Source organism: Kitasatospora sp. NPDC087315 (genome assembly GCF_044744345.1).
In the GTDB taxonomy this organism is placed as follows: domain Bacteria; phylum Actinomycetota; class Actinomycetes; order Streptomycetales; family Streptomycetaceae; genus Kitasatospora.
The window spans coordinates 1-57,671 of record NZ_JBIUYD010000028.1 but is presented as its reverse complement, the minus strand read 5'-3'; the positions used below and the strand labels follow the sequence as shown (position 1 = coordinate 57,671).

At 72.5% G+C, this 57,671-nt stretch carries 29 protein-coding genes (1 of these 29 running past the window's edge); 13 read left to right on the top strand and 16 right to left on the bottom strand.

Features of this window, described 5'->3' with window-relative positions:
- The 7 genes from ACIO5D_RS31995 to ACIO5D_RS31965 all read right to left on the bottom strand — a co-directional run.
- Nucleotides 1–867 carry the 5' portion of a cytochrome P450 gene (locus tag ACIO5D_RS31995; protein ID WP_400799436.1) on the bottom strand. It extends 369 nt beyond the left edge of the window, so the window shows 867 of its 1,236 coding nt (coding positions 1–867); it begins with the start codon at nucleotides 865–867; its stop codon lies beyond the left edge, outside the window.
- Entirely contained in the window at nucleotides 864–2,768 is a 1,905-nt protein-coding gene (locus ACIO5D_RS31990) for an amino acid adenylation domain-containing protein (protein ID WP_400799433.1), read from the bottom strand. Before ACIO5D_RS31990 ends, ACIO5D_RS31995 begins: the two co-directional genes overlap by 4 nt.
- A complete protein-coding gene (locus ACIO5D_RS31985) occupies nucleotides 2,765–3,505 on the bottom strand; it encodes a hypothetical protein (RefSeq protein ID WP_400799430.1) in 741 nt (246 codons plus the stop codon). Before ACIO5D_RS31985 ends, ACIO5D_RS31990 begins: the two co-directional genes overlap by 4 nt.
- A gap of 34 nt (nucleotides 3,506–3,539) precedes the next feature.
- Nucleotides 3,540–3,956 carry a nuclear transport factor 2 family protein gene (locus tag ACIO5D_RS31980; RefSeq protein ID WP_400799427.1) on the bottom strand — a complete coding sequence of 139 codons (417 nt, stop codon included), beginning with the start codon at nucleotides 3,954–3,956 and terminating at the stop codon, nucleotides 3,540–3,542.
- Nucleotides 3,956–7,129 (bottom strand): amino acid adenylation domain-containing protein, encoded by a 3,174-nt coding sequence (locus ACIO5D_RS31975; protein WP_400799424.1) that lies wholly within the window; start codon nucleotides 7,127–7,129, stop codon nucleotides 3,956–3,958. The genes ACIO5D_RS31980 and ACIO5D_RS31975 overlap by 1 nt, the downstream gene beginning before the upstream one ends.
- Nucleotides 7,126–11,076, bottom strand: a complete 3,951-nt coding sequence (locus ACIO5D_RS31970; RefSeq protein ID WP_400799421.1) for an amino acid adenylation domain-containing protein — start codon at nucleotides 11,074–11,076, stop codon at nucleotides 7,126–7,128. The genes ACIO5D_RS31975 and ACIO5D_RS31970 overlap by 4 nt, the downstream gene beginning before the upstream one ends.
- A 200-nt stretch (nucleotides 11,077–11,276) precedes the next feature.
- Complete coding sequence (locus ACIO5D_RS31965) at nucleotides 11,277–12,983, bottom strand: condensation domain-containing protein (RefSeq protein ID WP_400799420.1); 1,707 nt, start codon at nucleotides 12,981–12,983, stop codon at nucleotides 11,277–11,279.
- Between the two features lie 402 nt (nucleotides 12,984–13,385).
- Between ACIO5D_RS31965 and ACIO5D_RS31960 the strand changes: the two genes are divergently transcribed.
- From ACIO5D_RS31960 to ACIO5D_RS31900, 13 genes are all read left to right on the top strand, one after another.
- Complete coding sequence (locus tag ACIO5D_RS31960; RefSeq protein ID WP_400799417.1) at nucleotides 13,386–14,924, top strand: AMP-binding protein; 1,539 nt, start codon at nucleotides 13,386–13,388, stop codon at nucleotides 14,922–14,924.
- Nucleotides 14,921–15,184, top strand: coding sequence for an acyl carrier protein (locus ACIO5D_RS31955; RefSeq protein ID WP_363609459.1), 264 nt, complete (start codon nucleotides 14,921–14,923; stop codon nucleotides 15,182–15,184). The genes ACIO5D_RS31960 and ACIO5D_RS31955 overlap by 4 nt, the downstream gene beginning before the upstream one ends.
- Before the next feature lie 2 nt (nucleotides 15,185–15,186).
- Complete coding sequence (locus ACIO5D_RS31950; protein WP_400799415.1) at nucleotides 15,187–16,230, top strand: anthranilate phosphoribosyltransferase; 1,044 nt, start codon at nucleotides 15,187–15,189, stop codon at nucleotides 16,228–16,230.
- Nucleotides 16,227–17,030 (top strand): tryptophan synthase subunit alpha, encoded by an 804-nt coding sequence (gene trpA / locus ACIO5D_RS31945; RefSeq protein WP_400799412.1) that lies wholly within the window; start codon nucleotides 16,227–16,229, stop codon nucleotides 17,028–17,030. Before ACIO5D_RS31950 ends, trpA begins: the two co-directional genes overlap by 4 nt.
- Before the next feature lie 12 nt (nucleotides 17,031–17,042).
- Entirely contained in the window at nucleotides 17,043–17,417 is a 375-nt protein-coding gene (locus ACIO5D_RS31940; protein ID WP_363609465.1) for an ectoine synthase, read from the top strand.
- Nucleotides 17,418–17,429: 12 nt separating this feature from the next.
- The gene (locus tag ACIO5D_RS31935; protein WP_400799409.1) at nucleotides 17,430–18,569 is read left to right on the top strand and encodes an acyl-CoA dehydrogenase family protein; all 1,140 of its coding nucleotides are present in this window, start codon (nucleotides 17,430–17,432) and stop codon (nucleotides 18,567–18,569) included.
- Between the two features lie 6 nt (nucleotides 18,570–18,575).
- Entirely contained in the window at nucleotides 18,576–19,259 is a 684-nt protein-coding gene (locus ACIO5D_RS31930) for an N-(5'-phosphoribosyl)anthranilate isomerase (RefSeq protein WP_363609469.1), read from the top strand.
- Nucleotides 19,256–20,020: an indole-3-glycerol-phosphate synthase gene (locus tag ACIO5D_RS31925; protein WP_400799407.1), complete on the top strand. Its 765-nt coding sequence runs from the start codon at nucleotides 19,256–19,258 to the stop codon at nucleotides 20,018–20,020. The genes ACIO5D_RS31930 and ACIO5D_RS31925 overlap by 4 nt, the downstream gene beginning before the upstream one ends.
- A gap of 4 nt (nucleotides 20,021–20,024) precedes the next feature.
- On the top strand, nucleotides 20,025–20,234 hold the full coding sequence (locus tag ACIO5D_RS31920; protein ID WP_400659250.1) for an MbtH family protein: 210 nt from the start codon (nucleotides 20,025–20,027) through the stop codon (nucleotides 20,232–20,234).
- A 44-nt stretch (nucleotides 20,235–20,278) separates the two neighbouring features.
- Nucleotides 20,279–21,409, top strand: a complete 1,131-nt coding sequence (locus ACIO5D_RS31915) for a Glu/Leu/Phe/Val dehydrogenase dimerization domain-containing protein (protein ID WP_400799405.1) — start codon at nucleotides 20,279–20,281, stop codon at nucleotides 21,407–21,409.
- Nucleotides 21,410–21,964: 555 nt separating this feature from the next.
- Complete coding sequence (locus tag ACIO5D_RS31910) at nucleotides 21,965–29,440, top strand: amino acid adenylation domain-containing protein (protein WP_400799403.1); 7,476 nt, start codon at nucleotides 21,965–21,967, stop codon at nucleotides 29,438–29,440.
- Between the two features lies 1 nt (nucleotide 29,441).
- Nucleotides 29,442–30,623, top strand: coding sequence for an FAD-dependent monooxygenase (locus ACIO5D_RS31905; protein WP_363609479.1), 1,182 nt, complete (start codon nucleotides 29,442–29,444; stop codon nucleotides 30,621–30,623).
- On the top strand, nucleotides 30,620–31,042 hold the full coding sequence (locus ACIO5D_RS31900; protein ID WP_363609481.1) for a nuclear transport factor 2 family protein: 423 nt from the start codon (nucleotides 30,620–30,622) through the stop codon (nucleotides 31,040–31,042). The genes ACIO5D_RS31905 and ACIO5D_RS31900 overlap by 4 nt, the downstream gene beginning before the upstream one ends.
- A gap of 117 nt (nucleotides 31,043–31,159) precedes the next feature.
- On the opposite strand, the gene ACIO5D_RS31895 is transcribed toward ACIO5D_RS31900, so the two are convergent.
- The 9 genes from ACIO5D_RS31895 to ACIO5D_RS31855 all read right to left on the bottom strand — a co-directional run bounded on the left by ACIO5D_RS31895 (nucleotide 31,160) and on the right by ACIO5D_RS31855 (nucleotide 57,581).
- Nucleotides 31,160–32,542 carry an NDP-hexose 2,3-dehydratase family protein gene (locus ACIO5D_RS31895; protein WP_400799401.1) on the bottom strand — a complete coding sequence of 461 codons (1,383 nt, stop codon included), beginning with the start codon at nucleotides 32,540–32,542 and terminating at the stop codon, nucleotides 31,160–31,162.
- Entirely contained in the window at nucleotides 32,536–33,522 is a 987-nt protein-coding gene (locus ACIO5D_RS31890) for an aldo/keto reductase (RefSeq protein ID WP_363609485.1), read from the bottom strand. The genes ACIO5D_RS31895 and ACIO5D_RS31890 overlap by 7 nt, the downstream gene beginning before the upstream one ends.
- A gap of 152 nt (nucleotides 33,523–33,674) precedes the next feature.
- The gene (locus ACIO5D_RS31885) at nucleotides 33,675–34,412 is read right to left on the bottom strand and encodes an ABC transporter permease (RefSeq protein ID WP_363609487.1); all 738 of its coding nucleotides are present in this window, start codon (nucleotides 34,410–34,412) and stop codon (nucleotides 33,675–33,677) included.
- A gap of 115 nt (nucleotides 34,413–34,527) precedes the next feature.
- Nucleotides 34,528–35,436, bottom strand: coding sequence for an ABC transporter ATP-binding protein (locus ACIO5D_RS31880; RefSeq protein ID WP_363609489.1), 909 nt, complete (start codon nucleotides 35,434–35,436; stop codon nucleotides 34,528–34,530).
- A 175-nt stretch (nucleotides 35,437–35,611) separates the two neighbouring features.
- Nucleotides 35,612–36,214: a dTDP-4-dehydrorhamnose 3,5-epimerase family protein gene (locus ACIO5D_RS31875; RefSeq protein ID WP_400762055.1), complete on the bottom strand. Its 603-nt coding sequence runs from the start codon at nucleotides 36,212–36,214 to the stop codon at nucleotides 35,612–35,614.
- Nucleotides 36,211–37,461 (bottom strand): activator-dependent family glycosyltransferase, encoded by a 1,251-nt coding sequence (locus ACIO5D_RS31870; protein ID WP_400799398.1) that lies wholly within the window; start codon nucleotides 37,459–37,461, stop codon nucleotides 36,211–36,213. Before ACIO5D_RS31870 ends, ACIO5D_RS31875 begins: the two co-directional genes overlap by 4 nt.
- Nucleotides 37,462–37,634: 173 nt before the next feature.
- Nucleotides 37,635–38,429, bottom strand: a complete 795-nt coding sequence (locus tag ACIO5D_RS31865) for an alpha/beta fold hydrolase (RefSeq protein WP_363609496.1) — start codon at nucleotides 38,427–38,429, stop codon at nucleotides 37,635–37,637.
- Between the two features lie 92 nt (nucleotides 38,430–38,521).
- Nucleotides 38,522–50,089 (bottom strand): type I polyketide synthase, encoded by an 11,568-nt coding sequence (locus ACIO5D_RS31860; RefSeq protein WP_400799395.1) that lies wholly within the window; start codon nucleotides 50,087–50,089, stop codon nucleotides 38,522–38,524.
- Between the two features lie 28 nt (nucleotides 50,090–50,117).
- Entirely contained in the window at nucleotides 50,118–57,581 is a 7,464-nt protein-coding gene (locus tag ACIO5D_RS31855; RefSeq protein ID WP_400799392.1) for an SDR family NAD(P)-dependent oxidoreductase, read from the bottom strand.
- Nucleotides 57,582–57,671 lie beyond the last annotated feature (90 nt).

Below are 57,671 nucleotides of genomic sequence, written 5' to 3'. Positions count from 1 at the left end.
TTCCTCCACGCCGCCGTTGAGCAGCTCCGGGTGGGCCGCCCAGTCGTCGAGGACCGCCGTCCCGGCCAGCTCCGCCATCGCCGCGTTCGGTGGCTGGGCCGTGGTGACGGCCGCGCCGAGCAGCAGGCTGTAGCAGTTGGACACGATCTCGCCCGGCGACAGCCGCCGTCCGTCCAGCTCCATGGTCAGCAGCACGCTGATCAGATCGTCACCCGGCGAGCGCCGGCGCCGGGTGACGACGTCCTGGAAGTAGGCGAACAGCTCACGGTGGGCGGTCACGAGGGTGGCCTGTGGTCCGGCGGCGAGCTGGAACTCGGGGTCGTCCGCGGCGATGCACGCGTGGGTGAGCCGGACCAGGCGCGGCCAGTCCTGCTCCGGCAGCGCCATCATCGTGCCGATCACCGCCATCGGCATGGCGGCCATCGCGGCGGCGAAGTCGAACGGCCCGCCGTCGGCCAACGGCCGGAGCAGCTCGACGACGACGGCGCGGACGGCCTCCCGGTCGTTCTCCACCGTCCTGATCGACAGCGCCTGTTGCAGCGGGCCGCGCAGACGCGAGTGCTGCGGCGGGTCGGTCACCGCCATCTGCCTGCCGCCGGCGGGGTCACCCTTGCCGAGGAGGTTGAGCAGGGTGCCCTGTTCGGAGGTGAACGCCTCGTGGTCGCGGAGTACCCGGTTGGCCTCGGCGTATCCGACGACCGACCAGTAGCCGAGGTCGCCGGCCGCCTGCCGGCTCACCGGAGCGTCGCGGCGCAGCCGTCGCCACAACTCGTGGGCCCCGCCCCTGTGGTAGAGGCCGGGGTCGATCAGATCGACCTGCTGTGGTGCGGAGACCGGGCATCGCGTGGTCGGGGGAACCGCCGTCATCGGGACCGCTCCTCCCGCGTCGTCGTACCCGGCGTCGTATCCGGCGTCTCCATCCGGGCGACGAGGGCCGTCGCCAGCTCCGCGACGGTCGGCGACAGGTACAGGGTCTGCGCGGGGATGTCCACGCCGAACTCGCGCTGGACGGCGACCAGGAGGTCGGTGGCCAGCAGCGAGTGCCCGCCGAGGTCGAAGAAGTCGTCGTCGACCCCGACCGGCTCGACGCCGAGGAGGTCGCCCCACAGCTCGACCAGCCGCAGCTGCACCGGGGTGAGGGGTGCGACGAACTCGTTGGCCACGTTGCGCGGCACCCGGGTGGCGGTGGGCAGGGCCTGGCGGTCGATCTTGCCGTTGCGGTTCACCGGCAGCTCGGGACGGACCAGGATGGCCCAGGGAATCAGGTATCCCGGCAGTCTGCCCCGCAGTTCGTGGCGGAGCCGCTGGCCGAGGTCGGCCGAACCCGGCAGCTGCGGATCGGTGGGCACGACGTACCCCAGCAGCCTGGTGCCACCCGCCGGGTCGGCCTGCGGCAGCACGACCGCGTGCCGCACCTGGGCGAGCCGCTCCAGCTCGACCTCGACGGTGCGCGGTTCGGCGCGGTAGCCCTGGACCTTGACCTGGTCGTCCGCGCGTCCGACGAACTCCAGCGTGCCGTCCGGCAGCCAGCGCACAAGGTCGCCGGTCCGGTACATCCTGGCCCCGGGCTCCGTTCCGAACGGATCGGGCAGGAACCGTTCGGCCGTCGCGGCCGGGCGGCCCAGGTAGCCGCGGGCCAGGCCCGCCCCGGCCGCGTACAGCTCGCCGCACTCGCCGGCGGGCACGGGTTCGAGGTCGCCGTCGAGCACGGCGACCCTGGTGCCGCTGACCGGGCGGCCGATCGGCACGCTCCGCAGCGCCGTGAGGGTACTGCTGGTCCAGCAGGTCGTGTACGTGGTGTTCTCGGTCGGTCCGTAGCCGTTGGTGAAGAGCAGGTCCGGGTACCTGGCCAGCAACCGCTGGACATGGCTCGGCGAGGCCACGTCACCCCCGGTGAGGACGTGACGCACACCGGCGAACGCCTCCGGGTGGGAGCTCACCATCTGGTGGAAGAAGCCGGTGGTCAGCAGAAGCACCGTCACGCGCTCGGCGCGGACGACGCGCGCCACGTGCTCCAGCGTGATCGCGACCGGGGGGAAGAGGACCAGCCGGCAGCCGTTGACCAGGGGAGCCCAGATCTCCAGCGTGGACGCGTCGAACGCGACCGGCGCGATGTGGAAGAAGACGTCGCCGGAACGGATCTCCATCCAGTCCGCGCCCCGGACGAGCCGGTCGATCGCCCGATGGGGCACGCCGACGCCCTTGGGCTCGCCGGTGGAGCCCGAGGTGTAGCTGAGGTAGGCGAGCCGGTCCGGGCTGTCCGGGCCGTCCGGGCTTTCCGGGAGGGCCGGGGCCGGGGCCGTCGGCTCGGCGGCCGGCCGTTCCGGCGCGGGGCCTTCCACCACCGCGACGACCCCGGCGGGTATCCGGTCCCGCAGCGCCTCTTCGGCGATCACCAGGCCCGCGTCGGCGTCCTTGAGCAGCAGCTCGTGGCGGCCGGGCGGGTCGTCCGGTTCGAGTCCGAGGTACGCCCCGCCCGCGATGAGGACGGCGAGCAGGGCCACGATCAGCTCCGGTGACCGTCGCACCAGCACGCCGACGACGTCCTCCGGCGCCAGGCCGGCCGTTCGCAGCCGCCCGGCGAGCCGGTTGGCACGGTCGTTGAGCTGCCGATAGGTCAGGGTCTGTCCGTCGCAGGTGACCGCGGGCGCGTGCGGAGCCCGCTCCGCCTGCTCGGCGACCAGCTCATGAATGGTCCGGGCGTCGAACGGCGGCCGTCCGCTGCCGATGAACCCGGGAGTGCCGGAGGTGAAGACCGTCCTGGTCAACTGCTTCCCACTTTCCTGTCCTGAGGTGTCCCCGTCGGGGCCGAACGCACCCAGGTCGCGACGGCGCGGCCGAGCTCCGTCCCGTCGCGACGGAAGAGTGCGGTGGTGCAGGTGAGGACCTTGCCGTCGCCGGGTACGCCGCGGCCGACCACGACGACGGCCTCGCCGACACGGGGAAGGGCCGAGACGCGGGCCGTCATCCGGCCGAGTACCAGCGGGCCGCGGAGCGGGTCGAGCGTCCAGCCTCCCGGGCAGTCCAGCACGGCCCACACCGATTCCTCGGTGACGGCGCCGGTCCCGTCCCCGTCGGCGGCGTCCGGTGTCCAGACGCACGCGACCCGGTTCCCCGGGCCGGGCACCGGGCCCGGTGCCAGCCGCGGACCGTCCCGGTGGTCGGGACCGCAGACGAAGCAGGTGGGGAAGGGGTGGGAACGGTGCCCCTCGTAGCGGCGCATGGCGTGCTCCGCGACGGCCGGCGGGACGAAATCCACCGGGCCCGCGACGGCTGCCCGGGGTGACGCGGTCGCGATGAGCTCCTCGCCGTGCCAGACATGGACCCGCTTGCCGCTCCGGGCCGTCCGGAGGCCGGTGTCCAGCGGTGGCGGGGCGTGCAGCTGGACGACGAGATCGCCGCCGGTCGCCAGCATCCGGCGGGCCCGCGCCGCGACGAGACCGCACGCGTAGCCGCCGTGGGCACTGTCGGGTGGGCCGTTGTAGCGGCGGTCGATACGGATCACCTGGTTCGCGGTGCCACCGGGGGCGTCCACCGGCTCAGACCGCCGGGACGTGGAAGAAGGTGTCCCGTGCCGCGATGCGGCCCTGCGGCGTCATCCGGAAGAAGTCCGCGAACCGCAGCTCGACCTCGCCGCCGTCGTGCAGTACGCCGCGGAACAGGCCGTGCACCGCTATCTCGTCATCGGTCGCGACCACGGTGGCCAGGGTGTGCGCGCCGGTACGGATCACCCGCTGGTCGAGGTAGAAGCGCTCCAGTTCGGCATGCCCGACCATGGGCCGGTACCCGGGCCGGTGGTAGCGCGCGTCCGGGGTGAACAGGGCGACCAGCGCGGGCACGTCTCCGGCGTCGACGAGCTGGTAGTAGCGGCGGACCTGCGACACCCCCAGCGCCTGGGGCGCCGGTGTCGCCTGGGCCGCCGGGGTTCCGTCGGGGTGGGGGAGGGTGTGGACCATTACGAGGTGCTTCCTGTGATCGCTGTCGGAGCGGTGGTTCGCGGGGCGAGATCCGGTACCGCCGCGGCGTCCGGGGCGCCGTCGAGCGCTTCGACCAGCCGGGCCGGCGTGGGTGCCTGGAACAGGGCGCCCAGGGCGAGTTCACGGCCGAACCGCACCCGCACCCGGTTGATCAGCCGGGTGGCGAGCAGGGAATTGCCGCCCAGCGTGAAGAAACCGTCGTCGACGCCCACCGGGGAGAGACCGAGCACCTCGGCGAAGAGCGCGCACATCGCCTGCTCCGCCGGGTTTCCCGGCCCTCGCCCGGACGGTGCCGGTGCGAGGTCCACGGCGGGCAGCGCGGCCCGGTCGATCTTCCCCCTGGGGGTCAGGGGGAGGGCGTCGAGCGTGACGATCACCGAGGGCACCATGTAGTCGGGCAGGAGCGCGGCGGCGTGCTCCCGCAACGAGGCCGGGTCCAGCCCCGAGCCCCCGGCCGGGACGACGTAGCCGATCAGGCGCTTGTCGTCCGAACCGCTGGTGCCGGTGACCACGGTCGCCTGGGCGACCCCGGGATGCCCGGCGAGCACGGCCTCGATCTCGCCCGGCTCGATGCGGAAACCATGGAGTTTGACCTGCTCGTCCGCCCGGCCGAGGAACTCCAGTTCGCCATCGGGGTTCCAGCGGACCACGTCGCCCGTGCGGTACATCCGCCCGCCCGGTTCGCCGAACGGGCACGGTACGAACTGGCCGGCCGTCAGGCGGGGGTTGTTCAGGTACCCGCGCGCCACACCGGCACCGGCGACGTACAGCACACCGGCCACCCCCGGTGGCACCGGCGACAGCGCCTCGTCCAGGACGTACACACGTCTGTTGTCCACCGGCCGGCCGATGGGCACGACGTCGGGCACGGCCCGACCGGGGCGGAGCACCCTGCGGGTGGTGAACGTGGTGGCCTCGGTCGGGCCGTATCCGGCGACCACCACGGAGTCCGGACAGTGCTCCAGCACCCGCCGAACCGCGTCGGCCGGCACGATGTCACCGCCGGTCCACACCTGGCCGACCCGGGCCAGGGCGTCGGGGGACTCCTCGGCGAACACCCGGAACAGCCCGGCCGTCAGCCACAGCGCGCTGACCCGGTGATCGGCGATGAGCCGGTGGAGGGCCGAGAGCGCCAGTTCGCCGGGCGGGGCCACGACCACCTGGCCCCCGTTGAGCAGCGGCACCCACCACTCGAAGGTCGAGGCGTCGAAGGCGTGCGGGGAATGCGCGAGCACCCGGGGGCCGCTCCCGCCCCGCCAGGAACGCTGCGAGGTCAGGCTGACGACATTGCGGTGGCTCAGGGCCACGCCCTTCGGTGTGCCCGTGGACCCCGAGGTGTACAGGACGCATGCCAGGTGGTCCGGGCGCAGCGGTACGACGGGGTCGGTGGCCGGCTCTCCGGCGAGGCCGGGGTCGGCGTCGACGACGACACCCGGTGTGCCGCGGGTCAGCTCGTGGTCCTGGGTGGCTCGATGGGTGAGCAGCACCGCCGCCCCGGTCCCGGCCATGACGTGCCGCAGGCGGGCCACCGGGGACCGGGCGTCCAGCGGTACGTAGGCGCCGCCGGCCTTGCTGATCGCCAGGACCGCCACCACCACGTCGGCGGAGCGTTCCATGAGCACGGCCACCGTGCTGTCGCAGCGGACCCCCATCGACACCAGCCGGTGGGCCAGTCGGTTGGCCCGGGCGTTCAACTCGGCGTAGGTCAGGGTGGTTTCCCCGGACACCACGGCGGGCGCACCGGGGGTGCGCGCGACCTCGGCGGCGAAGGCCAGCGGCACCGTCGGGTGCGGCAGCGGACGCGTGGTGCGGTTGCCCGCCACGACCGTCCGGTGCCGTTCCTCGGCGGTGAGGATGTCCGGCCCGCCGACCGGCTGGTCCGGATCGGCGGTGACCGAGTCCAGGAAACGCAGGAACCGCCGCTGGTGGGCGGTGAGTTCGGCCTCGGAGTAGAGCGCGGGGTTCGCGTCGAGGTCGAACCGGGGCTCGGTGCCGTCGGACCGGTCGTAGACGGAGAACGAAAGATCCTCGACCGGCCCGTTGGACAGGTTGTGCGCGGTGGCCCGTACGCCCGCGAAGTCCAGGTGGTAGTAGAAGGACATGATGTTGGCGACGGGGCCGAACAGGACCCGCTCCGACCGTGCCGGGTCCAGCTCCCTGCGCAGGTCCTCGCTGCGGTGGCGCTGGTGCGGGCGCAGGGCGCCGATCTCCTCGGTCGCCTGCCGGACGAGCGCGGACAGGCCCTGGTCCGGGCGCACGCGCAGCCGCAGCGGTACCACGTTCGCCACCATGCCGGGGACGGCCGGCGCGGAGGATCCCGTGCGCCCGGTCACCGGCATGCTGAGTACGACGTCCCGTTCGCCGCTGAGGCGGTGGAGGTACGCGGCGACCGTCGCGATGAAGGCGGTGGGCCAGCTCGCTCCGGCGGGTCGTGCGGCCCGCCGCAACGCGGCCACGGTGGGCGCGGAGAGGCTGCCGGTACGACGCAGGAAGCCGTCCGAGACCGGCGCCGACCGGCTGGCGAGGCTGACCGGGTCCGGTCGGCCGGCCAGCCGGTCCGCCCAGAACTCCCGGTCCAGTCGGGGCTGTTCCGACGCGTGGTAGGCCGCTTCGTGCGCCAGCAGCAGGCTCAGCGGTCCGAAGGCCGGTCCTGCGCCGGCCCTGCCCTCGACCAGCCTGGTGTAGGTCCTGGCGACGCGGCGCGCGATGAGCGACATGCTGAAGCCGTCGACCACGATGTGGTGGACGCGCTGGTACCAGAGGAAGCGGTCCGGCGCGATCCTGAACAGGGCCTGGCGGAACAGCGGGTCGCGGGTGAGCCCGACCGGGGTGGCCAGGTCGGTGCGCATCCACCGCTCGGCCGCCCGCAGCGGATCGGGTATCGAGGTGAGGTCGGCCCGGTGCAGCGACCAGTCGGGCGACGGGGTGACGACCTGCCGGGGGCCCTGGGCGCCGTCGGTGAAGCGGACGCGCAGCGACTCGGTCTCGTCCACCACGCGCCGCAGCGCCGCCTCGAACAGCTCCGCGTCGACCGGCCCGGGGATGTCCAGGTACTCGCCGGTGTTGTAGGCGGGGCTGCCGGGGCGCAGATGGTGGGCGTACCAGATGCCGGACTGCGCCGACGACAACGGCAGCTCGTGTCCGTGGCTCATCCGAGTTCCTCCAGGATCGCCGAGAGCGCGCCGGCGAAGGACGCGACGTGCGGTGGCGACAGCATGTCGTGGTGGTTGCCGGGCACCTCGACCACGCTCAGCGCCCCCTGGGTGTGTTCCTGCCAGAGCGCGGGAACCACCACCGGGCTGCCGAGCGTGGGGTGGGTCTCGGCGCTCGTGAACAGGTGGATCGCCGTACGCAGCCGCGCCGTTGAGCGGTAGCGGCCGGCGGCTTCGCCGTTGGCGGTGAAGACCCGTACCATGCGCCGCAGTTGCTCGGTCCGCACCCGCGCGGGAAGCAGCTCGCGGACGTGTGCGTCGTGGAGCAGCAGCGCGATGGCGTCCCGCTCGTCGAGGTCGTCCCGTTCGTCGACGGCGTGGGCCGGCGGCCCGGCGGCGATCGCGAACCGGGTGGCCTCGCTCGCGGCACGGTCGCCGGACGGGCCCATGGAGCCGGGCGCTCCGACGTCGATGATCCCGAGGAACCCCGGTGGGTGCCCCCGCTCCTCCAGCAGACGGGCCATCTCGAAGGCAACCAGCCCGCCGAAGGACCAGCCGGCCAACAGGTACGGGCCGTCGGGCAGCACGGCCCGCAGCTCCCGCAGGTAGCGCTCGGCCTGCTCCTCGACGGTGGCCGGCGGCTGTTCGTCGGTGTTGTAGCCGACGGCCTCCAGGCCGTAGACGGGCCGCCCGGCCGTGAGGTGTCCGGCCGTGAGGTGTTCGGCCAGGTGCAGGAAGGAGCACACGTCACCGCTCTGCGGATGCACCAGGATCAGCGGCGCCCCGCGTCGGTCTCCTTCGACCAGCGGAACCACGAGCCGCCGCAGCGCCGCCGACGCGGTGGGCAGTTCCGCGCACAGGCCCTCGACGGTGGGATGACGGAACACCGTGTTCAGCGGCACGGTGACGCCCCACTCCCGCCGGATCGCCTCGACGAGCTCGACCGCCCTGAGCGAATGTCCGCCGAGCTCGAAGAAGTTGTCCCGCACGCCGACCCGCGGGATGCTCAGCACCCGCCCCCAGATCCTGGTCATCAGCAGTTCCAGCCGGTCCCGCGGCGGCAGCACGCCCTCCTCGGGACCGCGGCGGGCGGGCGCGGGCAGGGCCGCGCGATCCACCTTTCCGTTGGTGGTCAACGGGATCCGGTCGAGGACGGTCAGCGTCGCGGGCACCATGAACTCCGGCAGGGTCTCGCGCAGCGAGCGCCGCAGGGCCGCCGGGTCGCCGGGCCGGTCCTGCCACACCACATAGCCGGCCAGTTCGGCGTCGGTCCCGCTGCCCCGTACCGTCACCGCCGCCCTGGCGACACCGGGCCGCGCGCACAACGCGGCCTCGATCTCGCCCAGCTCGATGCGGTATCCCCGGATCTTCACCTGTTCGTCGGTCCGGCCGAGGAAGACGAGGTTGCCGTCCGGCAGATACCGGGCCAGGTCACCGGTCCGGTACAGCCGTCCGCCGTCGCCGCCGAACGGATCGGGGACGAACCGCTCGGCGGTCAGTCCCGGCCGGTTGGCGTACCCCCGGGTGACGCCGACCCCGCCGATGTGGATCTCACCCGGCACGCCGACGGGCACCGGGGCCCCGGCCCGGTCCAGCAGGTAGATCCGGAGGTTGCCGAGCGGGCGGCCGATGGGCACCGACCCGCCCGGCCGGCCCAGATCCCGTTCGGCGTCCACCCGCCGGGTGACACAGCCGACGGACGCCTCGGTGGGGCCGTAGCCGTTCCACAGCGTGGGAACCACGTCGAGCAGCCGCCGGGCGAGCCGTGGCTGGAGCGGCTCACCCACACAGATCGCCTGGAACCGGCTGCCGCCCTTCCAGCCGCTGTCCAGCAGCAGCAGCCAGGTGGCCGGTGTGGCCATGAGCGTGGTGACGCCGAACTCGCGCATCATCTCCGTGAGGCGCGGCCCGTCGACCGCGACCTCCGACGGGGCGATCACCACGCTCGCGCCCCAGGCCAGGGGCATGAGCACCTGGGGAACGATGACGTCGAAGGAGATCGAGGCCACCGAGGCGACGACATCGGCCCCGCTGAGGTCCAGTTGCCGGCCGCGGACCACCAGGTAGTTGACCACGCCCTCGTGCGGGACCAGCACGGCCTTGGGGCGGCCGGTCGAACCGGAGGTGTAGATCGAGTACGCGAGGCCGGCCGGCGTCGCCAGTGCCGGCAGCCGGTCCTCGGGCAGGGCCGCGATGAGCCGTGCCTCGGCGTCCATCCAGACGGTCGCGGCGCTGTTCCGCGGGAGCCGGTCGCTCAGGGACCGCTGGGTGAGCAGCAGCGGCACCTCGGCGTCGGCGAGCATGAACGACATGCGCCGGGCCGGGAGATCCGGGTCCAGCGGCAGGTAGGCGGCGCCGGACTTGAGGACCGCCAGCAGGGCCACGACCAGGTCCGCCGAGCGCGGCAGGCAGACGCCGACCAGGCGTTCCGGGCCCGCGCCCCTGGCCCGTAGATGGCGGGCCAACTGGTTGGCCCGACGGTCGAGTTCCCGGTAGGTCAGGCGGTGGGCGCCACAGCGGACCGCCACCGCGTCGGGGGTCAGCCGGGCCCGCTCCTCGACCAGCTCGTGCACACAGAGGTCCGAGGGGAAGGGCTCGTCGGTGGCGTTGGCCGCCACCAGCAGCCCCTCGCGCTCGGCATCGGTGAGCAGGTCCAGGCGCGAGACGGGACGGCCGGGATCGCTCGACGCGCTGTCCAGCAGCCGCAGGTAGTGGCCGACCAGACGCTCCACGGTCGCGCGGTCGAAGAGATCGGTGTCGAAGGCCACGGTGCCGGTCGTCCCGGTCGGCCGGTCGGCCACCACCAGGCTGAGATCGACCTTGGCCGTGCCGTTGTCGACGTCGATCTGTTCGGCCTCCGCCCCCGCCAGCCGCAGGGCGGCGGCCGGGTCGGACAGGCCCGCGAACATCACCTGGAACAGCGGATTGCGGTCAAGGCCGCGCTCCGGCCGCAGCTCCTGCACCAGCCGTTCGAACGGCACGTCCTGGTGCGCGTAGGCGTCCACGGCGGTCCGGCGGACCCGGTCGAGCAGATCGGAGAAGCCGGGGTCGTCCGCGAGGTCGGTGCGGATGACCAGGGTGTTGATGAACGAGCCCACCAGCGGATCGAGTTCAGGCCTGGTCCGGCCCGCGACCGGTGTGCCGACCGCCACGTCGGACTGTCCGCTGCAGCGGGCGAGCAGGGCCTGGAACGCGGCGAGGAGCGTCATGAACATCGTCGCGCCGTGCCGCCGGCCCACCCGTCGCAACCGCTCGGCCAGCTCTTCGGGCACCGTGAAGGTGATCCGCTCGCCCCGGCCCGAGCGGACCGGCCCGCGGGGCCGGTCGGTGGGCAGGTCCAGCGGCGAAAGGCCAGTCAACTGTGTTTTCCAGTAGTCCAGTTGGCTTCGCAGGCGGTCACCGGAGAGCCGGTTCCGCTGCCAGTGGGCGAAATCCGCGTACTGGATCGGCAGGGGCGGCAGCTCGTGCTCCCGGCCTTCCAGCCGGCTCCGGTACATCGTGGACAGGTCGTCCCACAGCAGCGGCATCGACCAGCCGTCGACCGCGATGTGGTGGACCACCACCACCAGGACGTGGTCGTTCTCGTCCATCCGCAGCAGCGAGGCGCGCAGCAGCGGGGCGGCGGTCAGGTCGAACGGGCGCAGGATCTCGGTGTGAACGAGATCGAGGGCCCGCCGCGTCCGGAGTTCCGCGGGCTCGGACCGCAGGTCCGTGACGGGCAGTTCGATCGGCCGGACCGGCGAGACCGAGGGCCGGGGGCGCCCGTCCTGCTCGGGAAAGACGGTGCGCAGGACTTCGTGCCGCCGCACCAGATCGGTGAGGCCGTGGCCGAGGGCGGCCACGGCCAGCGGGCCGCGCAGCCGGAAGACCTCGTGGACGTTGTACAGCGCGGGGCCGTCGGACAGCCGCTCGACCAGCCACATGCGTTCCTGGGTGAACGACGCCACCTGGGCGCCCTCGGGGCGGGGCGGGACGGCGTCTCCCGTAACTCCCGCATCTCCCGCATCTCCCGCAACTCCCGTGGCTCCCGTGCGGCCCTCGGCGGCCCTTCTCCGGGCCGCGCGTACGCGCTGGTCGAGCAGCGCCCGTGCGGTGGCCGGCGCGGAGCCGGCCGGCTCGTCCGGCCCGGGTCGACTGTGCTGCGCCTTCACGGCTGCTGGACCTTTCCGGCGGGAAGCGGTGCCGCTTCGGCGGCGGCGCCGAGGTCCGCCAGCAGCGCCGCGTCGATGCCGTCGGCCAGCTCGGCGACGGTCGGGTGGTAGAAGAGCAGGGCGACCGGCAGTTCGAGGTCGAGCGCCCGGCCGAGGCGGGACATGATCTTCGACGCGAGCAGCGAATGCCCGCCCAGCTCGAAGAAGTCGCTGTGCACGCCCTCCGGGGTGACACCGAGCACCTCGGCCCAGGTCTCCAGCACCAGAAGCTCGGTCTCGGTGGAGGGAGCACCGGTCTGCCCGGCATCGGGCTCCGGGGCGTCGGGCCGTGCCGCGGGACCGAACCGGCTCACGCGGACGCCGAGCGGGGGCTGCCACGCCGAAATCGGCCGCTCGGGGCTGTCGACGAGGTGGTCGAGCAGCGAACGGAAGTCCTGGGCGAGCTGCCGCATCGTCTCGGGAGCGAACAGATCAGCGGCATAGCGGACCACGCCGGTGAAGTGATCACCGCAGTCCGTCATGGCGACCTCGACATCGAACTTCACCACGGTGTTGGGGACCTGATGAGCATTCACCTCAAGCCCCGGAAGGCCGGCCGGGAGCGCGGACGGCTCGTCCAGCTGGAACATGACCGTGAACAACGGGTGCTGGCCGAGGTCGCGTTCGGGCCGCAGCTCCTCCACCAGCCGCTCGAAGGGAACGTCCTGATGGGCGTAGGCCTCCACCGCGTGTCGCCGTACGCGGGCGAGCACGTCGGTGAAGCCGGGGTCGTCCGACAGGTCGGTACGCAGGACGAGCGTGTTGACGAAGAAGCCGATCAGTGGCTCCACCTCGATCCGGGTCCGCCCGGAGATCGGTGTCCCCACCGGCACGTCGGGCTGTCCCGTGCAGCGCGCGAGCAGGACCTGGAAGGCGGCCAGCAGCGTCATGAACGGCGTCACCTCGTGGGTGCGCCCCAGCGCCCGGATCCGGTCCGTGAGCTCTGCGGGGATCTCGATCCCGACCTGGTCGCCCCGGCCCGACCAGAGCGCGGGGCGGGGCCGGTCCGTCGGGAACGCCACAGGGCTCCGGTCGGCCAGCCGCTCACGCCAGTAGGCGAGTTGGTCGTTCAGTGCCGCGCCGGCCTGGTGGCTCCGTTGCCAGTCGGCGAAGTCCGCGTACTGGACGGGCAGTTCCGGCAAGGCGGCCGGCCGGTCGTCGAGGGCGGCCCGGTACGCGGCGGAGAACTCCTGCCACAGCACCGACAGCGACCAGCCGTCACAGGCGATGTGATGGATCACCAGCAGCAACAGGTGGTCGTCCTGGGCGGTTCGGATCAGCCGGGCCCGCAGCATCGGCGCGGCTCCGAGGTCGAACGGGACCGCCGCGTCGGCGGCCACCAGCTCGTGGGCCCGTTCCCGCGCCCGCGCCGCCGGTAAGTGCGTCAGATCGGTGATCGCCGGCACGAACGTCTCGTCCGGCTCCGTGACTTGGTACGGGCTGTCGTGTACGACGACGAGTCTGCTGCGCAACACCTCGTGGCGTCGCACGACTTCGGTCAGCGCCCGCACGAGCGCCGCTTGTTCCAGCCGGCCCCGCAGGCGAACCGCGGTCGGGACGTTGTGGTCCGGCCGGCCCGGCCGCAACTGGTCGAGGAACCACAGTCGTTGCTGCGCGAACGACAGTACTGCCGGAGCGTTCACGTGCCGATCGGGGCCAGGCATGACGGGTCCACCTTTCACGGCGATCGGGGAACTTTCGACGACATGGAAATCCCCTCGCTGATTCGCCACTTTGCGAACAGTACGGCGGATGCTAGGTGACGCTCGTCCCGCTCCGCAAGATCAAGAGGGGGGAAAGGGGGCGTCAAGGTATCTTTACGCCGATCAACCAGGGAACTTATGTTGATCGAACACGCTCGACGGATAGCATCGCCCTGACGGGCAGCGCAGTCTGCCCTGACGTGCAGTCATCGACGGCTTCTGTGAACCCACTTCTGCGGGGCAGGTGCCATGTGATAGTTCTTTTGCCGCCGGGGGCCGGTCGGGCAGGGCCCTTTCGTACCGGGTCGTCATTGGGTCCGAATTATTTGAGTGAACCCGTTGCCTGGACTCGGAGAAGTCATGATGCCGCAGCAGAATCTGGTGAGTTCATTTGTCTCGCACGCCGCCGGTCACCCTGATGATCCGGCGCTGGTGTGGCACGGAGAAGAGACGACCTACCGTGAACTCCATGAGCTGGCGGACCGGGAGCGCGTCCGGATCACCCGGCTCGCCCCGGAGGCGGACGAGCCGATCGGCATCCTGGCCGCCAAGTCGCCCGCGGCGATCGCCCTGGTGCTCGCCTGCCTGATGGAAGGGCGGCGTTTCCTGCTGCTGCCGGCACCGGCGCCGCGATCGCCGCACGGGCTGTTCGAGCAGGCCGGCATCCGGCACGTGCTGTCGCCGGAGAGCCCCCCGGCCTCCGGGCCCGGGCCGGTTCCGTCGGATCCGCCGACGGGGCCGACGGGGCCGACGGGGCCGACGGGTCTGGTGGCGCCACGCCGCACGGAGCCGGCCGACGTGTCCTTCATGTTCACCACCTCCGGCTCCACCGGACAGCCGAAGATCGTGCCACTGAGCACGGGGGCGGTGGACCGCTTCACCACCTGGGCCGGCGAGCAGTTCGGTATCCGTCGGGGAACGACGGTGCTCAACTACGCCCCGCTCAACTTCGACCTGTGCCTGCTGGACATCTGGACCACGCTCAGGCACGGCGGCCGCGTCGTCCTGGTCGACCCGGCGCAGGCCCTCCAGGCGGGCCACCTGCTCGATCTCGTCTCCCGCCATGAGGTCCAGCTCGTCCAGGCGGTGCCGATGTTCTTCCGGCTGCTGATCGACGCGGCCGCGGAACGCGACCGGTCGCTCGACACGGTCGAGCACGTCATCTTCACCGGTGACAGCCTGCCCGCCCGCTGCCTCGCCGAACTGCCACGGTTGTTCGCCAAGGCGCGGCTCTACAACGTCTACGGCTGCACCGAGACCAACGACAGCTTCATGTACGAGGTCGACGGCACCGAGCCGACGGGCGCCCCCGTCCCGATCGGCCGCCCGCTGCCCGGGGTCCACGCGGTGATCGTCGGCGCCGACGGCACGGTCCTGACCGGGCCGGGAACCGGCGAGCTCCATGTCGCGACGCCTTTTCAGACCGACGGTTACCTCGGCCGGGAACAGGACACGGACAGGTTCGCGACCCATCCCCATGGGCCGGAGACGCTGCGCTACTTCCGCAGTGGCGACCTCGTGCGGCGCGACCGGGACGGCCGCATCACCCTGGAAGGCCGAAACGACCACCAGGTCAAGGTCCGCGGCGTACGGGTCAACACCCATGAGGTCGAGCAGGTGCTGCTCGACCATCCCGACGTCGTCGAGGCGGCCGTGGTGGCGGTGCCCGATCCGGTGGCCGGCCGCCTGCTGCGAAGCGTGGTCCGACGCGCCCCGGCCAGCACGCTGAACACTCTGACGCTCCGTCAGCACTGTGCCCGGCGGCTTCCGCTCACCGCCGTCCCCTCGGCCCTGCGGATCGTGGACGACCCGCTGCCCAGGACGTCCACCGGAAAGATCGACCACACGCTCGTCGAGCGCGCCTGCTCCTCGGCACAGCCAAACGAAGGAACGCCCACGTGAAACACGCCGCGGTTGTCAAGCAGTTCATCATCGAGGAGTTCCTGCCGGACGTCGGCGCGAGCGAGCTGGACCCGGACTACGATCTCGTGGACGGCGGGGTCATCGACAGCCTCGGTCTGCTCAAGACGATGGCCTGGCTGGAGGACCGGTTCGACCTGTGCGTCGAGGACCTCGACCTCGACCCGGACAGCTTCCGCTCCGTCGGCTCGATCAGCAGGTTCATCGAGCACGCCCAGCTGTGCCGGCCGGACTCCCGCTAGCCGTGCACGAGGTGCTGCGTGCGCTGATCGGCCGCGACCGCCCCGTCGATCAGGAGATGTGGCGGTCCTTCTGGGACCAGTTGCGGGACGGCGCTCTCCGGCCCGGCGAGACGGTGGCCCTGCTGACCTCGCTGTCCACCCGGATGCCTGATCAGGACACGCTGATCGGGATGCTCCGCTCGCTCGACGAGCGCCGGCCGGCGGTCGCCGCCCGGCTGGACAACACGGCCAACATCGTCGGCACCGGAGGCGGGCCGGCCACGTTCAACATCTCCACGGCGGCGGCGTTCGTCGCCGCCGTCCTGGGTGTCCGCATCGTCAAGACCGGATCCCGCGCCTATGCGAGCACCTGCGGCTCCTTCGATCTGCTCGACCGTCTCGGCATCGGGCTGACCGCCTCGTACGAGCAGACCGATGCCATGCTGGAGCGCTTCGGCATCGCCTTCCCGGGGCACTTCGTGTACCCGCGCGAGGTGGCGGCGCTGGCCAGGAGCATCGTGCCGATGGATCTGCGGATGATCGGCGGCTTCATCAACGCGGTCGGCCCCTTCCTGGCCGCGATGCCGGTCTCCTCCCAGCTCGTGGGCGTCTCGGACCATTCGCTGCTGCCGGCTCTGCGGCAGGTCGCCGCGACCGTTGCCGACCGGAGGATCTGGCTGTGCTCGAACGGGCTGGGAATCGACGAGCTGGTCAGCTCCGTCGACAACGTCATCCACACCAATGACGGCACCGGCGAGATCCGTCTGCGAGCCGACGCTCCCGGTCCGGCCTCCGGCGGGATCGCCGAACTGCGGCTGGTCAGCGGCAGGGCAGAGGTGGTTGACCACTTCCTCGGCGTGCTGTCCGGAAGCGGTCCGGGGCTCGCGACGCGGACCGTCGCGCTGAACGCCGCCGCACTGGCCGTCGCGAGCGGGCTGATCGGCGAGTGGACGGAGGCGGTCAAGGCGGCCGAAGACGTACTGCGCGGCGGCGCCGCACGCGACCTCGTCCATCGCCTGCGCGCGCGGCCGGTGCGCAGGGCGGCGGACGGGGGAGGTGCGCGGTGAGCGGGTTCTTCGCGCGCCGACCGCCGGACCGGCCCGGCCTGGCGGTGTTCCTCAACGCCGGAGACCCGCCACTGCCCGTACTGGCCGACCTCATGCGGATGCTCGACGACCGCCGGGTGGACTGCCTGGAACTGGCGGTGCCCTTTCCCGACTCCGTCACCGACGGAGCGGTCATCCGCCGGTCGGCGCGACGGGCACTGGCAGGCGGTGCCGGACTCGACGAGGTGCTCGACTTCCTCGGCGGGATCCAGCCCCGGCTGCGCCACCTGCGGGTGGCACTGCTGGCCGACTGGAGCCACACGGTCAGACCCCTGTCCATGCCCGGCTTCGTCCGCCGGGTCGCCGACTCGGGTGCCGACGGGCTGCTGGTCCATGGCCTGCCGCCGCGGCTGCGGGCGAGCTGTCTCGAAGCGGTGCGGGAGGCCGGGCTGCCCCTGGTCGCCACCTGCTACGCCACGTCGGCGGCCGAGGTGAAGGCCGAGGCCGCCGAATGCGCCTCCGCGTATCTGTATCTGGTGGCCCACTACGGCCGCAGCGGCGGCACACTCACCACCGGTCACCAGGAACTGGCCACCGCACTGTCGGTGTTGCGCAAAGCGGCCACCGTGCCGATCGCCGTCGGATTCGGGGTCCGCTCAGGGGCCGACATCGCCGTGCTGCACGGCCTCGGTGCCGACGCCGCGGTCGTGGGCAGCGCCGGGGTCGCCCGCGTCGAGCACGCCCTCGCCGAACGGGCCGACGTGGTCGAGGAGTTCCAGGCCTTTCTGCACACCCTTTCACCCTGTTCAGCAAGCTGGTAGGAGGTACACCCGATGATTGTCCGACGCCTTGACGAGGTGACGACCGTGGACTGGGGCAACGGGCTCAGCCGCAGGTTCCTTCTCGAATCCGACGGCATGGGCTACTCGATGACGGACACCACTGTGCGCGCCGGGACCAAGTCGAGGCTGGAGTACCGGCGTCACCTGGAAGCCTGCTACTGCATCAAGGGAACGGGAGAGGTGGTGGATTCCGCCGGCACCTCCCACCCGATCGAACCGGGCACGTTCTACGCGCTCGACCAGCATGACGCCCACTTCCTGATCGCCGGCCAGGAGGAGGACCTCCGCCTGGTGTGCGTGTTCTCGCCCGCGCTGCGCGGAGGCGAACGGCACAGCCTGGACTCGGCCGATTTCTCCCAGTACTGACAGGGCTGACACGTGATCGGATGGAACGCCGACCAGACCGCCCTGCGCCAGGGGCTCGGCCGCTGGTGCGAAGAGCTCAGCGCGGGCCACCTCGAACGGGACGCGGAAGGCGTGTTTCCGCGGGACGAGTGGAAGCTGGTCCAGGGGTCCGGAATCCTGGGTCTGCCGTTCGACGAGCAGTGGGGCGGGCTCGGCCAGGATCTGCTCACCACCATGTACGTGCTCGAAGAGCTCGGCGCGAAGTGCCGTGACGGCGGACTGAATTTCTCGGTCGCCACCCATATGGTCAGTACGGGCGTTCCACTGCAACGGTTCGGGTCGCGGGAGCTCAAGGAGCGCTACCTGCCCGGGATCTGTTCGGGGGACACGATCGGGGCGCACGCGATCAGCGAGACCGAGAGCGGCTCCGACGCGCTGGCCATGAGGACCACGGCGACCCGCGAGAACGACGGCTTCGTGCTGCGGGGCGGCAAGTCCTTCGTCAGCAACGGCCCGGTGGCCGACGTGTTCGTGGTCTACGCCCGCACCCACCCGGACGGCGGGCCACTCGGCATCACCTCCTTCCTCGTGGAGCGGGACACCCCTGGGCTGGTCGTCGGGGCACCCGTCGGCAAGATGGGGCTGCGAACCTCGCCGCTGGGCGAGCTGCACTTCGACGACTGCAGAATCCCCGCGTCCGCCGTGATCGGCCGCGTCGGCTCCGGGTTCCTGATCCTGGACCACGTGATGAAGTGGGAGATCCTCTGCTCCTTCGTCATCACCACCGGACAGATGCGGTACCGGCTCGACCGCTGCGTCGAATACGCCAAGGAACGAGTCCAGTTCGGCCGGCCGATCGGCTCGTACCAGTCGATCTCCAACAAGATCGTGGACATGAGGATCGGCTTGGACACCGCGCGGAAATGGCTCTACGACACGGCGGTCCGGCTGACGGACGGCGAGAACGTCACGACGGACATCGCCGTCAGCAAGCTGCTCGCCAGTGAGAGCAACCTCGCCTCCGCGCTGGCGGCCGTGCAGATCTTCGGCGGCAGCGGGTACCTGACCGAGTACGGCCTGGAGAAGGACGTGCGTGACGCGGTGGCCGGCCCGATCTACTCGGGTACTTCGGAGATCCAGCGCAACCGCATCGCGGCGATGATGGGGCTGTGACGCCTGATGCTGGTCAAGATATGCGGAGCCACCTCGGCGCGGGACGTGGAGGTGCTCGACACCGCCGGAGCCGATCTCGTCGGCCTGTGGCACGGCATCCCCGGGGGCCGGGCGGAGCTGTCGGCCGCTGAGCTGTCGGTACTGGCCGCGGCCGCGCACCGCACGGCCCGGCTGCGGCCGGTACTCGTCACCTTCCTCAACGACGCCGGGGCACTGCGCGAGGCGGCGGCCGGTGCACGGGTGCGGTGCGTCCAACTGCACGGCTACCAGTCGCCGGGCATGGTCCGCGCGCTGAAGAGCGCCGCGGATCTCGACGTGATCAAGGTATTGCACGTAGGCGCGGACACCCGCGCGGAGCGGTCCCTGATCGCGGCGTACGAGCGGGCCGGAACGGACCTCTTCCTGCTGGACGCGGTCGCCGAGGACGGCCGGATCGGCAGTACCGGGCGGCAGGTGGACCGCGGGGCCGTCCTTGAGATCGCGGACCGCATCTCGCGACCGTTCCTGCTCGCCGGCGGCATCTCGGCCGGCAACCGGGAGGGCTACCGGGCCGTGGTGGAACACCCCCTGTTCCTGGGGATCGACGTGGACACCGCGGCCAGAGACCCCGCCGGACGGCTGCGGGCCGACCGGGTCACGGCGGTGCGGCGGGGCTGGCGGGCGCCGGACGACACCGGGGCGGCCCCATGACGGCCGGGTTCGCCGAAGCGCTGCTGGACGCCCGCCGACCGGTGATCATGGAACTCAAGCGGCAGGACGCCGACGGCCGCGATCTGTTCGGCGGCAGATCGGTCGCCCGCCTGGTCGCCGACTACCAGGACACCGGCGCGCCGTGCCTCTCCGTGGTGACCGGGCGATGGTTCGGCGGCACCCGGGACCTGCTGCGCGAGGTCGTGGAAGCGACGGATCTCCCCGTGCTGCAGAAGGACTTCCTGACCCGCCGGAGCCAGCTGGTCCAGGCCCGCGAGAGCGGCGCGTCCGCCGTCCTGCTCACCGCCGGGCTGCTGCCGCGGTCCACCCTGGGCCACCTGATCGACGTCAGCCTGCGGCTCCGCCTGACGCCGTTCGTCGAGGTGACCACCGAGGAGGAGATCCGCCGCCTGCCACGCGCCGAGGAGTGCGTGGTCGCGGTGAACAACAAGGACATCGCCACCCGCGAACGCGGCGCGGGCGACCTCGGGCGCAGTACGTCGCTGCTGCCCGCGGTGCTGAGCAGCGGTACCCGGTGCGCGGTGAGCGCCGGTGCCATCCAGCGCCCGGACGACGCCGCCCGGCTGCTCCGGGAGGGCTTCGCCGGTGTGCTCATCGGGACGGGCCTCCTGCGCGCCGCCAGCCTGCCGGGCTGGCTGGACGACTTCGACGCCCGCCGCGGCGCCGGCCGCGAACCGGCCCCACCGGCCCCACCGGCCCGCCGCCCGGCGGACCGTGCAACCACCGACACCTGGAGGTAACGGCATGACCGGCGAAGCACCCGAGCAGTGGAAGGTCGTCGTCAACGACGAGGAGCAGTACTCGATCTGGTCCGCCGACCGCGAGCCGCCGGCGGGCTGGCGCGAGGTCGGTGTGCGCGGTGCGAAGGACGACTGCCTCGCGCACATCGAACGCGTCTGGACCGACATGCGCCCCCGGAGCCTGCGGACCGCTCCGGAAACCGGTGCGCGGTGAACCAGGCACCGTCCCGGCCCGGTGCGCGACGGGTGACCGGGCCCATGCTCTCCACCACGTTGAACATGCCGGGGTGCGAAGCGCGAGGATGGGTCGTCGTCGACTCCATGGTCGACGGGCTGGCCCTGGGGGGCACCAGGATGACCCCGACGGTGACCGAGCGGGAACTCGCCCACCTCGCCAGGGCGATGACCCAGAAGCTGGCGCTGGTCGGCCTCCCCATCGGTGGCGCCAAGGCCGGCATCGCGCCCGTCCCGGGGGCCGCCGTCGAGCGGCGTACGGTGATGCGGGGGTTCGGCCGCGCCGCCGCCCCGCTCCTGCACGGCGGGGTGTACCTGGGCTGTGACCAGGGCACCACCTACGCCGACCGGCAACTGGCCTTCGAGGCCGCCGGATACGACGTCGCCCGCCGGGCCGGCACCACCCGCCTCACCGTCGGCTGGGCCGAACTGTGGGACCACATGGCCGACATCACCGGGTTCGGGGTGGCGGTCGCGGTGCTCGGCGCGCTGCGTGCCTCCGGTGCGCGAACCCCGCAGCGCATCGCGATCCAGGGTTTCGGCACCGTCGGGCGCGCGGTGGCCGGCCACCTGGCCGCCCATGGCCACCGGGTGGTGGCGGTGGCCGACGTACGGGGCACCGTCGAGGATCAGCGCGGACTGCCCGTCGCCGAACTCACCGCGCTCACCAGCGGCGACGGCACGATCGACCGGACGCGGCTGCCCGCGGAGGTCAGGGTCCACGGGCCCGGGCAGGCGTGGCTGCACGTCGACGCCGACGTGCTGGTGCTGGCGGCATCCGCCTTCGCGGTCGACGAGGACGCGGTGCCCGCGGTCCGGGCCCGGATGGTGGTCGAGGGCGGAAACATGAGCTGCACCGCACCGGCCCGCCGGCTGCTGCGCGAGTCCGGTCACACCGTACTGCCGGACGTGGTCGTCAACGTCGGCGGTGCGGCGGCAACCGGCTGTGTGCTCGCCGGACTGGCCCCGTCCGACCTGCCGCTTCCGCAGCTGTCCGAGTGGCTGCGCGGGTGGGTCGCCGACCGGATCGCCAGGAACTGCGAGCTGGTGCAGGAACTGAGCACGTCGGGCAGCGCCGATCCGGTCGCACACCTCCTCGCCTCCCACGGAGCACCGGCCGGCCCCCCTGGACCAGGGGCGCCCGTCGAGCGGTGATCACCGGGAGGGGCCGCCCGCCCGGGGCGGGAACCGGGCGGCCGGCCGGGCCCTGACCCGACCGGCGCAGACCTTCGTCCACGTCCCTCGCGCCCCATTTTTCTCTTGACGGCATTTAGAAAATCTCCATATCATCCCTAGGGGCGGCGATGATTGCATCAGACGGGGAGGGGCGCCTGGCTGCGCCAAATCGCCAAGACCCAGGGGGCGGGGAGGCGTGTGATCACGCTGTTTGAAAGCATTCGTCTGTTCTGACCCTGGTTTCACGCGGGATCATGAATGGTGTTTCCCGCCCGGCGCACGAGGCGGTCGGGCAGCGGTAAAGCGCCCGAAAATCGATCCCGGGTCACACCGGCTGTTTCGGCGATGAATTCGCTCCTTTGCGGCCGCCGTGCGGTGTTCCACCCGTGCCGAGCGTGCCGACCGTCGCCGGTGCTCGCCGCAGGCGGCTTTTCCTTGTCCGGCCGCCGGATCGTCGACCGCCTCGCGACAAACCTTTGCTCACCTGTGTAACGGACCGTGAAGACGTTGACCAACAGGCAGGGGGATGCAGTAATGAGTTCGCAGAGTCCGCCCGAATCGACCGTGCCACCGCCGGAAAACGACGCGCCCACCGAACCCCGCCCACTGACGCCCTATCAACTGGACATCTGGGCCGCCGAGGCCCAGTCGCCGGGCAGCCCGCAATTCGTCACGGCCATGTACCAGAGGTTCACCGGCCGCATGGACCTCGAACTTCTCCGGCTGTGCATGGTTCGCGCGCTGGAGCGCCACGACACCTTCCGGCTGCGTTTCGACGAACGCGAGGGCGTCCCCTTACAGTGGCTGGCCGATCACCCCGGCACGGAGCCCGGGGAATCCGTCGTCCGATTGATCGACTTCGCCCGGGAACCCGATCCGGCCGCGGCGTGCCGCGCCTGGCGCGAGACCGCGAGAGCCACTCCGTTCCCGTTGTTCGACCGCCCGCTCTTCGAAGCGGCGGTGCTCCGCGAGAGCGACAGCGTCCAGTACCTCCACATCACGTTCCACCATCTCCTCGTCGACGGCTGGGCCGCCGACCGTCTCCGCAACGAGATCCTGAAGGACTACGCCCGGCGCGGCAGGGGAGAGCGGCCCCCGACCCCCGGACCGGCACCGTCCGTCCTGGCCGTGGCCCGGGAACGCGCCGCGTACTTCTCCTCCCCGGACCACGAGAAGGACCACTCCTTCCACCTCGCCGCACTCTCCGGCATGGAGCCGGCCTTCTTCCCCCGCCGACCGGATGCGACCACCCAGGCCCCGGCTCCGGCGCGCGGTGGGCCCGGAACGCCGGTCCGTCCCGGCTTCGGCCAGCACTCGTTCACCGTCGAGGCCCACCTCGTCGAGCGCATGAAGAAGCAGGGCGGCTCGCCTTTCACCTGGCTGCTGGCCGCACTCGGCGTCTACCTGGCCCGGGTCCACCGGACCGATCACGCGGTGGTCGGGGTGCCGCTGCTGAACCGCCGGACCAGGGACGAACTGGCGGTGGTCACGCTGTACGCCACCACGCACGCGCTGCGGATCGACGTACCGGAAGACAAGGCACTCGCCGACATCGTCGCCGACGTGCAGGAATCGATCGCGGCGCTGCAGGAGCACCAGCGGCTGCCGGCCGGTGAGGCCCTACGGGGGCTCACCGCCGCCACCGGGACCCGTGAACGCAGGCTCTTCGACGTCACGTTCTCGTACCTGCCGCTGAAGCAGCTGACCCGGCTGGACGGCGTCGACATCGCGCCGGCCCGGCACTTCGCGCCGCCGCACGACCGGGAGGCGCTCTCCGTCAACGTCACGGTCTTCCCCGGTACGACGGATCTGACCATCGACCTGAACCATGCCCTGGACGTGTTCGACGCGGACCTCCCCATCGCCTCGGTGGCCGGGCATCTCACCGAACTCCTCACCCAGGGGCTCGAAAAGCCGGAACGCCCCGCCCGGGAACTGGGGGTGCTCACCGACTCCGAGCAGGAGACGATGCTGCGCCTCGCCCGTGGTCCGCGGGTGCCGTACGCCGCCGGGAAGGCCCTGCACGGCCTGTTCGAGGAGCGGGCCGCGCGGGTGCCCGACCAGCCCGCGGTGTTCGCGGCGGACGGCGGCGTGCTCACCTACGCCGGGCTCGATGCCCGCGCCAACCAGGTCGCCCGCGCGCTGAGAGCCCGCGGTGTCGGCCCGGACGACCGGGTGGCCGTCCTCATGGAGCGGAGCCCCCGTCAACTGGCCGCCGTGCTGGGCGTGCTCAAGTCCGGTGGCGCCTATGTTCCCGTCGACCCCGGATACCCCGCCCAGCGGGTCGCCTTCGTGCTGGCGGACAGCGGGGCGAAGGTCGTGCTGGTCGACGCGGACGCGGACCTCCCGGCGACGGACGCCCCCGTGCTCCGGACCGACGACCTTCTGCACGGTCCGGAGGGCCCCCTGGAGCCGGTCGGCGACGGCCGCGCTCTCGCGTACGTCATCTACACCTCCGGCTCGACCGGGCAGCCGAAGGGCGTGATGGTCGAACACCACTCCGTGGTGAACCGGCTCGCCTGGATGCAGCGGGCCTACCCGATCGGGACCGACGACGTTCTGCTGCAGAAGACACCCGCCTCCTTCGACGTATCGGTGTGGGAACTCTTCTGGTGGGGCATCGAGGGCGCGGGGGTCGCCCTCCTGCCGCCGGGCGACGAGAAGGACCCCCGGCAGATCCTGCGGAGCGTCGCGGACCGCAACGTCAGCGTGCTGCACTTCGTGCCGTCCATGCTGGGCCCCTTCCTCGACCTGCTGGAGGAGAACCCCGGCCTCCGCGGCGGCGCCCGGACGCTGCGCCGGGTCTTCTGCAGCGGCGAGGCGCTGCCTCCGGCGCGGGTCGAGCAGTTCCACCGGGTCTTCGGCGCCGGCGGGGAGACGGGCGAACCGCCCGTACTCGTCAACCTGTACGGCCCGACGGAGGCCACCGTCGACGTCTCGGTGTACGAGTGCCCCGGAGGAGCGGCCGGGCCCGTCACCAGGGTCCCGATCGGGCGCCCCATCGACAACACCGACCTGTATGTCATGGCTCCCAACGGGACGCCGCAACCGGTCGGTGTCCCGGGCGAACTGTGGATCGGCGGTGTCGGGCTCGCCCGCGGCTACCTCGGCCGCCCGGAACTGACCCGGGAGAAGTTCCGCACCGAGCCGCTCGTGCCCGGCGGCCGGCTGTACCGTACGGGCGATCTCGCCCGCCGGCTCGCCGACGGCAACCTCGAATATCTCGGCCGCGTGGACGACCAGGTCAAGATCCGTGGCAACCGGGTCGAACTCGGCGAGGTCCAGGACGCCCTCTCGCGGCTTCCGGGCGTGCGTGACGCCGTCGTCGTGCACCGCACCCGCCCGGACGGGGGGGCCTTCCTGGCCGGGTACTACGTCGCCGGCGATCCCGCCCCCGACCCGGCGGGACTCCGTGAGCAACTGGCCGGGATCCTGCCGCAGTTCATGCTCCCGGCCCGGCTCGTCCCGCTCGACCGGATTCCGCTGACCCCGAACGGCAAGGCCGACCGGAACCGGCTCCCCGACCCGGAGCCGGGCTCCGACCGGCGGGAGGACGACCCCTCCCGCCGTACCGAGGCCGAGGCCGTCCTCGCCGGGATCTGGGCCGAGGTGCTCGGCACGGGGCCCATCTCCGTCCACGACGACTACTACGCCCTCGGCGGCGACTCGATCCTGATGATCCGCATCCGGGCGCTGGCCGAGCGGCGCGGCATCCACTTCGCGCTCAACGACCTCGTCTGGCATCCGACGGTGGCGGCACTCGCCGCCCGCGCCACCACGGTCGCCGACACCGGGGCCGACACCGAACCGGCTCCGTTCGAACTCGTGTCGCGGGTGGACCGGGCGCGGCTGGAGGGCGCCGTCGACGCCTTCCCGCTCACCCGGCTGCAGCTCGGCCTCGTCTACCACAGCCGCCAGTACGAGGACTCCGCCGTCTACCACGACGTGTTCCAGTACCGCCTGGCGATGGCGTGGGACGAGGACCGCTTCCGGCAGGCCTTCGACCGTCTGGTCGCACGGCACCCCGCGCTCCGCTCCTCCTTCGACCTCGGCGGCTGCGCGGAACCGATGCAGGTCGTGCACCCGGGCATCACCGGTGGCCTGGAGACCGTCGACCTGCGGGGGCTCCGGCCCGACGAGGCCGACGCGGCCGTCCGGGAGCATGTCGAGCAACGCCGGTTCCACCGGTACCGGTTCGAGAAGGCACCGCTGTACCTCTTCCGGGCCCACGTCCGCGAGAGCGGTGTCGACCTGGTCCTCAGCTTCCACCACGCCCTGCTGGACGGCGGCAGTGTCGCGGGCCTCCTGAGCGAGCTCCTGCGGGACTACCTGCACTCCGCCGGGGCGGACATCGGCCCCGTCCCGCCCGGTCCGCACCCGAGCCCGGCCCACCACGTACGGGCCGAGCGCGCGGCGCTCGCGGACCGGGACGCGCGGGACCACTGGGCGGGCGTGCTCGCCGGCACCAAGGCCCTGCGGCTCGACGGCTTCGCCTCGGCCGAGCCGCCCCGCGGTGGCCGGGCGGTCGTGCACCACGCCGTGCTCCCGGCCGAACTGGCCGAGCGGGTACGCGCGTTCTCCCGCCGGCATGCCGTACCCGTGAAGTCGGTCCTCTTCGCCGCGTACTGCCAGTCGCTGCAGGTGTTCTCCCCACGCGACGGGGACCTCGCCGTCGGGCTGATCACCCACGGCCGGCCGGAGCGGGACGGCGCGGACCGCATGAGCGGGCTCTTCCTGAACACCGTCCCCGTACGGCTGGAGGGCCGTGACCGTCCCGCCCCGGGCAGCCGGCTCGAAGCCGTGCGGGCACTGTTCCACCAGGAACGCTCCGGCCACGCCCATCAGCACTATCCGCTGAGCGCGATGCAGGAGGACCTCGGCGGCGCCACCGTGCTCCACACCGCCTTCAACTACGTCCACTTCCACGTGCTCTCCGACGTGCTGCGGCTGCCCGAGGTCCGGCTGGAGTCCTTCCTGGCCTGGGAGGAGACCAACTTCCAGCTGCTGGTCAACGCCTTCACGGACCCGGTCGACGGCCGCCTCGGGCTGCGGGTCGACGGCGACGGCCGCACGTTCACCCCGGCGCAGGCGGAGCTCTTCGCCGACACGTACGCGGACGTGCTCCACCGCATCGTCACGCATCCGGACGAGGCCCCCGGGCACGACTTCCTGCCCGCCGCGCCCTCCCGGGCGGGCCGCGGCACCGCCGCGCCGGCCGACGTCGTGGGGCTCTTCGGCCGGAAGGCCGCCGAGACCCCGGACGCCGTCGCCGTCATGGCCGGCAGCGGCGGGGAGCGCCGGCAGTGGACCTACCGGGAGCTGGACGGGGCCGCGGAGCGGGTGGCCGGGCGGCTGCTCGCGACCGGCGTCCGGCCCGGTGCCCGGATCGGGATCGCCATGGACCGGTCGCCGGAGGCGATCGCCGTGATCCTCGGTGTCGCCAGGGCCGGTGCCGCGAGCGTCCCGCTGGACACGAGCTATCCGCGGGCCCGGCTCGCCACCATGCTGGAGCAGGCCCGGCCCTTCCGGGTGATCGCGGAGCACTCCCGTGCCCACCTCGTCGCCGACCCCGGCCTGGTCCTCCCGGCGGAGTCGCTCTTCTCCGACCGGCCCGCGCCCGAGCAGGAAGCGCCCGACCAGCCCGTGCCCGCCGTTCTGCCGCCGGGCCCCCTCGATCCCGACAGCCTCGCGTACATCCTGTTCACCTCCGGCTCCACGGGCCGGCCCAAGGGCGTCGCCATGCCGCACCGCTCCCTGGCGAACCTGATCGACTGGCAGACCCGGCAGGCCGGCGGTGCCGTCGGCGGCGTCACGGCGCAGTACGCGCCGCTCAGCTTCGACGTCTCCTTCCAGGAGATCTACTCCACCCTCTGTTCCGGCGGCACCCTGCGGGTGGTCTCCGAGTCCGAGCGCCGGGACATGGCCGCCCTGTCGCGGCTGCTCGACGCGGACGGGGTGGAACGGATCTTCCTGCCGTACGTCGCCCTCCAGCAACTCGCCGAGGCATCGGTCGCCCACGGGCTCGCCCCGCGCCGGCTCCGCGTGGTGATCTCCTCCGGCGAGCAGCTGAGGGTGACCGACGCGATCCGCCGGTTCCTCGGCACCCTGCCCGGAGCGCTCCTGGAGAACCAGTACGGTCCGACCGAGTCGCACGTGGTGACCAGCCACACCATGACGGGCGATCCGGCCGGGTTCCCCGCGCTCGCTCCGATCGGCAGCCCCATCGACGGCGCCGAGGTCCGGGTACTGGACGGGCGGGGGCGCCCCGTGCCGGTCGGCGTGCAGGGCGAAATCCACATCTCCGGCGTCTGTCTCGCGGACGGCTACCTCGGCGACCCGGAGCTGACCGCCGAACGCTTCGCCGCCCTCCCCCCGGACACCGACACCGACACCGGCACCGGCACCACGCACCGGATCGCGTACCGCACCGGTGACCTGGGCTTCGTCCTCCCCGGTGGGGCCATCGTCTGCGCGGGGCGTTCCGACGCCCAGGTCAAGGTGCGCGGCTACCGCGTCGAACCCGCCGAGACCGAACTGGCCATCGGCCGCGTCGCGGCCCGGCACCCGGCCGTCAGCGTCCAGGAGGCCGCGGTGGTGGCCAGGGAGCAGGCGGCCGGGGAGATGTCGCTCGTCGCCTTCCTGGTCGGCTCCGCCGACCGGACCGACCTGCGCGGGCTGCGGGAGGAACTGCACACGACGCTGCCGCCGTACATGGTCCCGACGCACTTCGAGTGGCTGCCCCGCATGCCGCTGACCCCGAGCGGCAAACGCGACGACCAGGCGCTGCGCACCCTGCCCCTCACCCGGCCCGTACCGCGGGACACGACGCCACCCCGCGACGCGCTGGAACGCGCCCTCGCGGCCGTGATCGGCGAACTGCTCGGCGTCGGGGGGATCGGGGTCGACGATTCCATCTTCGAGCTGGGCGCCACCTCCATCACCACGATGCGGCTCGTCGTCCTGATCGAGCAGCGGTACGGGGTCACCGTCCCCATCTCCGCGTTCGTCGCCGCACCCACCGTGGCCGCCCTGGCGGAGCTGCTGCGGTCCGGTGCCACCGCACCGCGCTTCGAGCCGCTCGTACCGATCCGCCCGGCCGGTACCAGGCGGCCGCTGTTCCTCGTCCACCCCATGGGCGGCAACGTGCTGTGTTACATCCCCTTCGCCCGGCACCTGCCCGAGGACCAGCCGCTGTACGCGTTCCAGGCCGCCGGCGGCGATGTGGGCACCACACCGCTGAACTCGATACCCGGCATCGCCGCGGGCTACATCGCCGCCATGCGGCGGGTCCAGCCGGAAGGCCCGTACACCCTCGGCGGCTGGTCCTTCGGCGGCTTCGTCGCCTTCGAGATGGCCCGGCAGCTCCGGGCGGCGGGGGAGGAGGTCGGCAAGGTCATCCTGCTGGACACCGTCGCGCTCGGCCCGGAATCCCGGCGCGTGGCGTACTCCGACGACGCGCTCCTCGGGTGGTTCTTCTGGGAACTGCTGCTGCTGGGGCGCGGCGGCGACGCCCCGAAGGTGGACGTCCCCGAAGAACTCACCACTCTCGAAGAGAAGTTCACGTTCATCGCCGGATTCGCCGCCGACCTGGGGGTGCTGCCCGCGGACAGCAACGGGGCCCTGGTGCGCCGGCTGTTCGAGATGTACGCGGCGCACTGGCGGTCCACGCTCACGTACCAGCCCGATGCCGCGTCCGTCGACATCACCGTGCTCCGGGCGACCGAGCCGCTGCCGCAGGTGCTCCTGCCGATGCACAGCACGGCGGGCACCCGGTACGAGGACCCGGCCAACGGCTGGCACTCCATGACCGGCGGGGTGGTGGAGGTCGTCGCGGTGCCCGGCGACCACCTCACGCTGATGGAGGAGCCGCATGTGTGCGAGGTGGCCGGGATCGTGGCCGCGCTGGCCCGGGCGGGCACCTCCGACCCCGTTCCGCCGGCCTCTGCTCCGCCGGGCTCTGCTCCGTCGAGCCCCGTTCCGCCAAGCCCTTCCGTATCCGAAGGAGAGTGACATGACACAGCACACGAGACGCCGCAAGGCTCTTGTCATCGGGGCGGGGATCGGTGGCCTCACGGCCGCCGTCACCCTGCGCCGCGTCGGCATCGAGGCCGTGGTGTACGAACGCGCACACGAGATACGACCGGCCGGGTTCGGCATCTCCGTGATGACCAACGCGCTGGCCGCGCTGCGTGCCCTGGACATCGACCTCGGCCTGGAGAAACGAGGCGGGATCCTGCTGCGCAGCGATCTCCTGGACAGCCGGGGCCGGCTGCTGCGGTCCCTGCCGTTCAAGGACGCCTGCGACCGGATCGGCGCCCCGAGCGTCGCCATGTACCGGGGCGACCTGCAGGCGGCGCTGCTCGACGCGCTCGGCGACTGCCCGATCGAGGTGGGCGCGACCGCCACGGAGTACGAGGTGACCGAGGACGGCGTCCGGGTCCGCTTCGAGGACGGGCGGGAGGACACCGGGGACATCCTCATCGGGGCCGACGGCATCAACTCGGCGATCCGCCGCCAGCGCACGGGTGCCGGAGCGCCCACCGACGGCGGCTTCATCTGCTGGCTGGCGGTGACCCCGTTCGAGCACCCGAAGTTCACCCAGGGTCTCAACGCCCACTACTGGGGTCTCGGCCGCCGCTTCGGCCTCCACGACGTGGGCCACGGCCGGGTCTACTGGTGGGGAACGGCCAACATGTCCGCGGAATCCGCCCGCAGCTGGAACGGGGACAAGGAACAGATCGTCCGGGCCTTCGCCGGCTGGGCCGACGAGGTGCGCGAGGCGATCCGGGTCACCCCCGCCGAGACCATCGTCGGCGTACCGGCCCAGGACCGTCCGTTCCTGGAGCAGTGGGGCGAGGGACCGGTGACCCTGCTGGGGGACGCGGCGCACCCGATGCTGACCAGCCTCGGCCAGGGCGGCAGCAGTGCGATGGAGGACGCCGTGGTGCTGGCCCAGTGCCTGAGCGCGCTCTCCGACCCGGTGGCCGCGCTGCGCGCCTACGAGGATCTGCGGCGGGAGCGGACCCGGGAAATGGTCGAGGTCTCCCGCCGGCTCGGCGCGGTGGAGCAACTGGACAAGCCCGTGCAGCGGGCGCTGCGCGACGCCTACCTCCGCTTCGCCCCCGTGTCGGTCCTCATGGCCCCCTTCGAGCGCGCCCTCACCCCGAAGCTGTTCACGATCGGAACACAGTGACGAGCCGGCCGGCCGCCCCCGACGCGAAGAGCGTGGTCCTGCGGTACCTCCAGGCACTGCGCGAGAAGGACCTGACCGTGCTGCTGGAGACGCTCTCCCCGGAGACGGTCTTCCACATCCCCGGCACCCACCCGGTGGCGGGGGCCTGGCACGGTCCGGCCGAAGTCATCGAGAGGTTCATGGTGCCCATGGGCGAGCGCTTCGCTCCCGACGCCGACTACTCGGTCGACGTCAAACACGTGATCGCGGAGGGGGACCAGGTCGCGGTCGAGTGCGTCTCGCACTCGACGACCAGGACCGGGGCACCGTACCTCATCCACATCAGCGCGCTCTTCACGGTGGCGGACGGGCGGATCACCGTCATGCGCGAGTTCTTCGACACCCAGTACTTCGCCCGCACCCTGTTCGGCACCGACTGACACCGCGCCGCGGCCCGCCACCCCACCCATGCACGGGCTCGCGTCCCGCGAGCCCTCGGCACAGCACCGGAGAAGGCCCGGGTGGGGCGGCGGGCGGCAGCGGGAGCGGTCCGCCCGCTACCGCAGCGCCGTCGGAGCGTCCACGCTCTGCAGGCAGGCGATCAGCGTACGGGCCTCGATGTTGAGGTAGTGGCTGTGCCGGATCAGCCCGACGAGTTCCGGGACCGGGATCCAGCGGTAGTCGGGGCCGGGATCGGCGTCGCGGAGGCCGGGGTCGGCGTCGACGACGAGATAGCGGTTGCGGGCGTGGTAGAAACGCCCGCCCTCCTCCGAGAGGACCGAGTCGAAGAGCACCCGCTCGGGCGGCGCCCCGGCCACCTGGTCGAGGAGCGGCGGCCGGGCGGCGGCCGGCAGATGGGTGTAGTTCTCGGGCGTGCACTGCACGGTGGGGGCGAGCTCCAGGACGTCGGTGTATCCCGGTTCCACGCGTGCGTGCACGAGCGCCTGCAGGGTGCCGTCGACGCGTCGGGTCAGGAAGGCCGACAGGCCGGTGCCGTGCGGCTCGATCATGGGCTGGGACCAGCTGCGGACCTCGCGGCCGCCGGCCTGGACGTCCACCGCGATGATGCTGAAGAATCCGCCGGTCTCGTGGGAGATGCGGTCCGCCGAACGCTGCCAGTGGAGCACCCTGTTCAGCGGGATGCGCGCGGCGCACGGGTCGTACCGGGTGCGGGCCTCGGTGATCCAGCTGAGCAGGTCGGTGCCGACGGGTACGGCGTGCGGGCCGGCGTCGCCCACACCGCATCCGTGGAACGGGAAGGGCAGACAGGCGAGGACACTGCGCGAGTCCATGTTGACCAGGTCCTCGACGACGAGCAGTTGATGCAGTTGGCTCAGGGTCAGCCAGTGGAACCCGTCCAGGACCTCGATGTCCTCGTCCACTTCGATGATGATGTTGCGGTTGCGCTTGCGGTAGAACCAGCAGCCCTGCTCGGACTGGCGCACGTCGGCGAGGATCCGGTACCGCCCGGGCCGCTGGAAGTACTCGACGTAGGGGACGGCCGCGCCCCGGTGGATCCGGGTGTAGTTGCTGCGGGTGGCCTGCACGGTCGGCGAGAGCTGCAGCCCGTTGCAGTTGCCGGGCTCCATCTTGGCCTGCATGAGGAAGTGCAGCACACCGTCGAACTCCTTGGCTATGACGCCGAGGATGCCGATCTCCGGCTGGTTGAGGATCGGCTGGGTCCACGTCTCGACCGCGCGGCCCGGCATGCTGACGTCCAGGCCTTCGACGCTGAAGAACCGACCGCTGTCGTGGACGAGGTTGCCCGAACCCGGCTCGAAGCCCCATCCGCGCATGGCCGCGAACGGGATGCGCTCGATCCTCGACGCATCGGCCCGGCGGCGCTCGTCGAGCCAGTCGTGGAAGCCGGACAGCGTGACCGTGGAGCTGTCGGCCGCGTGCGCGGAGCGCGCGACGCGGGTCGCGAGGGCATTCACCACGCCCACGCTTCGGGGCCGGGCCCGCCGTTGCCGACGGGCGGGAACAGGGTGTCGATCTCGGCCAGCAGCTCGTCCGTCAGCTTCAGGTCCAGGGCGTTCAGGGCGCTCTCGAGCTGACCGGTGCTGCGCGGGCCGATGACCGGGGCCGTGATCCCGGGCCGGGACATGACCCAGGCCAGGCCCACCTCGGCCGGGTCGGCGTCGATGCCGGCGCACAGCTTCTCGTACGCGGCGACGGCGTCGCGGTGCTTCTCCAGCGCCTCCATCGCCCGCCCCTGCGCGGTCTTGACGGCGGTGCCCTCCTCCAGCTTGCGCAGCGCGCCGCTCAGCAGCCCCCCGTGCAGGGGCGACCAGGCGAGGACGGCCACCCCGTACCGCTGGGCGGCCGGGATGAGTTCCAGCTCCACGTAGCGGGTGACCATGTTGTAGACGGACTGCTCGGACACGATGCCGAGGAAGTTGCGGCGCGCCGCGGCCTCCTGCGCCTCGGCGATGTGCCAGCCGGCGAAGTTGGACGAGCCCACGTACCGGACCTTGCCCTGCTGGGTGAGCATCTCCATCGCCTGCCAGACCTCCTCCCAGGGGGCGTGGCGGTCGATGTGGTGCATCTGGAAGAGGTCGATCCAGTCGGTCCGCAGCCGGCGCAACGAGGCTTCGCAGGAGGCGATGATGTGGCGGGCGGACAGGCCGCCGTCGTTGGGGCGGTCGCTCATCGGGTTGAACACCTTGGTGCCGAGCACGACCTGGTCGCGGCGGCCACCGCCCTGGGCGAACCACTCGCCGAGCAGTTCCTCCGTGAAGCCCTTGTGGACCTGCCAGCCGTACTGGTTGGCGGTGTCGAAGAAGTTGATCCCGCGGGCCAGGCCGCGGTCCATGATCTCGAAACTCTCGTCCCTGGTCGCCCGGACCCCCAGGTTCAGCGTGCCCAGGCAGAGCCGGCTCACCTGGAGGGCCGTGCGACCGAGGTAGGTGTACTCCATCAGTGATTCCTTTACCGTTACTGGTTCTCTGAGGCTGCGGCCGTCCATTGATCAGCGATCGACTGTGCGTGCGGGGGAGACCCGGGCCGGCCTCCGCCTCGCGTGCGCTGCGGAGGCCGGCCCGGGTCCTGTCCCATCTCACTGCCGGCGGGTCACTGCCAGCGGAACAGCCTGGCCGCCAGCACGCTGCACAGGGTGCCGACGACCACGAGGACGACCAGGTGCAGGGTCTGCGGCCAGTGGCCTTCCCAGGAGTCCCGCAGGGCTTGCAGGGTGGCGCCGAGGGGGGTGTAGTCCCCGATGGTGGAGACGGTGTCGGGCAGTTGCTCCTTCGGGAGGAACACCCCTCCGAAGAACAGGCTGGGGAACAGCAACGACAGGCCGATCGAGGTCGCCGCGCGGCTTCCCGGCGCCACCGCGGCGACGACCAGGCCGACCGAGAACAGTGCCCAGGCGCCGAGGAAGAACGTCAGCAGGAAGGCGGGCACCTGTTCCGGCAGCGCCGTGTCGAGCGCGAGCCGTCCGACACCGAGGACCAGCAGCGCCCCCAGGACGGCGGTCGCCAGGTTGATGACGAGCTGGGCGAGCAGCAGGTTGACGGGGTGGACGGGGCTGGCCGCCATCCGGCGCAGAATGCCCTTCTCCCGGTAGGTCGCCAGGGTGGTGGGCAGCAGGTTCAGCGACAGCATGGTGAGGCACATCGAGATCGCCATGGCCGGGACGAACGCCGCCATCGCCGCCTTCTTGGCAGGGGTGTCGTCCGAGTTGCCGGTGATGATGTGGAAGATCTGCAGCAGCACGAGCGGCAGTGCGATGACGAAGAACACCGCGGTCGGATCGCGGAGGAAGAGCTTCGTCTCGACGAGGGTGAGCTGGGAGCGCCCGGTCATGCGTGTCCTCCTGGCGGCCGGCGGCCGCCCTTCGGTCGGGGTGGCTGCCGCAGGGGCCGGCAGCAGGTCGTCTTGGGGCCGGTGCGGCCCGGCGTCGGTCGGTCGTGGCACGGCGTCAGTGGCCCGGCGCCGAACCGGTGAGCTTCACGAAGGCGTCCTCCAGCGTCGGTTGTTCCAGACGCAGTTCGCCGGGGACGATCCCGTGCCGGGCGAGGGCCGAGACCACCGCGTACACCAGGTTCTCCGTGCCGGTCACCGTCACCCGGGAGTTGGTCCGGGTCACCGACGTGACCTCGGGCAGCGCGGTCAGCAGGGTGTCGTCCAGCGGGGCGGAGGGGGTGAAGCGCAGGCGCTGTTGGGTGTCCGCGGCGGAGATCAGGCCGGCCGGGGTGTCGAGGGCCACCAGCCGTCCTTCCCTGATGACCGCGATGCGGTCGCAGAGCCGCTCGGCCTCCTCCATGAAGTGGGTGACCAGCAGGACGGTGACGCCCTGGGCGCGGACCCGCTCGATCAGCTCCCAGGTGTCCCGCCGGGCCCGGGGGTCGAGTGCGGTCGTCAGCTCGTCGAACACCGCGATCCGTGGGTTGCCGACCAGCGCGAGGGCGATGGACAGCCGCTGCTTCTGGCCCCCGGACAGCTGCCCGAACCGGCTGTCGCGTTTCTGCTCCAGCCCCCAGTCGGTGATCAGGCTCCGCCAGTCGGCCGGGTCGCGGTAGAAGGTGCTGTACATCTGCAGCGCTTCCCAGACCTTGAGCCGGGGCGGCAGTTCGCTCTCCTGGAGCTGAATGCCGATGTGCTGCCGCAGCTGCTCCTTGTCCTGGTGCGGGTCGAGCCCCATGACGGAGACCTTGCCCCCGTCGTACCTGCGCAGGCCCTCGACGCATTCCACGGTCGTCGTCTTGCCCGCGCCGTTGGGGCCGAGAATGCCGAATATCTCGCCCTCTTCGACGACGAATGAGACGTCGTCCACGGCGACGTGGTCGCCGTAGGTTTTCCGGAGTTTCTGGACCTCGATCGCCGGCATGCCTACTCTTTCTTTCTCCACCGGTATTCCTTCGTCTGTGCCGCCGGAGGCGGGCATACCCGTGCCCGACCACCCGATGCGACCATCGGAGGCCTTCCGTCCGGTGAACGGCGCCGCTCCACCGGACGGCCGCGGGAAATCAACCGGCCGGTGGAGCTGCCATGGTGGCGCCGTGTCAGTTGCGGCGTAGTTCAGCGTAGCGCGCCGAACACACGCCGTAGTCCGGCAGTGCGCCGGCCTGCAGGGCCTCCCGCAGGGTGGGCGCGTCGCGGTCCCGGTCCGACACCAGGGGCGCGATGCCGTCCGGCCAGGGGAGGCCGAGCGCGGGGTCGAAGGGATCGATCTCGTGCTCCGCGGCCGGGTTGTACTCGGTCGAGCAGAGGTACGCGGCCACGGTGTCGTCCTCAAGGGCCATGAACGCGTGCCCGAGCCCCTCGGCGAGGTAGACCCCTTCGCGCTTCCCGGAGTCCAGCACGAGGGAGTCCCACTGCCCGAAGGTCGGTGAGCCCACCCGGATGTCCACCACCACGTCGAGCAGCGAGCCGCGGGTGCAGGTGACGAACTTGCCCTGCCCGGGCGGTACATCGGCGAAGTGGATCCCGCGGACCGTGCCGCGCCGGGACACGCTGTTGTGGTACTGCCCCAGCCGCAGCGGGTGCCCGACCGCCGCCACGAAGGAGGACTCGGTGTAGCTCGCGCAGAACGTCCCCCGCTCGTCGGGGTGGACCGCCGGCGTGAACGCGTAGGCTCCGTCGACGGCCAGCTTCCGTACGGTCATGAGCGGTGCTCGGCGGTCAGCTTCTCGAGTACCGGCACGAGTTCGGCGGGGCTCGGCGTCGCCAGGATCTCCGCCCGCAGCCGGTCGGCGGACTCCTGGAAGGACTTCTCGCCGAGCAGCCGCTCGATCCCCTCGCGCACGCCCTGGGCGGTGAGTTCGCCGGCGTGCGTGTAGATGCCCGCGCCCGAGGCCTCCAGGGCGGTCGCCTTCGACCACCAGTCCGCGAACCGGATCGGGGCCATGAACTGCGGCACGCCGTTGACGAGTGCGGTCGCCCAGGAGCCGAAGCCGCCGTGGTGGAGGATCACGGAGCAGCTGGGGAGCAGCGTATGCAGCGGTACGAAGTCCACCAGGCGGGCGTTGTCCGGCACCCGCTCCAGCCCGGCGGACACCTCCGCGGGCAGCGCCGCGATGAGCTCGATGTCGAGGTCGGCGACCGCGTCCAGGATCTCCTGGACGGGCACGAAGGAACCGCCCAGCGCCCCGAAGGAGATGCCGGAGGTCAGGCAGACCCGGGGCCGCTGGGGCTTCTCGCGGACCCAGGCGGGCTCCACCGAAGGACCGTTGAACGGCACCCAGCGCACCGGGACGCGCTTCACGTCCAGCGGCAGCTGGAGGCTGTCCGGGATCTGGTCGATGGTCCACTGGCCGGTGGTGACCTCTTCGGCGAAGTCGCAGCCGTAGCGGGCCAGCAGTTCGGTCAGCCAGGCGGCCAGGGGGTCCTCGCGCTTCTCCGCCGGCTGCTGCTCCATCAGTTCGAGGAAGACCGAGCGCATCTTGGAGTAGATGTCGACCGCCCACAGCATGCGCGCGTGGGCGGCGCCGACCACGCGGGCCGCCACCGGTGCCGCGTAGGTGAGCGGGTCCCAGATGACCAGGTCCGGCTGCCAGTCCCGGGCGAGCGCCACCATGTCGTCGACCATGCAGTCGTTGTAGATCCGGTAGGCGAACTGGACGCTCATCCGGTACTTGGTGAGTACCTTCTCCCAGGTCTGCTGGTCCGCGTACGGCTGCGACCAGTCGGAGATCTCGTTCTCCAGCTGGTCGTGGTGCATGGCGAACATCTCGTGCAGGTTGTGGTCCGTACCGACGGACACCGCGGTGAGGCCGGTGCGGGCGATGGCCTCGGTGAGGGCGGGGTTGCTGGCGACCCTCACCTCGTGGCCGGCTGCGGCGCACGCCCACGCCAACGGGACCATGGTGTACAGGTGGGATTTCTCGGAGACGGTGGCGAATAGCACGCGCATGAGTGTTTCTTCTTTCCTAGGGTCCCGTTACGCGGGTTCAGCAAAGCTGAATCGAAGACTGGCGACAACCCCTACCGACCCCTTACGCGGCGGGAGTTGAGTTCAGCCGGAATTCAACTGACGGGGGCTTCACTGCGGCGTGGAGCGGACCGTCGTGTCTCTCGCCTGCGCATTCATCCGCCGGCGACTCGCGAAGGCAGCACCGTGATCGTGTTACGGGCCCTGAGGAAATCCCACACCGTGTTGACGACAGCGGCCTTCTGGTCGCTGAGGTAGAAGTGGCCCCCGGGGAAGACCTGCAGCTCGAAAGTCCCGGAGGTGTGGTCGCCCCAGGCCGCCACCTCCTCGACGGCGACGCGGAGGTCGCCGTCGCCGCCGAGTCCCACGATGGGACAGTGCAGCGGGGGGCCGGGCACATAGCGGTAGGTCTCCGCGGCCTTGTAGTCGCTGCGGATCGCGGGCAGCGCGAAGCGCAGCAGCTCCAGGTCGCCCAGGATGCGGGAGTCGGTGCCGCTGAGCCGCTGCAGCTCCGCCACGATGCCGTTGTCGTCGAGCAGGTGGATCTCGTGGCTGCGGTGCTGGGACGGCGCGTTCCGGCCGGAGGCGAACAGGGCGGCCGGCACGATGCCGGACTCCTGCTCCAGCAGCCGCGCCACCTCGAAGGCCACGCTGGCGCCCATGCTGTGGCCGAAGAGCGCGATGGGCAGATCCGTCCATCGGGTGAGCACGGTGAAGATCTCCCGGGCCAGCCCCTGGACGCTCTCGACGGGTTGCTCGGAGCGTCGGTCCTGCCGTCCCGGGTACTGGACGGCCATCACCTCGATCCCCGAGGACATCTCCTCCGACATCGGGAAGAAGAAGCTCGCGGATCCTCCGGCGTGCGGGAAGCAGATCAGCCGCACCGTGGCGTCGGGCTGGGGGTGGAAGCGGCGCAGCCACAGGCTGTCGTCGTTGTTCGGCGGTGCCATGGTCGTAGGTGTCCCTTTCGGTCTCTACCGGCCGTGCCGGTACTGGTCGAATGCGAACCGCGTCCCGCGCGGAGGTGCGCCGGCGAGCGCGCTCACCGGGCGTCGTCCTGCGGCGGCAGGGCCGAGATCCAGGCCTCGACGGCGGCCGCGGTGGAGGCGACGTGGTCCTCCATCACGCTGAAGTGGTTGCCCCGGACGTCGACGACGTCATGGGGCAGGTCCCAGTAGGAGCGCCACTTCTCGGGGGCGGCCTGGGTGTTGCCGCCGGCCAGCGGCTCCTCGGCCCGGACGAGCAGGGTGGGCGCGTCGACGGGCCGCGGCTCCCACTCCTTGCAGATGTCGAGGTACCAGCCCATCGCCGTCAGCCGGTCGTCGTCCATCGCGACGAAGGTGCCTTCGCGTTCCGTCATGCCGTCCATCAGGGCCAGCCCGAACTGGTTGACGAAGTTGCTCTTGGGCACGTACGTGTCCACCAGGACGACACCGGCCGGCCGGATGCCCAGGTCTTCGAGCCGGCCCGCCGCGGCCTGGGCGAACCAGCCGCCCGCCGACGTTCCGAGCAGGACGAACGGGGCACCGTCCGCGGCCTCGGCGATGGCCGCCGCCTGGGCCTGGACGACGGCGTCCATGGTCGCCGGGAGGCTCTCGTCCCGGACGAATCCGGGCAGCGGAAGCGCCGACACGTCGCGCAGTCCCCTGAAGGACGACGCGAACCGCGCGTACTGGTGCAGTCCGGCCAGGGCGAGGCACGAGGGGAGGCAGAACACCTGGGTCGGTGCCTCGCCCCGGCCGAGCCTGATCGGCGTCGGCGGCTTGTCGAGGTCGGCGGAGGAGCTGAACTGCGGCCGCAGCGCGGCGACGGCCCGCAGCAGGTCGAACGCCTCTCCCCACTTGCCACGCTGAAAGGCCCCCATGTAGAGCGAGCTCAGCGTCGCCGAACCGCCCTCGGCGGCGGCCTGGGCGGCTGCCGGCGACTCCGGTGCGCGGCCCGTGGCGGCCGGCGCCTCGGCCAGCTCGCGGCGCAGCCGCTCCGCCAGGTCGGCCGGGGTGCGGTGGTCGAAGGCCAGGGTGGCGGGCAGTCGCAGCCCGGTGGCGGCGTTCAGGCGGTTCCGCAGCTCGACCGCGGTGAGCGAGTCGAAGCCGGAATCCACGAACTGGTGGTCCTCGGGCACCGACTGCGGCCCCGAGTGGCCCAGCACGGCGGCCACCTGGACCCGCACCAGGTCGATCAGCACGCCGAGCTGTTCGGCCTCCGGCATCGCCGCCAGGCGCCCGGCCAGGGACGGTCCGCCCGTGCCGCCGTCGCCGGACACGGCCGTGGCCACGGTCCGGCGGCCCGGGGTGCGCACCAGGCCGCGGAGCACGGCGGGAAGGGCGACGCCCGAAGTACCGGTCCGCAGCGCCGCGGTGTCGATTCGGATCGGCACCAGCAGCGGGTCCTCCAGGCCGAGCGCCGTCTCGAACAGCCGCAGGCCCTCCTCGGACGACAGCCCGCCCACACCGGCGCGAGCCGCACGGGCGATGTCGCCGGCGTCGAGCGTGGCGGTCATGGTGCTGAGTTCGTCCCAGGGCCCCCAGGCGAGCGAGGTGGCGGGCAGCCCCTGGCCGCGCCGGCTGTGCGCGAACGCGTCCAGGAAGGCGTTCGCCGCCGCGTAGTTGGCCTGGCCCGCACTGCCCAGCACCCCGGCCGCCGAGGAGTACACCATGAAGGCGGCGAGGTCCTGGTCGCGCGTCAGCTCGTGCAGGTTCAGCACGGCGTCCACCTTCGGCCGCAGCACCGTGTCCAGCCGCTCCGGCGTGAGCCCGTCGACCAGACTGTCGTCGACGACGCCCGCCGTGTGCACCACGGCGGTCAGCGGATGGTCCGCGGGGATCGCGGCGAGCACCGCGGCCAGCGCCTCGCGGTCGGCGGCGTCGCAGGCGGCGACGGTGACCTGGGCGCCGAGCCCGGTGAGTTCGGCCCGCAGAGCCTCGGCACCCTCGGCGGCCGGGCCGCGCCGACTGGTCAGCACCAGCCGGCGGACGCCCCGCTGCCGGACGAGGTGCCGGGCGAGCAGGCCGCCCAGAAGGCCCGTACCGGTGATCAGAACGGTGCCGTCGGCGTTCCAGGCCGGCGCGCCGGTCTGCGGAACGGACGTCACCCTGGCCAGCCGCGGCACCGTGAGTTCGCCGCCGCGCACCGCCAGCTGAGGTTCGCCGGACAGCAGCGCCGCGCCCAGGGCCCGGCCGGACGCCTCGTCCTCGTCGACGTCGACCAGGACGAAGCGGTCGGGATGCTCCGACTGCGCCGCGCGGACCAGGCCCCAGACCGCGGCGTTGGCCAGATCGGACACACCCTCACCGGGGGCGGTGGCGACTGCCCGCCGGGTGACGAACACCATCCGGGACGACGCGAACCGCTCGTCCGCGAGCCAGGACTGCACCAGGGACAGAGCACGGCGGGTGGCGGTCCGTACCGACTCGGCGCCGTCCGGTGCGGACGGGCACGGGACGAGCACCATCGCGGGGGCCGAACTGCCCGAGGCGACGGCACCGGTGAGCGCGACCAGGTCCGTGTAGGACTCCAGGAAGAACCCGAGGTCCTCCAGGACCTCCAGGTGCTTGAGGTCGTCCGGTCCGACCAGGGCCAGCCTGGTGGGCCCCGGCAGCTGCGCCGGGGCCGGCACGGACGGCCAGTCGACCCGGAACAGCGCCTCGTGCCCGGTCGGCCGGGCGGCCCCGAGCTGCGCGGCCGACATCCTGCGCAGCACCAGCGCGTCGATGGCGGCGACCGGGCTGCCGGAGGAGTCCGCGACCGCCACGGACACCGCGTCGGTGCCCGCGACGCCGATCCGCACCCGCAGTTCCGTCGCTCCGGAGGCCCGCAGGGACACGCCCGTCCAGGAGAACGGCAGCCGGCCCTCCCCCTCGCCGCTGTCGATGAGCGAGCCGAGGGCGATGCCGTGCAGCGCGGCGTCGAGCAGGGCCGGGTGCAGTCCGTACGCACCGGCGGGCGCCCGCTGTTCCTCGGGCAGCCGCACCTCGGCGTACACGGCGTCGTCGGCCACCCACACGTGCCGCAGCCCCTGGAACGCGGGGCCGTAGCCGAAGCCGGCCTCGGCGAAGCGCTCGTACAGATCGCCGACCTCGACGGGCTCCGCACCCGCCGGGGGCCACACGCCCAGGTCGGGGCCGATGGCGGGTGCGGTGCCGTCATCGATGCCCAGGGCGCCGCTGGCGTGGCGGGTCCAGGGCTTGTCGGGGTCGGTGTTCTCGGGTCGGGAGTGGATGGTGATCGGGCGGGTGCCGTTGTTCTGGGGGGCTTCCGCGGTGATCTGGAGGACGATGCCGCCGTGGTCGGGGAGTACCAGGGGTGCTTCCAGGGTGAGTTCTTCCACTCGGTCGCAGCCCACGCGGTCGGCGGCCTGGACGGCGAGTTCCAGGAACGCGGTGCCGGGGAAGAGGATCGCTCCGGAGACGGCGTGGTCCGCGAGCCATGGCTGTGACTGGACGGACAGTCGTCCGGTCAGGACGAGGCGGTCGCTGTCCGCGAGGGGGAGGGCGGCGCCGAGCAGTGGGTGTCCGGCGGTTCCCAGGCCCGCCGAGGTGAGGTCGCCGGTGGCGGTCGGTGCGTCGAGCCAGTAGCGGTCGCGTTGGAAGGCGTAGGTGGGCAGGTCGATCCGGTGGGGGTTGTGTCCGGTGAAGTAGGCGTTCCAGTCGATGGTGAGGCCGAGGGTGTGCATGCGGGCCAGGGCGGTGACGGCGGTTTCCTCTTCGGGGCGGTCCTTGCGCAGGAGGGGGATGAACTGTCCGTCCTGGAGGCAGGACTGGCCCATGGCGGTGAGGACTCCGGCGGGGCCGAGCTCGATGAAGCGGGTCACTCCGCGGGCGTTGAGGGCCGTCATGCCGTCGTGGAACCGCACCGATTCACGGACGTGACGTACCCAGTACTCGGGCGAGCAGAGCAGTTCCGGTGCGGCGATGTCGCCGGTCACGTTCGACACCAGGGGGATGCGCGGCTCGTGGTAGGTGAGCCCCTCGGCGATGTGCTGGAACTCTTCCAGCATCGGTTCCATGCGGGGGGAGTGGAAGGCGTGGCTGACGCGCAGCCGGGTGGACTTCCAGCCGCCGGCGGCCACGACATCGAGGACGGTGTCCTCGTCCCCGGACAGGACGGTGGAGGTGGGGCCGTTGACGGCGGCGACCGCGACGCGGTCCTCATAGCCGGCGAGGAACGGCAGCACGTCCTCTTCCGAGGCCACGACCGACACCATGGCCCCACCCACGGGAAGGGCCTGCATCAGGCGGCCTCGAGCCGCCACCAAAGCACAGGCGTCCGCGAGGGACCACACCCCGGCGACGTGGGCTGCCGCGAGTTCGCCGACGGAGTGTCCGACCAGGAAGTCCGCGCGCACGCCCCAGGACTCGACCAGGCGGAACAGCGCCACTTCGATGGCGAACAGTGCCACCTGCGCATACGCGGTGCCTTCCAGGAGCGCCGCCGCAGGGTCGGACGGATCGGCGAAGACGACCTCACGCAGCGGACGGTCCACAAACCCGTCCACCACTGCACACACCTCGTCGAACGCCGCCGCGAACACCGGGAACACCCCATACAACTCCCGACCCATCCCCAGACGCTGCGCACCCTGACCGGTGAACATGAACGCGGTCGGGCCGTCGGTCGCCTGCGTACCGGTGGTGTCACCGGAGGCCAACGCCTCCAGGGCGATGGCCAGTTCACCGGTGTCGCGCCCGGTCACGGCGGCGCGGTACTCGAAGGCCGTGCGGGCGGTCGCGAGCGAGAAGCCCACGTCCACGGGTGACAGTTCCGGCGACGCCGCCACCTGCTCGCGCAGCCGCGCGGCCTGGGCGCGCAGTGCCGCCGGGGACTTGCCCGACACCACCCACGGCACCACGGAACCAGTGCCCCCGGGCGCAGCCGGCGACGTGGCCGAGGGTTCGTCGTCGGTTTCCGGTGCCTGTTCCAGGATGGTGTGTGCGTTGGTGCCGCTGATCCCGAACGCGGACACACCGGCTCGGCGCGGCGCGCCGGTCTGCGGCCAGGGCCGGGCCTCGGTCAGCAGCTCGACCGCGCCCGCCGACCAGTCGACGTGCGGGGACGGCTCGTCCACGTGCAGGGTCGCGGGCAGCACGCCGTGCCGCATCGCCATCACCATCTTGATGACGCCGGCCACACCGGAAGCGGCCTGCGTGTGACCGAGGTTGGACTTCAGCGCCCCCAGCCACAACGGCCGCTCCACGGAACGCCCCTGGCCATAGGTCGCCAGCAGGGCACCGGCCTCGATCGGGTCACCCAGCGTCGTCCCGGTGCCGTGCGCCTCCACCGCGTCCACATCGGCCGTGCCCAGGCCGGCGGATGCCAGCGCGGCCCGGATCACCCGCTGCTGCGAAGGACCGTTCGGCGCACTCATCCCGTTGCTCGCGCCGTCCTGGTTGATCGCGCTGCCCCGGATCACGGCGAGCACCCGGTGCCCGTTGCGCCGCGCGTCGGACAGCCGCTCCAGGAGCAGCATTCCGGCACCCTCGCCCCAGCCGGTGCCGTCCGCCTGCGCGGAGAACGCCTTGCACCGGCCGTCGCGGGCCTGGCCGCCCTGGCGGCTGAAGTCGACGAAGAGGTTGGGAGTCGACATCACGGTGGCACCGCCGGCCAGCGCCATCGAGCACTCGCCCCGGCGCAGCGACTCCGCCGCCAGGTGCAGCGCCACCAGCGACGACGAGCAGGCCGTGTCGACCGTCACCGCCGGGCCCTCCAGGCCCATGGTGTACGCGATGCGACCGGAGGCGATGCTGCCGGAGCTGCCGCTGCCGATGTACGCCTCCAGGTCCTCCGGCACCTGTGGCAGCCGCATGCTGTAGTCCTGGTACATCAGGCCCGCGAACACGCCGGTCGGGCTGCCCTTCAGCGAGACGGGGTCGATGCCGGCCCGTTCGAAGGCCTCCCAGGAGGTCTCCAGAAGCAGCCGCTGTACCGGGTCCATCGCCAGCGCCTCGCGCGGCGAGATGCCGAAGAAGGCGGGGTCGAAGTCGTAGGCGTCGTAGAGGAACGCGCCCTCGTTCGCGTAGGACTTGCCGGGCAGGCGGCCCGTCGGGTCGTACAGGTCGTCGACGTCCCAGCCGCGGTCGGTCGGCATCGCGGCCATCGCGTCCGTGCCCTGGGACACCAGCCGCCACAGGTCCTCCGGGCTCCGCACGCCGCCGGGGAACCGGCAGCTCATGCCGACGACGGCGATCGCGTCGTCGGAGCCGGAACCAGAACCGGAGCCGTCGCCGGCCGGTGAGGCAACCGTCTTCCCGACGGCCGTACGCAGCCGGTCGCCCAGCGCTTCGGTCCGCAGGTATTCGGCGAGCGCCGTGGGGTTCGGGTAGTCGAAGACCAGCGTGGTCGGCAGCCGCAGCCCGGTGGCCGTGTTCAGCCGGTTCCGGAGCTGCACCGACGTCAGCGAGTCGAAGCCGAGCTCCCGGAAGGCCCGGTCCGCGGCGATCGAGTCGGACGAGGCGTGCCCCAGCACGGCCGCGACCAGGGAGCGCACCAGGTCCAGCAGGAAGCGCTGCTGCTCGGTCCCGGTCTGCCCGGCGAGACGCCGCGCGAGCGAGTCCGCGCTGTCCGCCGGCGTCCCGGCCTCGACCGTGCGGCGGGCCGGGGTCCGTACCAGTCCCTGGAGCAGGGCCGGGACGGAGCCGGTGGCGGCGCCCGCCCGCAGCGCGGCGGTGTCCAGCAGCATGGGCACCAGCAGCGGCTCGTCCACTGCCGCGGCGGCGTCGAACAGCACCATGCCCTGGTCGGCGGAGAGCGGGGCGACACCCGAGCGGGTGGAGCGCGCGGTGTCCTCGGCGTCGAGGTGGCCGGTCATGCCGCTGCGGTCGGCCCACAGGCCCCAGGCCAGCGACTGGCCGGCCAGGCCGCGCGCCCGGCGGTGGCGGGCCAGGGCGTCCAGGAACGCGTTGGCCGCGGCGTAGTTGGCCTGGCCGGGACCGCCGAGGACGCCCGCCGCGGAGGAGTACAGCACGAAGCCGGACAGGTCCAGGCCGGCGGTCAGCTCGTGCAGGTTGACGGCCGCGTCGACCTTGGGGCGCAGCACCCGGTGCAGCTGTTCGGGGGTCAGCCCGTTCACGACGCCGTCGTCCAGCACACCGGCGGTGTGCACGACCGCGGTGAGCGGGTGCGCCTGGTCGATGCCGGCCAGCAGCGCGGCCAGGGCGTCGCGGTCCGCGGCGTCGCAGGCGGCCAGGGTGACCTGGGCGCCGAGCGCCGTGAGCTCCGCCCGCAGTTCGTCCGCGCCGTCGGCCCCGGGGCCGCGGCGGCTGGTCAGCAGCAGATGGCGGATGCCGTGCCGGGTGACCAGGTGGCGGGCCAGCAGTCCGCCGAGCGTGCCCGTGCCGCTGATCAGCACGGTGCCGTCGCCGTCCCAGCCGAGGGTGTTCCCGGCGGCCGGGGCGGGTACGCGGGCCAGCCTGGCCGCCCGTACGGCGCCCTCGCGGATCGCCAGTTGGGGCTCGCCGGTGGCCACCGCGGCGCGGAGGGCCCGTACGGAGTCCTGGTGCCCGTCGATGTCGACCAGGGTGAAGCGGCCGGGGTTCTCCGTCTGGGCGGAGCGCACCAGGCCCCACACGGTGGCGTGTGCCAGGTCGTGGACGTCCTCGCCCGGCAGGGCGGCGCCGCGGGTGACGAACACCAGCCGGGAATCGGCGAGGCGTTCGTCGCGCAGCCAGGCCTGCACCAGGTCGAGGGCCCGTTCGGCGGCGGCCCGGGCCGCCCCGGCGTCGCACGCGCCGGCTCCGGTCCCGTGGGTGTCCGGTTCGGGGGCGCACGGGACGAGCACGACCTCCGGTGCCGGGCCGCCGGCCGCGTCCAGGGCCGGCAGGTCCAGCGGCGCCAGTCCCGGCAGGGCGCCGAGCCCCAGCCGGTCCGCGCCCCACACGCCCCAGGGGGTGGCGGGCCCGGGGTCGGCGAGCGTCAGCGGGTTCCAGTCGACCCGGAACAGCGCGTCGGTGAGCGCGGCCCGCGCGCCGGAGAGCTGCTCGGGGCGGATCTCGCGCAGCAGCAGCGCGTCGACGGACGCCACCGGCCGGCCGGCCGTGTCGGTGACCCGGATGGCGACCGCTTCGGGGCCCGCCGGGGACAGCCGTACCCGCACCTCGCCGGCGCCGGAGGCGTGCAGGGTGACGCCCGTCCACGAGAACGGCAGTCGCCCGTTGCCGCTGCTTCCGTCCTCCCCGGACTCGAACAGCGGCCCGAGCGCGATGCCGTGCAGTGCCGCGTCGAGCAGCGCGGGGTGGAGTCCGTAGGCGCGGGCGCCCTCCTGGTGCTCCTCCGGCAGCCGTACCTCGGCGAAGACGTCGTCACCGAGCCGCCAGGCCGCGCGCAGGCCGCGGAAGGCGGGCCCGTAGCCGAACCCGTTCTCGGCGTACCGCTCGTAGAGGTCCTGGACGGCCACGGGTTCGGCGCCGGCGGGAGGCCACACGGCGAGGTCGAAGGAGGCCGGTTCGGCGGCGGGGACGACCGTGCCGGAGGCGTGGGCGACCCAGGCGTCCTCCGCCGTGTTCTCCGCGCGCGAGTAGACGCCCACCGTCCGGCGTCCGGTGACGTCCGGCTCGCTGACGGTGACCTGCACCGCCACGCCGCCGGTTCCGGGCAGCAGGAGCGGCGCCTGAAGCGTGAGTTCCTCGACCTGTGCGCAGCCGACCCGGTCGGCGGCCTGCACCGCGAGTTCGAGGAACGCCGTGCCGGGCAGCAGGACGCTGCCGGTGAGGGCGTGGTCGGCGAGCCACGGGGAGGTCTCCAGGGACAGCCGGCCGGTCAGCAGCAGCCGGTCGGAGTCCGCCAGGTGCACGGCGGCACCGAGCAGCGGGTGGTCGGCGGCGCCGAGCCCGGCCGACGCCACGTCCCCGGTTGCCACCGGGGACTCCAGCCAGTAGCGCTGCCGCTGGAACGCGTAGGTGGGCAGCTGGACGCTGCGCGCCCCGGTGCCGGCGAACACCGTGTTCCAGTCCACGGAACCGCCGGCGACGTGCAGTTCGCCGAGGGAGGCGAGGAAGCGGTCGTAGCCGCCCTCCTCGCGCCGCAGCGTGCCGACGGCGACGGCGCCCGCGGCGGCGTCCTCGAAGGTCTCCTGCATCGCCATCGCGAGGACGGGGTGGGGGCTGGTCTCGATGAACGCGGTGTGGCCGTCGGCGAGCAGCGCGCGGACCGCCCGCTCGAACTCGACCGGCCGGCGCATGTTCCGGTACCAGTAGTCGGCGTCGAGCGCGCCGGTGTCCTGCACGGCGCCGGTCACCGTGGAGTAGAAGGGGATCCGCGCGGCGCGTGGCTCGACGGGTGCCAGGTCGGCGAGCAGCCGTTCGCGCAGCGCGTCGACGTGCGGGGAGTGGCTGGCCACCAGCACCCCGGGGACCCGGCGGGCCTTGATGCCGTCGGCGGTGAGCCGGGCCATCAGCTCGTCGAGGGCGTCGGGATCGCCGGCGACCGTCACGGAGACGGGGCTGTTGCCCGCGGCGAGGGAGATCCGGTCGGCCCGGCCCTCCAGCAGGGGCGCGATCCGCCCGGCGGGGGCCAGCACCGAGAGCATGCCGCCCTTGCCCTCGATCTCCAGCGCCGCCCTGCTGCGCAGCGCGACCACCCGGGCGGCGTCCGGCAGCGACAGGGCGCCCGCCACGTAGGCGGCGGCCACCTCGCCCTGGGAGTGCCCGACGACCGCGGCGGGCTCGACACCGTGCGCGCGCCACAGCGCGGCCAGCGACACCATCACGGAGAACAGCACCGGCTGGACGACGTCGATGCGGTCGGCCGGTGGCGCGCCCGCGCCCTCGCCGAGGACGTCGATGACGGACCAGTTCAGATACGGGGCCAACGCCTCGTCGCAGGCGCGCAGTTGTTCGGCGAAGACCGGCGAGGAGGCCAGCAGCGGGCGGGCCATGCCGACCCATTGCGAGCCCTGGCCCGGGAAGACGAACACCGTCTTGCGGCGGCTGTCCGCCAGGCCCTGGACGAGCCGCGCCGCCGGTTCGCCGTCGGCGAGGGCCCGCAGACCGCTCAGGAGCCCGTCCAGGTCCTGGGCGATGACCGCGGCGCGGTGTTCGAGGGAGGCCCGCTCCAGGGCCAGCGAGCGCCCCAGGTTGGCGGCGGCCAGGTCCGGGTGGGCGCCCAGGTGGTCGAGGAGCCGCCCGGCCTGGGCCCGGAGCGCCTCCGCGGTCCTGCCGGAGACGAGGAAGGGCAGCGCCGGGAGGGTTGCGTGCGGGGCCGGGCCGGCGGTGGCGTCCTCGTCGTCCGCCGGCGTCTCGGGCGCCTGCTCCAGGATCACGTGGGCGTTGGTGCCGCTGAAGCCGAACCCGGACACGGCGGCCCGGCGCGGGGCGCCGGTCTCCGGCCACTCCCGGGACTCCGTCAGCAGCTCGACGCCGCCGGACTCCCAGTCGACCATGGGGCTGCGGTCCTCGGCGTGCAGCGTCTTCGGCAGGATCCCGTGCTGGAGCGCGAGCACCATCTTGATGACACCGCCGACCCCGGACGCGGCCTGGGTGTGCGCGAGGTTGGACTTCAGGGAGCCCAGCCACAGCGGCCGGCCCTCGGGGCGTTCCGCGCCGTAGGTGGCCAGCAGTGCGCCGGCCTCGATCGGGTCGCCGAGCCTGGTGCCGGTGCCGTGCGCCTCCACCGCCTCGACCTCGGCGGCGGACAGCCCCGCGTCGGCCAGCGCGGCGCGGATCACCCGTTGCTGGGAGGGCCCGTTCGGTGCCGTCAGTCCGCTGCTGGCGCCGTCCTGGTTGACGGCCGAGCCACGGATCACGGCGAGCACCCGGTGCCCGTTGCGCCGGGCGTCGGACAGCCGCTCCACCAGGAGCATGCCGACGCCCTCGCCCCAGCCGGTGCCGTCCGCCCGCGCGGAGAACGCCTTGCAGCGGCCGTCGGAGGAGAGCGCCCGCTGCCGGGCGTACTCGACGAACGCGACCGGGGTGGACATCACCATGGAGCCGCCGACCAGGGCCAGCGAGCAGTCGCCGCGGCGCAGCGCCTGCGTGGCCAGGTGCAGTGCCACCAGCGAGGACGAGCAGGCCGTGTCCACGCTGACGGCGGGCCCTTCGAGACCGAAGGTGTAGGAGATCCGGCCCGAGGCGATGCTGCCGGAACCGCCGGCGCCGAGGTAGCCCTCGACGTCCTCGGGCACCGTGGTCAGCCGGGAGCCGTAGTCCTGGTACATCACGCCCGCGTACACACCGGTCCGGCTGCCCTTGAGCGAGGTCGGGTCGATGCCGGCCCGCTCGAAGGTCTCCCACGCGGTCTCCAGCAGCAGCCGCTGCTGGGGGTCCATGGCCAGCGCCTCACGCGGGGAGATGCCGAAGAACCCGGGGTCGAAGTCGTACGCCCCGTCGAGGAAGGCCCCCTCCTCCACGTAGCTCTTGCCCCGGGCGTCCGGGTCGGGGTCGTACAGGGCCTTGATGTCCCAGGCCCGGTCCCCGGGCATCGGGCCGACCGCGTCACGCCCCTCGATCAGGAGCCGCCACATGTCCTCCGGGGTTCGGACGCCCCCGGCGTAGCGGCAGCTCATGCCGACGATCGCGATGGGCTCGTGGTCCCTTTCCTCGATCTTCTGCAGACGCTGGCGCGTGCGGTGCAGATCCGTCGTCACACGCTTGAGGTAGTCGCGAAGCTTGTCTTCGCTCACGGTGCTCACCGTTCAACCGCCGCTTTCTTCAGGAAAGGCCGAGTTCGTTTTCGATGAAGTCGAAGATCTCGTCGTCGGACGCCGAATCGAGTTCGGCTGTCGCGAGTTCGCCCACCGCGTCCTGGGCGTGGCCCAGCTTCGACAAGAGGTCCTGCAGGCGGGTGGTGAGTCTGGTCCGGGCGGCCTCGTCCGCGGCCACCCGCGGCAGGTCCTGCTCCAGTCGGTCGAGTTCGGGGAAGACCAGCGGGGCGGCCGCCGGCTCGGCCGGAGTGACCGAGTCCGCGAGGTGTTCCGCGATCGCGCTCGTCGTCGGGTAGTCGAAGAGCAGGGTGGCGGGCAGCCGCAGTCCGGTCACCCTGTTCAGCTGGTTGCGCAGTTCGACCGCGGTGAGCGAGTCGAAGCCCAGCTCCAGCAGCCCGCGGTCGACGTCGATCGCGTTCGGGTCGGTGAACCCGAGGACGGTCGCCGCCTGGGACCTGACCAGGTCCAGCAGCAGCCGGCCACGCTCGGCCTCGGGCAGTCCCGCCAGCCGTCGCATCAGCCCGTCGGCGGCATCGGCGGCCGTGCCGCCGCCGGCCGTGGTGCGGCGGGCCGTCGGCCGGACGGGGGGCCGGACCAGACCGCGGAGCAACGGCGGCACGGGGCCGGGGCCGTTGGCCCGGGCCGCGGTGTCCAGCCGCATCGGCAGCACCACCGGCGCGTCCAGCGTCCGTGCCGCGTCGAACAGCGCGGCGCCCTCGGCGGAGGAGAACGCGACGATGCCGCCGCGGGCCAGCCGCGAGAGGTCCGCGTCGGCCAGCTTTCCGGTCATGTCGCTGCGCTGCTCCCACAGCCCCCACGCCATCGACTGGACGGGGAAGCCCTGGGCGCGGCAGTGGGTGGCGTAGGCGTCGAGGAACGCGTTCGCCGCCGCGTAGTTGCCCTGGCCCATGCCGCCGAACGTGCCGGCGATGGAGGAGAACAGCACCAGGGCGGAGAGCCCGAGGCCGCGGGTCAGTTCATGCAGGTTGACCGCCGCGTCCACCTTGGGCCGCAGCACCCGGTCGACCCGTTCGGAGGTGAGCGAGCCGACGACGCCGTCGTCCAGCACACCGGCGGTGTGCACGACCGCGGTGAGCGGGTGCGCGGCGCCGACGCCGGCCAGCAGCCGGGCCAGGTCCGCGCGGTCCGCGACGTCACAGGCGGTCAGGGTGACGTCGGCGCCGAGCGCCGTGAGTTCGGCGCACAGCTCCTTCGCGCCGTCGGCCTCCGCGCCGCGCCGGCTGGTCAGCAGCAGATGGCGCACGCCGCACTCGGCGACCAGATGGCGTGCCATCACGCCGCCGATGACACCGGTGGCACCGGTGACCAGCACCGTGCCGGCGCCCCAGTCGGCGGCCGACGGCTCGGCGGGGCCGGGCTGTGCGGGTACGCGTGCCAGCCTGGCGGCCCGTACCGAGCCGCCGCGCAGTGCCAGCTGCGGCTCGTCACCGGCGAGCGCCCGCAGCAGCGCGGGCAGGCTGTCCGGGGCCGTCGCGTGGTCGGTGCCTTCGACGTCTTCGGTGCCTTCGGTGCCTTCGGCGTCGAGGTCGACCAGGACGAACCGGTCCGGGTTCTCGGACTGTGCGGAGCGGACCAGTCCCCAGACCGCGGCGTGCGACAGGTCGGTCACCTGCTCGTCGGGCCCTGCGGCAACGGCGCCGCGCGTGAGGAAGACCATCCGCGACGCGGCGAACCGCTCGTCGGCCAGCCACCCCTGGACCAGCCCCAGCGCCCGGTCGAGGGCCGCGCGCACCGATGCGGCGAGACCCCCGGCCCCGGCGGACTCCGAGGGGTGCGCGGACTGCGGCGGGCAGGTCACGAGTACGACCTCGGGCGGTGCCGCCAGGTCCGTGGCGGCTGCCAGGGCGTCCAGGTCCGGGTAGGCCCGCAGCCCCGGTCCGGCCGCCACGCCGAGGCCGTCGTCACCGATCAGGGCCCAGCCCGTCGTGGCGGTGGGTTCGTCGGTGTTCGGCTGGAGCTCGGTCCAGTCCAGCACGTACAGGGAGTTGTCCGTGGCGGGAGTGCCCAGCTGTTCGGGCCGCGCCCGCAGGGCGAGCGAGTCGATGGTCGCCACCGGCCGGCCGATCGGGTCCGACAGGGTCAGCGACACCGTGTCGGAGCCGACGGGAGTCAGCCGTACCCGCACCTCGCCGGCGCCCGAACCGTGCAGCGTGACTCCCGCCCAGGAGAACGGCAGCTTTCCTCCGCCGAGTTGCAGCGACGGGCTGAGGGCGATGCTGTGCAGCGCGGCGTCGAGCAGGGCCGGGTGCAGTCCGTACGCACCGGCGGGCGCCTGCTGTTCCTCGGGGAGCCGCACCTCGGCGTACACGGCGTCGCCGGCCAGCCAGGCCGCCCGGATGCCCTGGAAGGCGGGGCCGTAGCCGAAGCCGCCCTCGGCGAAGCGCTCGTACAGATCGCCGACCTCGATCGAGGTGGCGCCTTCCGGCGGCCAGACGCCTTGCAGGTCGTACGAGCCCCCCTGCGCGCCCACACCGACTTCGCCGCTGGCGTGGCGGGTCCAGGGCTGGTCGGGGTCGGTGTTCTCGGGTCGGGAGTGGATGGTGATCGGGCGGGTGCCGTTGTTCTGGGGGGCTTCCGCGGTGATCTGGAGGACGATGCCGCCGTGGTCGGGGAGTACCAGGGGTGCTTCCAGGGTGAGTTCTTCCACTCGGTCGCAGCCCACGCGGTCGGCGGCCTGGACGGCGAGTTCCAGGAACGCGGTGCCGGGGAAGAGGATCGCTCCGGAGACGGTGTGGTCCGCGAGCCATGGCTGTGACTGGACGGACAGTCGTCCGGTCAGGACGAGGCGGTCGCTGTCCGCGAGGGGGAGGGCGGCGCCGAGCAGTGGGTGTCCGGCGGTTCCCAGGCCCGCCGAGGTGAGGTCGCCGGTGGCGGTCGGTGCGTCGAGCCAGTAGCGGTCGCGTTGGAAGGCGTAGGTGGGCAGGTCGATCCGGTGGGGGTTGTGTCCGGTGAAGAACGCGTTCCAGTCGACGCTCAGGCCGAGGGTGTGCATGCGGGCCAGGGCGGTGACGGTGGTTTCTTCTTCGGGGCGGTCCTTGCGCAGGAGGGGGACGAACTGTCCGTCCTGGAGGCAGGACTGGCCCATGGCGGTGAGGACTCCGGCGGGGCCGAGCTCGATGAAGCGGGTCACTCCGCGGGCGTTGAGGGCCGTCATGCCGTCGTGGAAGCGCACCGATTCACGGACATGGCGCACCCAGTACTCCGGCGAGCAGACCAGCTCGGGCGAGGCGATGTCGCCGGTCACGTTCGACACCAGCGGGATGCGCGGCTCGTGGTAGGTGAGCCCCTCGGCGATGTGCCGGAACTCTTCCAGCATCGGTTCCATGCGGGGGGAGTGGAAGGCGTGGCTGACCCGCAGCCGCGTGGACTTCCAGCCGCCGGCGGCCACGACATCGAGGACGGTGTCCTCGTCCCCGGACAGGACGGTGGAGGTGGGGCCGTTGACGGCGGCGACCGCCACCCGGCCCTCGTGGCCGGCGAGGAACGGCAGAACGTCCTCTTCCGGGGCGATGACCGAGACCATCGCCCCACCCACGGGAAGGGCCTGCATCAGGCGGCCGCGAGCCGCCACCAGCGCGCACGCGTCGGTGAGGGACCAGATCCCGGCGACGTGGGCTGCCGCGAGTTCGCCCACGGAGTGCCCGACCAGGAAGTCCGCCCGCACGCCCCAGGACTCGACCAGGCGGAACAGCGCCACTTCGACGGCGAACAGCGCCACCTGCGCATACGCGGTGCCCTCCAGCAACGCCACCGCAGAATCCGACGGATCCGCGAAGACGACCTCACGCAGCGGACGGTCCACAAACCCGTCCACCACCCCACACACCTCGTCGAACGCCGCCGCGAACACCGGAAACACCCCATACAACTCCCGACCCATCCCCAGACGCTGCGCACCCTGACCGGTGAACATGAACGCCGTCCGGCCAGGCACGGGCCGCGTGCCGTCGCTGTGGTCGTCGGCCAGGCCCTCCAGGCCGCGCAGCAGTTCCGCGACGTCGCGTCCGGTCACGGCGGCGCGGTACTCGAACGCCGTCCGGGCGGTCGCGAGCGAGAAGCCCACGTCCACCGGCGACAGTTCCGGCGACGCCGCCACCTGCTCACGCAGCCGCGCGGCCTGGGCGCGCAGTGCCGCCGGGGACTTGCCCGACACCACCCACGGCACCACGGAAGCGCTGTCCGGTGCCGCAGGGGCCGCGCTCTGGGGCTCGTCGTCGGTTTCCGGCGCCTGCTCCAGGATCAGATGGACATTCGTGCCGCTGACGCCGAACGCCGACACGCCCGCTCGGCGCGGCGCGCCGGTCTGCGGCCAGGGCCGGGCCTCGGTCAGCAGCTCGACCGCGCCCGCCGACCAGTCGATCTTCCCGGAGGGCTCGTCGGCGTGCAGGGTGCGGGGCAGCACACCGTGCCGCATCGCCATCACCATCTTGATCACGCCGGCCACACCGGAAGCGGCCTGCGTGTGACCGAGGTTGGACTTCAGCGCCCCCAGCCACAACGGCCGCTCCACGGAACGCCCCTGGCCGTACGTCGCCAGCAGCGCGCCCGCCTCGATCGGGTCACCGAGCGGGGTGCCGGTGCCGTGTGCCTCCACCGCGTCCACATCCGCCGGTGAGAGCCCGGCGGAGGCGAGCGCCGTTTGGATGACGCGCTGCTGCGCGGGCCCGTTCGGGGCGGTGAGGCCGTTGCTGGCGCCGTCCTGGTTGACGGCGGAGCCACGGATCACGCCGAGTACCCGGTGCCCGTTGCGCCGGGCGTCGGACAGCCGTTCCAGCAGGACCATCCCGGTGCCCTCGGCCCACCCGGCGCCGTCCGCCTGCGCGGAGAACGCCTTGCACCGGCCGTCGGGGGCCATGGCCCGCTGACGGCTGAACTCGATGAAGCTGTCCATGGTGGACATCACGACCACACCGCCGGCCAGCGCCATCGAGCACTCACCCTGCCGCAGGGACTGCGCGGCCAGGTGCAGCGCGAGCAGCGAGGACGAGCAGGCCGTGTCCACGGTCAGCGAGGGTCCCTGCAGACCGAAGGTGTAGGACACCCGCCCGGAGGCGACGCTGCTGGCGCTGCCCGTCGCGAGGTAGCCCTCGAACTCCTCGGGTGCCTGCTGGAAGCGGGACCCGTAGTCGTTGTAGCTGGCGCCGATGAACACGCCCGCCTCGGTGCCCTTCATCGACGCCGGTGCGATGCCGGCCCGTTCGAAGGCCTCCCAGGAGGTCTCCAGCAGCAGCCGGTGCTGCGGGTCGATCGCCAGTGCCTCACGCGGCGAGATTCCGAAGAACGTCGGGTCGAAGTGGTCGGCGTCGTAGAGGAATCCGCCGCCGCGCGCGTAGAAGGTGCCCGGCTTGTCGGGGTCCGGGTCGTAGCGGCCCTCGATGTCCCAGCCCCGGCCGGTGGGGAAGTCGGAGACCGCGTCGCGGCCCTCGTCGATCAGCTCCCACAGCTCCTCGGGGGTGGTCACGCCTCCGGGGAACCGGCAGCTCATCGCGATGATCGCGATCGGGTCGTCGTCGACGGGCGCGGCGCCGGATACCGGCTCGGGCGCGGCGGGCCGGGTGCCGATCAGCTCGGAACGCAGGTGCTGGGCCAGCGCGGTGACCGACGGGTAGTCGAAGACCAGGGTGACCGGCAGCCGCATGCCGGTCGCGGCCGACAGCCGGTTACGCAGGTCGACGGCGGTGAGCGAGTCGAAGCCCAGCTCGCGGAACGCCCGGCCCACCTCGACGGATTCCGGGTCGGTGTAGCCGAGTACGGCGGCCACCTGGGCACTGACCAGCGCCACCAGGGCCTGTTCGGCGTCGCCGTCCGACAGGCCCGCCAGCTGCTGTGCCAGCGGGGAGTCGTCGCCGCTGGTGCCGGTCGCCGCGGCGGATCCGGTGGCGGCGCCGAGGACGCCGCGCACCTCGGGCAGCTCGCTGAGCACGGGCGCCGTGGGGCCGGTGGGCGAGGACGCCGTCAGCCGCTCCCAGTCGATGTCGGCCACGGCCACGAACGGGTCGCCCAGGTCGAGGGCCAGCTGGAGTGCGGCGATCGCCGACTCGGGCTCCATCGCCGGCATGCCGTTCCTGCGCAGCCGCGCCTCGGTGGCGTCGTCGACCAGACCGCCGCCGGCCCAGGGGCCCCAGGCGACGGCCGTCGCCGCCAGGCCGGCGGCGTGGCGCTGCTGCGCCAGGGCGTCCAGGAAGGCGTTCGCCGCCGAATAGCTGCCCTGGCCCGGGCCGCCCAGCGTGCCCGCGAACGAGGAGAACAGCACGAATGCGGTCAGGTCCCGGTCCTTGGTCAGCTCGTGCAGGTTCAGCGCGGCATCCACCTTGGGACGCAGTACGGTGCGGGCCCGGTCCGCGGTGACGGTGTCGATGACCCCGTCGTCCAGGACACCGGCCGTGTGGAAGACCGACCGCACGGGGGAGCCCGCGGCGTCCAGGCGGTCGAGCAGTGCGGTCAGGGCGTCGCGGTCGGTCACGTCGCAGGCGGCGATGGTGACCCGGGCGCCGAGTTCGGTGAGTTCGGCCTTCAGCTGCTGCGCGCCGGGGGCGGCCGGTCCGCTGCGGCTGGCGAGTACCAGGTGCTCGGCGCCGCCGCGGGCCAGCCACCGGGCGACGTGACCGCCCAGGCCGCCGGTGCCGCCGGTGATCAGCGCGGTGCCCTGGGGCTGCCAGGTCCCGCGCTCGGTCCCGCTCGGCGTGGCTCGGACGAGTCGCCGGCCGAAGGCCGCGGAGGGGCGGACCGCCACCTCGTTCTCCGCGTCGGCCCCGCCTGCCAGTACCACGGCCAGCCGTGCCGCGGAGGCGGGGTCGAGGGCCGGGGGGAGGTCGATCATGCCGCCCCAGCGCTGGGGGTACTCCAGCGCGGCGATCCGTCCCAGGCCCCAGACCATGGACTGGAGCGGGTCCGCGACGGATTCCGGCCTGCCGGTGGTGACTGCGCTCCGGGTGGCGAGCCAGAGCGGCGCGTCGGTGCCCGCGTCGCCGAGGGCCTGGATCAGCGCCAGCGTGTGGGCGAATCCGGCGGGAAGGCCAAGGCCGCCCGGGTGCGGGCCTTCGGCCAGTGCCAGGAGGGAGAGCACTCCGGCGGGGGCCGTGCCGTCCAGCGTCTGCCGGATGCGGGAGGCGAGTGCCTCGCGGTCGGCGTCGGCCGCGCCGACCTCCAGGGGCAGCAGGGTCATGCCCTGCCGGGTGAGGGCATCGACCACCGGGCGTGTATCGGGCCGGTCGGCGGGTGTCACCAGCAGCCAAACCCCCGAGGGGGCGGTGGACTTGATCTCCGGCAGTGGTTTCCAGGTGATTCGGTAGCGCCAGGAGTCGGTGAGTGCCTGTTCGCGGCTGCGGCGTCGCCAGGAGGCCAGGGACGGTAGCAGTGACGTCAGTGGGTCGGGTCCGTCGAGTTCGAGGGCTGTCACGAGTGAGTTCAGGTCCTCGCGTTCGACGGCTTCCCAGAACGCGGTTTCCACCGGGTCGGTTCCGGGCAGGGCGGCGGCGGTGGTGGTCGGGTTCGGTTCGAGCCAGTACCGGCGGTGGTCGAAGGCGTAGGTCGGCAGTTC

Coding starts and splice junctions, on each gene's coding strand:
- ACIO5D_RS31980 (WP_400799427.1), bottom strand. CDS start 3,956: ATGGTCCACACCCTCCCCCACCCCGACGGAACCCCGGCGGCCCAGGCG.
- ACIO5D_RS31975 (WP_400799424.1), bottom strand. CDS start 7,129: ATGAGCCACGGACACGAGCTGCCGTTGTCGTCGGCGCAGTCCGGCATC.
- ACIO5D_RS31965 (WP_400799420.1), bottom strand. CDS start 12,983: ATGCCTGGCCCCGATCGGCACGTGAACGCTCCGGCAGTACTGTCGTTC.
- ACIO5D_RS31960 (WP_400799417.1), top strand. CDS start 13,386: ATGCCGCAGCAGAATCTGGTGAGTTCATTTGTCTCGCACGCCGCCGGT.
- ACIO5D_RS31940 (WP_363609465.1), top strand. CDS start 17,043: ATGATTGTCCGACGCCTTGACGAGGTGACGACCGTGGACTGGGGCAAC.
- ACIO5D_RS31930 (WP_363609469.1), top strand. CDS start 18,576: ATGCTGGTCAAGATATGCGGAGCCACCTCGGCGCGGGACGTGGAGGTG.
- ACIO5D_RS31925 (WP_400799407.1), top strand. CDS start 19,256: ATGACGGCCGGGTTCGCCGAAGCGCTGCTGGACGCCCGCCGACCGGTG.
- ACIO5D_RS31920 (WP_400659250.1), top strand. CDS start 20,025: ATGACCGGCGAAGCACCCGAGCAGTGGAAGGTCGTCGTCAACGACGAG.
- ACIO5D_RS31915 (WP_400799405.1), top strand. CDS start 20,279: ATGCTCTCCACCACGTTGAACATGCCGGGGTGCGAAGCGCGAGGATGG.
- ACIO5D_RS31910 (WP_400799403.1), top strand. CDS start 21,965: ATGAGTTCGCAGAGTCCGCCCGAATCGACCGTGCCACCGCCGGAAAAC.
- ACIO5D_RS31905 (WP_363609479.1), top strand. CDS start 29,442: ATGACACAGCACACGAGACGCCGCAAGGCTCTTGTCATCGGGGCGGGG.
- ACIO5D_RS31890 (WP_363609485.1), bottom strand. CDS start 33,522: ATGGAGTACACCTACCTCGGTCGCACGGCCCTCCAGGTGAGCCGGCTC.
- ACIO5D_RS31885 (WP_363609487.1), bottom strand. CDS start 34,412: ATGACCGGGCGCTCCCAGCTCACCCTCGTCGAGACGAAGCTCTTCCTC.
- ACIO5D_RS31880 (WP_363609489.1), bottom strand. CDS start 35,436: ATGCCGGCGATCGAGGTCCAGAAACTCCGGAAAACCTACGGCGACCAC.
- ACIO5D_RS31875 (WP_400762055.1), bottom strand. CDS start 36,214: ATGACCGTACGGAAGCTGGCCGTCGACGGAGCCTACGCGTTCACGCCG.
- ACIO5D_RS31870 (WP_400799398.1), bottom strand. CDS start 37,461: ATGCGCGTGCTATTCGCCACCGTCTCCGAGAAATCCCACCTGTACACC.
- ACIO5D_RS31865 (WP_363609496.1), bottom strand. CDS start 38,429: ATGGCACCGCCGAACAACGACGACAGCCTGTGGCTGCGCCGCTTCCAC.